General features: G+C 54.5%; 42 protein-coding genes and 3 pseudogenes (1 of these 45 running past the window's edge). 32 read left to right on the top strand and 13 right to left on the bottom strand.

Annotated elements, in window-relative coordinates; all coding sequences use genetic code 11:
- From HJB89_RS22015 to HJB89_RS21995, 5 genes are all read left to right on the top strand, one after another.
- A protein-coding gene (locus HJB89_RS22015; RefSeq protein ID WP_050566348.1) for an acetyl-CoA carboxylase biotin carboxylase subunit family protein crosses the window boundary here: on the top strand, window positions 1-358 show its 3' portion. 890 nt of this gene lie to the left of the window's left edge; only the last 358 of its 1248 coding nucleotides appear in the window; its start codon lies off the left edge, out of view; it ends in the stop codon at window positions 356-358.
- Window positions 359-541: 183 nt separating this feature from the next.
- Window positions 542-1618: a D-alanine--D-alanine ligase family protein gene (locus HJB89_RS22010; RefSeq protein ID WP_018517581.1), complete on the top strand. Its 1077-nt coding sequence runs from the start codon at window positions 542-544 to the stop codon at window positions 1616-1618.
- An 845-nt stretch (window positions 1619-2463) separates the two neighbouring features.
- Complete coding sequence (locus tag HJB89_RS22005; RefSeq protein WP_018517582.1) at window positions 2464-3411, top strand: hypothetical protein; 948 nt, start codon at window positions 2464-2466, stop codon at window positions 3409-3411.
- Between the two features lie 192 nt (window positions 3412-3603).
- Window positions 3604-4839, top strand: coding sequence for an acetyl-CoA carboxylase biotin carboxylase subunit family protein (locus tag HJB89_RS22000; RefSeq protein WP_026242444.1), 1236 nt, complete (start codon window positions 3604-3606; stop codon window positions 4837-4839).
- Between the two features lie 469 nt (window positions 4840-5308).
- A complete protein-coding gene (locus tag HJB89_RS21995) occupies window positions 5309-6904 on the top strand; it encodes an MFS transporter (RefSeq protein WP_018517584.1) in 1596 nt (531 codons plus the stop codon).
- Window positions 6905-7564: 660 nt separating this feature from the next.
- Here HJB89_RS21995 and hisD read toward each other — a convergent pair.
- The gene (hisD, locus tag HJB89_RS21990; RefSeq protein ID WP_018517585.1) at window positions 7565-8863 is read right to left on the bottom strand and encodes a histidinol dehydrogenase; all 1299 of its coding nucleotides are present in this window, start codon (window positions 8861-8863) and stop codon (window positions 7565-7567) included.
- A gap of 184 nt (window positions 8864-9047) precedes the next feature.
- On the opposite strand from hisD, the gene HJB89_RS21985 reads away from it, so the two are divergent.
- The 13 genes from HJB89_RS21985 to HJB89_RS21925 all read left to right on the top strand — a co-directional run bounded on the left by HJB89_RS21985 (window position 9048) and on the right by HJB89_RS21925 (window position 26739).
- Complete coding sequence (locus HJB89_RS21985) at window positions 9048-9596, top strand: cupin domain-containing protein (protein ID WP_018517586.1); 549 nt, start codon at window positions 9048-9050, stop codon at window positions 9594-9596.
- Window positions 9597-9823: 227 nt separating this feature from the next.
- Window positions 9824-10927, top strand: a complete 1104-nt coding sequence (locus HJB89_RS21980; RefSeq protein WP_018517587.1) for an ABC transporter substrate-binding protein — start codon at window positions 9824-9826, stop codon at window positions 10925-10927.
- A gap of 78 nt (window positions 10928-11005) precedes the next feature.
- A complete protein-coding gene (locus HJB89_RS21975) occupies window positions 11006-12127 on the top strand; it encodes an ABC transporter ATP-binding protein (RefSeq protein WP_018517588.1) in 1122 nt (373 codons plus the stop codon).
- 17 nt (window positions 12128-12144) lie between these two features.
- Window positions 12145-13917 carry an ABC transporter permease subunit gene (locus HJB89_RS21970; protein WP_026242446.1) on the top strand — a complete coding sequence of 591 codons (1773 nt, stop codon included), beginning with the start codon at window positions 12145-12147 and terminating at the stop codon, window positions 13915-13917.
- 219 nt (window positions 13918-14136) lie between these two features.
- A complete protein-coding gene (locus HJB89_RS21965) occupies window positions 14137-14892 on the top strand; it encodes a hypothetical protein (protein WP_245002784.1) in 756 nt (251 codons plus the stop codon).
- Window positions 14889-16082, top strand: coding sequence for a M20 family metallopeptidase (locus HJB89_RS21960; protein ID WP_018517591.1), 1194 nt, complete (start codon window positions 14889-14891; stop codon window positions 16080-16082). The genes HJB89_RS21965 and HJB89_RS21960 overlap by 4 nt, the downstream gene beginning before the upstream one ends.
- Before the next feature lie 160 nt (window positions 16083-16242).
- The gene (locus HJB89_RS21955) at window positions 16243-17412 is read left to right on the top strand and encodes a Xaa-Pro peptidase family protein (protein WP_018517592.1); all 1170 of its coding nucleotides are present in this window, start codon (window positions 16243-16245) and stop codon (window positions 17410-17412) included.
- A gap of 266 nt (window positions 17413-17678) precedes the next feature.
- Complete coding sequence (locus HJB89_RS21950; protein ID WP_063828071.1) at window positions 17679-19166, top strand: M81 family metallopeptidase; 1488 nt, start codon at window positions 17679-17681, stop codon at window positions 19164-19166.
- Between the two features lie 1034 nt (window positions 19167-20200).
- Window positions 20201-21730, top strand: a complete 1530-nt coding sequence (locus HJB89_RS21945; protein WP_018517594.1) for a M81 family metallopeptidase — start codon at window positions 20201-20203, stop codon at window positions 21728-21730.
- Window positions 21731-21756: 26 nt separating this feature from the next.
- Window positions 21757-23346 (top strand): ABC transporter substrate-binding protein, encoded by a 1590-nt coding sequence (locus HJB89_RS21940; protein WP_018517595.1) that lies wholly within the window; start codon window positions 21757-21759, stop codon window positions 23344-23346.
- 14 nt (window positions 23347-23360) lie between these two features.
- Window positions 23361-24302, top strand: coding sequence for an ABC transporter permease (locus HJB89_RS21935; RefSeq protein WP_018517596.1), 942 nt, complete (start codon window positions 23361-23363; stop codon window positions 24300-24302).
- A 269-nt stretch (window positions 24303-24571) separates the two neighbouring features.
- Window positions 24572-25144 carry an ABC transporter permease gene (locus HJB89_RS21930; RefSeq protein WP_240604660.1) on the top strand — a complete coding sequence of 191 codons (573 nt, stop codon included), beginning with the start codon at window positions 24572-24574 and terminating at the stop codon, window positions 25142-25144.
- A complete protein-coding gene (locus HJB89_RS21925; protein WP_018517598.1) occupies window positions 25144-26739 on the top strand; it encodes an ABC transporter ATP-binding protein in 1596 nt (531 codons plus the stop codon). Before HJB89_RS21930 ends, HJB89_RS21925 begins: the two co-directional genes overlap by 1 nt.
- Window positions 26740-27171: 432 nt before the next feature.
- Here HJB89_RS21925 and HJB89_RS21920 read toward each other — a convergent pair whose 3' ends face one another.
- Complete coding sequence (locus tag HJB89_RS21920) at window positions 27172-27636, bottom strand: Lrp/AsnC family transcriptional regulator (RefSeq protein WP_032990421.1); 465 nt, start codon at window positions 27634-27636, stop codon at window positions 27172-27174.
- A 190-nt stretch (window positions 27637-27826) separates the two neighbouring features.
- Here HJB89_RS21920 and HJB89_RS21915 point away from each other — a divergent pair, with 190 nt between their 5' ends.
- The 5 genes and pseudogenes from HJB89_RS21915 to HJB89_RS33825 form a co-directional block, all read left to right on the top strand.
- Complete coding sequence (locus HJB89_RS21915) at window positions 27827-29230, top strand: aspartate aminotransferase family protein (protein WP_018517533.1); 1404 nt, start codon at window positions 27827-27829, stop codon at window positions 29228-29230.
- A 167-nt stretch (window positions 29231-29397) separates the two neighbouring features.
- Window positions 29398-30807 carry an aldehyde dehydrogenase family protein gene (locus tag HJB89_RS21910; RefSeq protein ID WP_018517532.1) on the top strand — a complete coding sequence of 470 codons (1410 nt, stop codon included), beginning with the start codon at window positions 29398-29400 and terminating at the stop codon, window positions 30805-30807.
- Between the two features lie 149 nt (window positions 30808-30956).
- A complete protein-coding gene (locus tag HJB89_RS21905; RefSeq protein ID WP_018517531.1) occupies window positions 30957-31592 on the top strand; it encodes a hypothetical protein in 636 nt (211 codons plus the stop codon).
- Window positions 31585-32724 carry a hypothetical protein gene (locus HJB89_RS21900; protein ID WP_018517530.1) on the top strand — a complete coding sequence of 380 codons (1140 nt, stop codon included), beginning with the start codon at window positions 31585-31587 and terminating at the stop codon, window positions 32722-32724. The genes HJB89_RS21905 and HJB89_RS21900 overlap by 8 nt, the downstream gene beginning before the upstream one ends.
- A 92-nt stretch (window positions 32725-32816) precedes the next feature.
- Window positions 32817-32944 (top strand): annotated as a pseudogene (locus HJB89_RS33825) (MBL fold metallo-hydrolase); the annotation flags it as partial.
- A 619-nt stretch (window positions 32945-33563) separates the two neighbouring features.
- On the opposite strand, the pseudogene HJB89_RS33820 reads toward HJB89_RS33825, so the two are convergent.
- Window positions 33564-33659: pseudogene (locus tag HJB89_RS33820) on the bottom strand (transposase); the annotation flags it as partial.
- A 502-nt stretch (window positions 33660-34161) separates the two neighbouring features.
- Here HJB89_RS33820 and HJB89_RS21890 point away from each other — a divergent pair.
- On the top strand, window positions 34162-35484 hold the full coding sequence (locus HJB89_RS21890) for a D-amino acid dehydrogenase (protein ID WP_018517527.1): 1323 nt from the start codon (window positions 34162-34164) through the stop codon (window positions 35482-35484).
- 453 nt (window positions 35485-35937) lie between these two features.
- On the opposite strand, the gene HJB89_RS21885 is transcribed toward HJB89_RS21890, so the two are convergent.
- The 3 genes from HJB89_RS21885 to HJB89_RS21875 all read right to left on the bottom strand — a co-directional run bounded on the left by HJB89_RS21885 (window position 35938) and on the right by HJB89_RS21875 (window position 40520).
- Window positions 35938-37008, bottom strand: a complete 1071-nt coding sequence (locus HJB89_RS21885) for an ABC transporter ATP-binding protein (protein ID WP_018517526.1) — start codon at window positions 37006-37008, stop codon at window positions 35938-35940.
- Between the two features lie 13 nt (window positions 37009-37021).
- Entirely contained in the window at window positions 37022-38857 is a 1836-nt protein-coding gene (locus HJB89_RS21880) for an ABC transporter permease subunit (RefSeq protein WP_018517525.1), read from the bottom strand.
- A 673-nt stretch (window positions 38858-39530) separates the two neighbouring features.
- Window positions 39531-40520, bottom strand: a complete 990-nt coding sequence (locus HJB89_RS21875) for a succinylglutamate desuccinylase/aspartoacylase family protein (RefSeq protein WP_018517524.1) — start codon at window positions 40518-40520, stop codon at window positions 39531-39533.
- A gap of 227 nt (window positions 40521-40747) precedes the next feature.
- Here HJB89_RS21875 and HJB89_RS21870 point away from each other — a divergent pair, with 227 nt between their 5' ends.
- The 5 genes from HJB89_RS21870 to HJB89_RS21850 all read left to right on the top strand — a co-directional run bounded on the left by HJB89_RS21870 (window position 40748) and on the right by HJB89_RS21850 (window position 46405).
- Complete coding sequence (locus HJB89_RS21870; RefSeq protein WP_018517523.1) at window positions 40748-41590, top strand: IclR family transcriptional regulator; 843 nt, start codon at window positions 40748-40750, stop codon at window positions 41588-41590.
- 542 nt (window positions 41591-42132) lie between these two features.
- Window positions 42133-42903, top strand: coding sequence for an enoyl-CoA hydratase/isomerase family protein (locus HJB89_RS21865; RefSeq protein ID WP_026242432.1), 771 nt, complete (start codon window positions 42133-42135; stop codon window positions 42901-42903).
- 7 nt (window positions 42904-42910) lie between these two features.
- Window positions 42911-44458 (top strand): AMP-binding protein, encoded by a 1548-nt coding sequence (locus HJB89_RS21860; protein ID WP_018517521.1) that lies wholly within the window; start codon window positions 42911-42913, stop codon window positions 44456-44458.
- 115 nt (window positions 44459-44573) lie between these two features.
- Entirely contained in the window at window positions 44574-45440 is an 867-nt protein-coding gene (gene proC / locus HJB89_RS21855; protein ID WP_018517520.1) for a pyrroline-5-carboxylate reductase, read from the top strand.
- Window positions 45437-46405 (top strand): ornithine cyclodeaminase family protein, encoded by a 969-nt coding sequence (locus HJB89_RS21850; protein ID WP_026242431.1) that lies wholly within the window; start codon window positions 45437-45439, stop codon window positions 46403-46405. The genes proC and HJB89_RS21850 overlap by 4 nt, the downstream gene beginning before the upstream one ends.
- A 222-nt stretch (window positions 46406-46627) precedes the next feature.
- Here HJB89_RS21850 and HJB89_RS21845 read toward each other — a convergent pair whose 3' ends face one another.
- Entirely contained in the window at window positions 46628-47332 is a 705-nt protein-coding gene (locus HJB89_RS21845) for a hypothetical protein (protein ID WP_245517731.1), read from the bottom strand.
- Window positions 47333-47856: 524 nt separating this feature from the next.
- Between HJB89_RS21845 and HJB89_RS21840 the strand changes: the two genes are divergently transcribed.
- From HJB89_RS21840 to HJB89_RS33335, 3 genes are all read left to right on the top strand, one after another.
- Window positions 47857-48954 (top strand): ABC transporter substrate-binding protein, encoded by a 1098-nt coding sequence (locus HJB89_RS21840; RefSeq protein ID WP_026242430.1) that lies wholly within the window; start codon window positions 47857-47859, stop codon window positions 48952-48954.
- A 197-nt stretch (window positions 48955-49151) separates the two neighbouring features.
- Complete coding sequence (locus HJB89_RS21835) at window positions 49152-50612, top strand: M81 family metallopeptidase (protein WP_026242429.1); 1461 nt, start codon at window positions 49152-49154, stop codon at window positions 50610-50612.
- Window positions 50613-51004: 392 nt separating this feature from the next.
- The gene (locus HJB89_RS33335; RefSeq protein ID WP_259672090.1) at window positions 51005-51130 is read left to right on the top strand and encodes a hypothetical protein; all 126 of its coding nucleotides are present in this window, start codon (window positions 51005-51007) and stop codon (window positions 51128-51130) included.
- A gap of 104 nt (window positions 51131-51234) precedes the next feature.
- On the opposite strand, the gene HJB89_RS21830 is transcribed toward HJB89_RS33335, so the two are convergent.
- The 6 genes and pseudogenes from HJB89_RS21830 to nifH form a co-directional block, all read right to left on the bottom strand.
- Window positions 51235-51630: a hypothetical protein gene (locus HJB89_RS21830; RefSeq protein ID WP_018517512.1), complete on the bottom strand. Its 396-nt coding sequence runs from the start codon at window positions 51628-51630 to the stop codon at window positions 51235-51237.
- Window positions 51631-51746: 116 nt separating this feature from the next.
- Complete coding sequence (locus tag HJB89_RS21825) at window positions 51747-52871, bottom strand: KamA family radical SAM protein (RefSeq protein WP_018517511.1); 1125 nt, start codon at window positions 52869-52871, stop codon at window positions 51747-51749.
- Between the two features lie 227 nt (window positions 52872-53098).
- Window positions 53099-54355, bottom strand: coding sequence for an acetyl-CoA carboxylase biotin carboxylase subunit family protein (locus tag HJB89_RS21820; RefSeq protein ID WP_018517510.1), 1257 nt, complete (start codon window positions 54353-54355; stop codon window positions 53099-53101).
- Between the two features lie 154 nt (window positions 54356-54509).
- Window positions 54510-55448, bottom strand: a complete 939-nt coding sequence (locus HJB89_RS21815) for a hypothetical protein (RefSeq protein WP_018517509.1) — start codon at window positions 55446-55448, stop codon at window positions 54510-54512.
- Window positions 55449-55610: 162 nt separating this feature from the next.
- Window positions 55611-56858 carry a Glu/Leu/Phe/Val dehydrogenase gene (locus tag HJB89_RS21810; RefSeq protein WP_018517508.1) on the bottom strand — a complete coding sequence of 416 codons (1248 nt, stop codon included), beginning with the start codon at window positions 56856-56858 and terminating at the stop codon, window positions 55611-55613.
- 50 nt (window positions 56859-56908) lie between these two features.
- Window positions 56909-56998: pseudogene (gene nifH, locus HJB89_RS21805) on the bottom strand (nitrogenase reductase); the annotation flags it as partial.
- Window positions 56999-57671: the final 673 nt, after the last annotated feature.

Below are 57671 nucleotides of genomic sequence, written 5' to 3'. Positions count from 1 at the left end.
CGTTACCGAGCACATCAAACTTGTTATCGGCGACAAATGTGATTTGCTTCGAACGCGTTCGCAAACTGCGGCGTTTCGAAATCTACTTCCCGATCGCGATGGCACCCTCGACTGGATCCGAGGCGCTAGTCAGGCAGCGGCTGTACCAGGTGTCGTTGAGGTGAAGCTCCATGTCGGACCCAAGGCGCCGATCATCAGGAAAGGCGATTACCGAGACAGTATCGGGCACATCATCGTCACTTCGCCCTGTCGGAAACAGACGACGACCATACTTCAGCGCGCCTTCGACCTAATCGATTGGTCGATTAAACCGTTTGATGACGCGGAAGCCAGCGATGATGCTTTTAATGTTTCTTAAAACGTTGAAGCTGTTGGAGACATCACGGACATGACCTTCGAACGACAAGCGTCGTCTGGGCCGCTCTACATGTTTCCGTCCGCTTTTCGACGCAGAATGACTGTCGCTCGCGAGCTTCGAGTTCTTTGCAAACGGCCGGTTGTCATTGGCTTTAATTCAATACCTTGCGCTAAGGAAGTCACCATGACTACCCGTTCAATCAGACTTCGTATCGCCGTTCTCTTTGGAGGGCGATCTACAGAACATAATGCTTCAGTGCTTTCGGCGACAAACATCATGCAGGCTATAGAGCCAACCAAATACGATGCCGTTCCCGTCTTCGTCACGCGGGAGGGACGATGGTTGTTGAGCAAATTTGAGAATGATACGCTCGCGACCCCATCAGCGGGAACAGAGGTCTGCCTCGTCCCCGGCGGACGTGGGCGCATGATAGCAGTTATGCCAGACGGCAGCATAAGTGGCGCTGGGACAATCGATATCCTGTTCCCGGTGCTGCATGGGCTCCATGGGGAAGATGGCTCCGTGCAGGGGCTTGCAGATGTCGCGCGAGTACCGCTCGCCGGCTGCGGCATCCTCGGTTCAGCGACGTCGTTGGACAAGGAAATCGCGAAACAGTTGCTCAGGTCGGCGGGGCTGCCAGTTGCGCGTTCAGTCACCATTCACATGGGCAAGACGCCTTCGCTGGCCGCTTTGCAGCGCGAACTTGGTTCGCCGATTTTCATCAAGCCGGCACGGCAAGGTTCGTCAGTCGGAGTGAGAAAGATTTCTGGGACGCAGGAGTTCGCGCTAGCGCTTGCCCAAGGTTTTAAGCATGACTGCAAGCTGCTGGCTGAGGAATTCATCCCCGGGTTTGAGATCGAATGTGGCGTGCTGGAGGATACGAAAGGCGGACTCTTTGTCTCTCGCCCGGGTCAGATCAAAGCATCCGAAAGCCACGGTTTCTACAGCTATGACGCAAAGTATGTCGACAGGGACGGTGCGGCACTGACGGTTCCCGCGGAACTGCCGGAGGATGTCGAGATGCAGATCCAGGAGGCGGCAGCCTTAGCATTCAGAGCTTTAGGTTGCGACGGCATGGCTCGTGTCGATTTATTCCTGACTGCGAACATGCAGTTCTATATCAACGAGGTCAATACCATCCCAGGCTTTACCAGTACCAGCATGTATCCGAAGGTGCTGGCAGCGAGCGGCGTCAGTTATCGCGAGTTCATTAATCGGCTTGTAGAACATGGATTGGCAAGGGCGGCACGAGCAACCTGAACCGAGTTAAGATGTCGCCGGAGGTTAGGCGCTGCATCGTAGGCTCTAGCTTTCTAGATCTCGCGTCGATCGAGTTGCTCGCCACAAAAAGCAGCGACTGGCGGCAGGGCGAACACGAATGTTCCCTGGTCAGCGTCATGAACGGAGCGACCTGAGAGCTGCGACGCGCCATGCTCGACATGGAACAAGGAAGCCGCACCCTCGAACCCACATGGAGCGCGCAAGCAGAGATTCATTTGTACCTCCCTCTATTACTTGCGAACTCAGACTTCGGTCTGACCTCGGTAAAAAGTGTGATCCGAAGCTTTTGATGACCTTCCCGCCAAAACTCATCCAGGTTTTAATTCGCTCGAAGGGCCGAACGGCGCAGTCCCGACATGACAACGAACATCCGAAATCAACTGTCGGGTTTGTAATGTCCGCGCCACATTCTTGTCGAACCACTGGTTTGCCATTTTTAAGCTAAGCGACGGAATCAAAACGTAAATACATGTCCATGGCTCACCGCCCGAACTCGGCACGAACCTTGCAAAGAGGAATTCGGCAGGAACAGCCACCCGACCATGTCGCGGAAACGGAGATCGATAGATTGAAAAAAGCAACGCAATGTCTGCTCGTTATACAGGTTTTCCCCGGGCTAACGGCATCGGCATGCACAGAACGGCTTCCAACCCGAACTCGCGGACCTCGATGCCGTTCGGCAGTGGCGACACGTAGCGGACCTCATACTGAGCGCAAAGGGTCAGGACGGTCCTGCGTCTCGCGACAGAGCAAGGCTCGATGAAGAGCTTCAACTCGTGACGTCGTCGAAAACCGCTTGTGCTTCAGTCCTTCAGGAGATAGCGATGAGCGAACTTGTTGGCATTTATGTTGATCATCAGATGACCTCGCCACTTGCCATGGCGCAACATTCGGCGAAGATCAAGCCGATTGCGGGCGAACTAGCGCGAAAAGGAGTTCTGCTGGTTACGACCTGCCTACGGGTTGAGGTCTATTGTAACGAGTCGGCACTCGGGGACATCAATAGCACGGTATTTTCTGGCTTTGCATGTGGACGCATTCAAGGTGCGGTCCCTATTGTTCAGCGTCTTGCCGAAATCGCAGCCGGCGCCCGTTCCCAGATCCTCGGCGAGAACTACGTCAGCGATCAACTCGAAAAAGCTAGTGAACTTCTTGATCCAAACCTTCCGATTTTTCAAATAGCACGGTTCGCGATCGATGTGGGTCGCAGAGCGCGTGCGCGACATGGGTTCATTGCACCGTTCAACTATGACCAAATCGTCCGGGACATCATAGATGACCTGTTCAAAGACGGAGCGCCACGCGACCGCCTTTTAATGATTGGGGCGGGTATGCTGGGTCGTGACCTGATCAGGAGTGGCGTGGGAGAGCGTTTCCGCTCGACAGAAATCGTAACGCGGAATCCCAAGAAACTTCGCAAACGTCTCCGCAGATTGACTGACGTAGAAGTCGCGCTCATCCGCCCGGCAGAGGTTGGACGCGCACGCGGACCGCGGTCGATCGCTGTGATCGCGACCACCGATGTGAATGATGAATACGCAACCATTCTTCGGAATGCGCTTCTGTGTCTCGAGCCTCGCGCCGTAATAGATCTGTCATCAATCCCGGTTTTGTCGAGCTCAGCAGTCGGGAAGCTCAACTATGTGACCATGTACGACGAGGTGTTTCTCAAATTCATCGAGAAAAACAATAAGCAGCTGGCTGCGAAACTGCCCCTCGTATGCTCCGAGATTGCGGCAACAATCGGTGTGGCGCAAATGGCCACTAACTGAGTTTTGGAGATCACGGCACGCATGGCGTCAAAGGCCATTGCCGTGGGTGTTTTCGAGCACGAGCGTGGACGTCAACAACCACAAATGACAAGTCGCAGCACCTGCCGAAACTATAGAGGATATGCGAATCGTACAAAAAGAATACGCCGATTTAGGCTGAGGCTATCCCACCGCAACGAGAGGGCAATGCAAGTGGCAACAAGAGCATTTATCCTAATTGAAGGTCATAGGAGTAATGGGCTACTTTACATTCAAGAAGCCAAGCGCAATGGACTTTACCCAATTACCCTGGCAGCTGATCCAGCTCAATACGACTACCTTTTGGCGGAAGGCACTGAGGCGATCCGTGTCGATACAAGTGATCTCGAGGCGCTGATTCGCGAATGTTCCGGGCTACGCGCGACCTATGACATTGTTGGCATCACTGGTTTTTCTGGCGTCGACGAGTCGCTTTACGTGACTGTTGCAAAGCTCTGCGAGCATTTCGCTCTACCCGGACCAAATCCCTCATCGATTGAACAATGTGCTAACAAGTTTACTCAACGCGAGCTCCTCGCAAAGGCCGGCGTTCCCATGCCTGAATATCGCTTAGCAGCGACCGCGAAGGAGGTAGAGAGCGCGGCAGCCGAGATTGGGCTGCCGGTGATTATTAAGCCAGCTGTAGGCGGTGGCAGCATCGGTGTCCGATTGTGCCGCAATGCCAACGAGCTGACCACACATACGGCCCATCTGTTGGACGGGACGCCCTTATGGGGGTCTTCGCCGCGGATACTGGTGGAAGAATTCGCAGAGGGCCCATTCTATGAAACAACGACGATGGGAGACGCGGTCATTGCGGATGGCACGGCCAACTTCGTCCCCTCACCGCATTTCGTCCCGTGCGGGAGCGTGTTTCCGGCAGTGCTATCTGATGAGGGACGGAAGTCTATTGCCGATATTTCGCTGACCTGCTTGCGCGCTCTTGGGCTCGGCTGGGGGCCCGCGAACATTGAGTTCCGGTGGACAAAGCGTGGCCCCGTGGTTATTGAAGTGAACCCACGCCTCCCCGGCTGGACCACCCCTTGCTTGATTAAACTCGCGTACGGCATCGACATCATCGAGCAACATATCAAGCTTGCCATCGGTGACGAATGCGATCTGCGGGCAAAGCATACGAACACTGCGGCCGCGCGGTTCCTAGTTCCTGATCGTGACGGCATTCTGGATCACACCGAGGGTACCAGTCTGGCGGCGGCTGTGCCAGGAGTTATCGATATCCGATTTTATATCGAACCCGGTAGCCTTATCATCCGGAAGGGCGATTATCGAGACATGATCGGACATGTCATCGCTGCCTCTACCAGCCATTCTCGGGCTGACGCGATACTTCGACGTGCTGTTAGCTTGATCACTTGGCCGATCACACCATTTCCGACCGTTAACGATTAGCAACAATCTACATCCTTCATCTCCCCGCGCCAGCGGCGCGGGCATGGGACGGGATTTTCAATCGAACATTGATGTGATTAGGAACGAAGGGAACCGTCGATGACAGCTCATATCACTGTCACGGGCGCGAAAGCTTACAGACGCCGCGTTCGTTGTCCGAAAGATCTCTCCCAGCTCGCTTGCACCCTGAGGCTGCTCTTATCAACGGCTAAATCCGGTCAGCCTGTCCTGTCGCATGACCGTCTAGCAGATGCGAGCTCCTCGTCGCGCAGCCTAGTGAGACCACCATGACATTCAGGATGAGCGATACGGGAGCTCCGTCGCCTGTGCAAACTGCTTCTCCACCATTCGTTCCGCCGGCTGATTGCCTCGGTCTGGGAACGGGTCTCATACCTTACCAACAAGGGTCCCGCACCTGCGTGACGCGCTCAGTGCGTGTCGCAAGCGCAATGCACCGAGTGGGAAGTCCATGACGAACGAAAATGATTACCTTCCGGAGCCAGGCCCAACGGCCCTCGCCCCGCTAAACAATGCGGCGTTTCGATCCATCTGGATGGCCATGCAGATCGCTGATATGGGATGGGTCGTGCAAACGCTTGCTGTCTCTTGGCTGCTCACGAGTTCCTCTTCTCCGCGAATAGTTGCGCTTGTGCTGGCTTCCACAACGTTGCCAGCCTTTTTTGTCTCGATCATCGCCGGAGCCATTGCTGATAATTTCAGCCGCCGTCTGTTGATGCTCGCGGGGCTTTCCGTGGTCGCGATAGCCTCGATTCTGACAGCGCTATCTGCTGCCTTTGACTTTACCAATCCCTGGTTGTTTCTTGGATTGAATTTTCTGGCTGGCTGCGGCTTTGCGCTGTACGAACCCGGTTGGCATGCTTCCGTGGGCGACATCTTTCACAAGCGCGAAATTCAAGCCGCGGTGACGCTAATCTCTGTTGGCTACAATACATCGCGCAGCGTAGCGCCAGCCTTGGCAGGGGCGATCCTGGCATTTCTATGTCCGCTGTCAGCCCTCGGCTTCGCCGCGGTTACCACTTTGGCACCAATCGGCGCGGTGTGGCGCAATAGCTGGCCCGCGCGTTCGTCCATCCTACCTCCTGAACGAATTGCGACCTCAATCCAAAACGGTTTACGCTTCACGGCCCTAACCCCAGATCTAAGGGCGGCGATCATACGCGCCACGCTGTTTGGGCTGGCATCCAGTTCTATCCTTTCGCTTCTGCCAGTGATTGCTCAGGATCGAGCAGCTGGCGATCCTATGGTCTTAGGCATTCTTTCGGCGGGCTTTGGAACGGGCGCGTGCCTCGCTGGAACAAGCAGCCGTTATCTGAGGATCATGCTGCCGCAGGAATTGTTGATGACGCTCGCCGCTGGCGCTTGTGCTGTGTGCTGCCTCGCGCTTGCCCTCACGTCGTCGATGATCCTCGGGACGATAGCGCTGGCCTTGGGGGGTGCCGGTTGGCTTATTACCTGGTCCGGGTTCGATGGTTGGGTACAGCGGGCTAGTCCGAGGTGGGTGTTTGGGCGATCCTACTCAATATATTATGCCCTTCTTAGTGGCGGTATCGCTGTTGGAAGTTGGATTTGGGGGACCGTTGCTGAAGGCCTGTCCCTGAATTCAGCACTCATATGGGCTGCGGCCGGCTTGTTTTTGCTCGCAGCCGCTGGATATCTTATGCCGGCCCATGTCGTGGTGGAAAGAGATCAACGTTACTCGGAATTTCGGCCCCCTGAACTTGCTCTCAATTTGGACCCTCGAACCGGCCCCATAATCTCAAAAACAGAATATTTCATCGAAGAGGCCGATCTTGAGATTTTCCTCCGCTATATGCGAATTCGTCGTCATTCTATGAGTCGAGCAGGCGCGCGAGGCTGGAGTCTTCAACGAGATCTTCGAAAGCCGTCAAAGTGGACGGAGACGTTCCGCACTCCAACGTGGACTGACTACCTTCGCCTGAACGGCAGGCTTTCTTTCGCCGATCAGGAGGTTGGTCAGTTGCTTGTCGCGCTGCATGTGGGTACGCCGCCCCAGCTCGAGCTTGCAATTGAGCGACCAATCTAGCCGCCTGCACGTCGCTAACGGCTAACATAGTACCATTGACGTGGCTTCGAAATGAAGCTCATTCTTGAAGTGACAGGAGCTTGAAAGGTTGAGCTTCCGCTAAATGGCAAGCGGCTGAAAACGAAGAGGATGTTCATGCTCTGTAACCGATCCTCTGCCCAAAGACCGTGGCGATGACTAATTGGATTTAGCTTCGAACCGGTATTGGTGTCTCCTTGTTAGCGTATTTGCCTACCGAATTTGTTCAGGTGCTCGGAGGCCGCCTAGTATTTTCGTTGAGGCGCGACTAGATCGTGACGGGTGATCTCGCATCGTTTGCAAGCTCGCCGTGTGGCCTACAATGGGCTTTTCAGGCGAGCGTGGACTACGGCTACGCACCATGAATATCACAGTCATGCGTTTGATGCCGATAACGGCCTACTACATTGCAAGGAACTGCAACGAGGGTTGCGGAAATTAATCTGCTGTCGGCAGCTTGAGCGGATCGTTTCGCGCCAAACGCCTGGCTTTTCATTTCCAGCATTGTCGCTACACGGCCTTGCCGTTGCAGCCTCGATTGAAGCCGCGCGTGTGAACCGCACCACCGCTGTTTAGACAATCTGCTGCAGTGTAATTGACTACGTCCGTTCGAATTAGTCGAGGCAGTTGCGCATGGCGAGATCACTTTGCAGCGAACTGGTTGGGGCTGAGGCGAAGTGCTGCGGCACGCCTATGTCCTTCGAGCCTTTCAGTTGCACTTTGACGAGTAGCTGCCGGAGCAACTGCGGCGACCCCGCGTTCGTCAAGCCATTGATGGGTTGCTACCTTCACGTAGGAGCCCACCCAGAGGCCGCCCGTGTAGCGCCCCGCACCCATAGTCGGCAGAGTGTGATTCGTGCCACAGCATTTGTCGGAATAGACAACGCTGGCAAGGTCGCCAATGAAAATCGAGCCGTAGTTTCGAAGCTTCTTCGCGGTCGCGTGCGGGTCACGGGTGTGGACCTGCAAATGCTCGGTCGCAATGTGATCAGAGTAGGCGATCATTGTCTCTTCGTCTTCGACGACAGTAATCTCGCCGTAGTGATTCCAAGCCACGCCTGCCACCGGAGCCGTCGGCAGGTTTTGCAGTTGTTTCTCGACTTCGATGAGAATTCCTTCAGCGAGATTGCGGTCGGTAGTAACGACACCAACTCGCGTACGAACATCGTGCTCGGCTTGGGCAAGCAGATCCGTGGCAATCGTGAATGCATTTGCCGTTTCATCAGCGACGACAAAAATTTCGCTTGGCCCGGCGAGCTGGTCGATACCCACCTTGCCGAATACCTGGCGCTTCGCTTCGTTGACGAAGGCGTTGCCTGGACCGACAATCTTGTCGACCGCTGGGATCGTCTCAGTGCCATATGCCATGGCGGCGATGGCTTGCGCGCCACCAACGCGGAAGATTCGGTCGGCGCCGGCTAGATGGCAACCCGCTATCATTGCAGGGTGAGCGTTGGGGGGCAGGCACGCAATGACTTGGTCGCAGCCCGCGACCTTAGCCGGCACGATTGTCATCACCGGAGCCGACAGAAGCGGGTAACGACCGCCGGGCACATAGCAGCCAACCGTTTCGATTGGGATCACACGGTGACCAAGGTGGAGACCGGGAAGGCTCTCGATTTCGAGTGGTAGAATGGTGCCGAGCTGCGCCTTAGCAAAGCGGCGCACGTTAGCAATTGCAAACTCGGTATCTTCGCGCGTCTGCGGCTCTAGATCGGCGACAACTTTCAGCTTCTCCTCTTCTGTGACCTCGAAGCTCGTGACATCGACCTTGTCGAAAGCGATGGAATATTCGCGGATCGCTGCATCGCCACGCTCGCGGACATTCGCAATAATATCCTTAACGGTGTTTTCAACCTGAGCCGTATCGGAAACGGCGTCTCGGACCGGTTGTTTGATCTGGATGAACTTGCTTTTCAGCGCATCAAAACGCGGTGTCATCAAAACCTCCTAAATTGGGATGAGTAAGGCCAGCATCGGGCAGTCCGACCAGTCCGGCAATTGCAACTCCAAACGGTGTTCAGTATATTCACCGCACGTAGTCGCTATTTGGTCCTAAGGCTTCTTTTCAACGTGAGGAGTGTCATTATCATCCTCTTTTGAACATTGCGGGAGCAAGTGTCACATGCCCAAGATTGGGAGCAAGCTGCACGAACTGCGCCGTCGACGTAACTTGGGTGTCAGAGAGCTGGCCGCGCGTTCAGGGATTTCTCATTCAACCATTTCGCTGATCGAACGTGACAAGATGAGCCCTTCGATCGATACACTCAGCGCAGTGCTTGAGGCCTTGGGTACGACAATGCCCGGTTTCTTTTCTGATTTACAATCAACCCTGCCATATTCACCATTCTACACAGCGGCTGATCTAGCTGAGATTGGAAACGTTGATACGATTTCGTACCGCGTGATCGGACTGGACCACCCAAACAGACAGCTCCTGATGTTGCACGAGCGCTATGCGCCTGGTGCAGACACAGGGGAGGGGTTTTCACACGCGGCTCAGGAGGCTGGGATGGTGCTATCGGGGATGGTTGAAGTCACGGTTGGAGACAAAAAACGAGTGCTCAAGCCAGGCGACGGATATTATTTCGATAGCCGTCTTCCTCACCGCTTTCGCAACGTCGATGATGGACAGAGCGAAATTCTCAGCGCGATCACGCCGCCTACATATTGAGCTAGCAGTGGTGAAGATAGTAACCAGATCGGTTAGACCTACTTCTCAACCGCGTGGAACGTGCTTGTATGGGAGCAATCCACAACGCGAAGGCATCGGATCACGGTTCCATTACAGCCGGTATCAGGTGCAGGACGCTTTTTGAACAGGACGTCTCAAAGATTGTGGAAGAAAAATCTTAATGCTTCCGCCGATCGAGGCGAGTAGCACACAAGAGGGTGAACAAAATGAACATTCTGATCAATCGCCGTCGTTTTATGCAAGCTTCTTCTGCAATCGCAGTCGGCGCTCTGGCTGCTCCCGCCGTCAGCGCGTCCGCGCAGGCAAGGGGCGAGCTCCGCGTGTTGACCTACGGTGGACAACTTGGAAAAATTGTGATCGACGCTTACGCAAAGCCGTTCGAGGCCGAAACGGGTATCACTGTAATACCGGTTACGCAAGACTTTGAGCTCGCTCAGCTTGAGTTGATGCAGAAGACCAACAGTATCAGCATTGACGTGGGTCCGATGGGGAGTGGAGCGGCGCTTCAGGCTGACAAAAAAGGCTACCTTGAAAAGATTGACTACTCCTTGTTCAGAAAGGAGGATGTCGAAGGGCTCCTGCCAACTGTAAAGCAGGATTTTGGCGTCGGCTTCTTCTTCTACTCGCTCAATCTGGTCTACAATACCAAAAAATATCCTGCTGATAAGCCGCGCCCCAGCAATTGGGCGGAATTCTGGGACGTCCAGAAATTTCCGGGCGTGCGCTATATGGTTTCAGGACAATATGGAAACGAGGGCCCTTGGGAAGAAGCCCTTCTGGCAGACGGTGTTTCACCAGACAAACTTTACCCCATGGACATCGATCGCATTTTCGCCAGCTTGGACAAGATCAAGCCTCACGTTCGCAAATGGTGGACCTCTGGGTCGGAGATTCAGCAAGTCATGCTCAGTGGCTCTGGCGACTTGATGCAAGCCTACGATGGCAGGGCAGCACATTCCATCGCCCAAGGCGCCGCGCTTGAGATGAGCCGCAGCCAAGCGAAACTGACATGTGATTATTGGGTAATCCCAAAAAATGCGGCGAACGCGCAGAACGCACAGAAGTTCGTCGAATTTGTCTCCCGCGCTGAGAATCAAGCGAACTTCGCTAAGCTCTACCCTGAGGGCCCGACCAACAAGAACGCGTTCAAGTTGCTGACAGAGGAAATCGGGCTCACGCTTCCCAGCCATCCCAGCAACGTCCAAAAAGCGATTCTATTGAACGGTCCGTGGTATTCTGAGGTGGGCTCCGACGGGCTTTCGAACATGCAGCAACTCGTACAGCGCTGGAGCGAATGGGTCCTTCGCTGAGTCTGTCGCCAATAGGCTCTGCAAGTGCCTTTGCGTTATGGCCACCGTGTTCTCGCTCACGTTTAGAAGGATAGCGTCATGACACCTCCCGCTACATTACGCTCGGACGCCGCGCCTCCATTGAGGCTGGCGGACCACACAAATATCGAGGATCAGAGCTTGGAAAGCAGCAGTTCCGCTCAGATAGAGTTTCGCGACGTCACCAAGATGTACGGTCCTATTGCTGCGGTTAGTCAACTCTCACTTTCCATTCGTTGCGGTGAGTTTCTCACCATTCTTGGTCCCAGTGGTTCCGGAAAAACCACGGCTCTTATGATGCTGGCCGGATTTGAATCGCCGACCAAAGGTGACATTCTAATCTCCGGGAAGTCGGTGGCGGCCGTGCCTTCGTACCGACGAGATCAAGGGATCGTCTTTCAAAGCTACGCGCTTTTTCCCCACCTCACGGTACGACGGAACCTGGAATTCCCGCTTGAAATGCGGGGCGTTAACGCCAGAGATCGCATGTCGCGTGTCGACCGGATGCTAAAGCGCGTCCATCTCGAAGCTTTCGGTGAACGAATGCCTTCGCAACTAAGCGGTGGACAGCAGCAGAGGGTGGCGTTGGCGCGGGCTCTGATCGCTGATGCCCCGATTCTCTTATTGGACGAACCGCTCGGAGCGCTTGACAGGAACCTTCGTGAGCAGATGCAAGGCGAGATCAAAGCTCTCCATCGCGAGTTTGGGAAGACGACAATTTGCGTAACGCACGATCAGGAGGAAGCTCTGACGCTCTCCGATCGGATCGTCGTTATGCGAGGCGGCCGGATCGAACAATTAGATACACCTGAAGCGCTCTACGACCGCCCCGCAACGCGCTTTGTCGCGAATTTCCTCGGTGAGGCGAACATGTTGGATAGTCCTGAATTCGGTTTCGAGAAAGAGGCCAATCCTGGGACTGTGCCAATGATTAGGCCCGAACGCGTTCGGATCGCTGCGGAGCGCGCCACGCCGCTTTCAGATCGAGACAAGCGATGTGTGGCCATCGGTACTGTTGAAGACATGATTTATGCCGGTCCGCTGAGAAAATATCAGGTACGGGTCGGCACTAATCTGCTTGTTGTGCGGGAACATGTTGCGTCTGCTCAGGAAACTTTCCGGCTTGGCGATACCGTCCGACTTGATTGGCTGCGCGTTGACGTCCGATCGCTGGGCGAATGAAGCTGAGGGTCAAAGGCATGCAACGACTTCAGAGACTGGTACAAGCGCCATTCACCTTGGTATTCCCGGCTCTTGTCATACTCCTCGCGGTGTTTGGGATACCGACAATACAGCTGTTTCTAGAGAGCGTTAACGCACCCAACTTCAGCCTTCAGAACTACACGTCCTTCCTAGGACAGTACGCCAATATCAAGGTGCTTTTCCAGACGCTGGAGATCAGTGCGATCGTCACCCTCGTTTGCCTTCTGATCGGTTACCCGACGGCTTATCTCATCTCAACGGCTGGAAAACGGGCGCGCATAGTTCTCGTGGTGCTGGTCGTCATTCCTTATCTCACTAGCGCGCTGGCCCGTACATACTCCTGGATCGTCATTCTTGGCGACAATGGCTTAATCAACAGTATCCTTATGGATGTTGGTCTTATCTCCAACCCGAAGCCTCTCATCTACAATCGTATTGCAGTCTATATCGGGATGGTCCACATCATGCTGCCAATGATGATCCTTCCACTTGTCAGCGTGATGATGGGAATCAATACATCGCTAATTGCTGCCGCAAAAAGCATGGGCGCGAGAAAGTCCACGGCGTTCTGGCGGGTGTACTTTCCCTTGAGCATATCTGGCGTACGCAGCGGATCGCTGCTGGTGTTTGTCATCTGCCTCGGTTTCTACATAACGCCGGCGGCGTTGGGCGGCCTGGGCGATGCGATGCTTTCGACCTTCATCGCGTCCCAGGTGGCCACTGGCTTCAACATGGGTTCTGTAAGCGCGTCATCGTTCGTGCTTCTAGCAATCACCATCGTCCTGCTGTCGATTTTTGGCCTTAACCTCTCAGGAGGGCAAGATCCCGCACCGAAAGTCAGAAAGAGATGGCCGGAGCGTGCTGGGATCCTTCAAATGATCCGTACTTATTTGAACGAGCTCTCTGTCGCCTCCAAAGCCAAGCGATGGCCCGTGGAATTGTATCAGGCCACGGATGACCTGGGTTTGTCCTGCTTTGCTGCACCAGCGTTCCTAACGATCGTGATTTTGTTCCTGCTGTTTCCGGAGATCGTCGTCATCGTCATGTCCTTCAGCGATGGTGCGACATTGCAGTTTCCGCCGACCGCGCTGTCGCTGCGGTGGTATGTATCGTTCTTCAGCGACTTTTCCTGGTACGGGGCCGCTTGGGTAAGCGTCAAGATCGGCCTGTGGGTCACTTTCTTGTCAACGATAGTCGGAACGCTAGCAGCCTACGGACTCAGCCGCGTAAGGTCCGATTTACGCAGCACCATCACCATGGTTGTCCTGACGCCGATCACCATTCCGGTTATCGTTGTTGCCGTCGCCAGCTACTTCGGCTTAGCCAATCTTGGCCTTATCGGCACAGAGACTGGGATCATTCTAGCACATGCAATCGGAGCAATTAGCTACGTGGTCGTCATCGTGGCGGCAACGCTTGCCAACTTTGACAGGCGGCTTGAGCAAGCTGCACTGAGCATGGGCGCTCGGCCTTTGAAGACGTTCATAAGAGTTACGCTACCGCTTATCCGGCCGGGCATCCTTGGCGGCGCCCTGTTCGCCTTCATCCATTCATTTGATGAGGTCGTTTCTACATCACTAGTGAGTGGTTACTCGGTCCGAACTTTACCGCTGAAAATGTGGGAGAATATCCGCAACGAGATCGATCCCACCGTTGCGGCTGTTGCATCGCTGCTCACGCTTTTGCCGATACTGTGGATGATCGTCCTTTATGTCACTTGGTGGAGGGCCCGAGCACCGTTGGGTGCGCCGTTAGATGTCCAAGCTTAGAGGGAAGCTGTGTATGTCTGCTTTGCATGGCATCGCGAGTGCAGCGCAACCGCGAGTATCCTCGCGAAGTCTCATCGGACCTTTGGCGTTATGTCGGACTTCTGGGCTCAGCACCGAGAGCTTGAGCGATGGTGATCAACACGAGGCGGCCGGACTATTTCTTTTTGAGGCTCAAGAGGCGATTAACTGGCGGGTGACCCCCATGATTGTGAGGAAAATATGAAAGGTATTGGCTTGGTTACTCTCTCTACCGATCCAGTGGGCGAAGATGCGTTCAAAGCTGCCATGGCGGGCGCTCCGTTGCGCGTTTTCACCACGCGGACTGGCTACGATGAGGAAAATCATGAGGAAGGCGGCTTCATACCGAGACCGGATTGGCCAGTGCTCCTGGCTACCTTGCCGCCTGACGATCTGGTCGATGTGATCGTCTTTCTCTGCACCTCGGCGACAATAGCACTTGGAAACGATGAACTCGTTCATCGCCTGAGTTCAGGGCGTCCCGGTCTTCAATATACTTCACCGGGCATGGCTGCGGTCGCAATGATGCAAGAGTTCAATATTAAGCGGATCGTCTTGCTCACACCCTACGGACCCGCTCTGCACAATGCCTTTGCACCCTATCTAGCTCGCTACGGAATTGAGGTCGTCGCCGATCTTTCTCTCGCGCATTCTATGAACCTGGTAACCGACGACGATATTGGTCGCGTGCCGGTCAATCGGATACAAGCAGAATTGAGCCAACTCCTAGGGAATGCACAGCCAGTAGACGCGGCCTTCGTATCTTGCGCGGCCTTCACGGTAAAGCCATCTGACTTGGTGGAGATGACTAGGGCGCTTGGATGTCCGGTGTTGGCTAGCGTGCATTCCACAGCATGGCATGTTCTGGACCTCGTAGGCGAGCATGACCTCAGGGATAAGTTCGCTTTGGACCTTGGGCTGCAACGCGTGTCTCAACCAATGAATTCGATTTCATGACCCGTAGCCCGACAGTGCTCACGAACGATCTGCTCTCCGGTGAGGAGCGTGAAGCCGTTATCGAAATGCGGCATGCAATGCATCGCGAACCAGAGTTATCAAACCAGGAGACTAAAACGCAGAAGCGGATCATCGAAGCGTTGAGGCGATTTGGACTGGATGGAGCTAAGACGTTTCACAATACCGGTGTCTATGTCGATATTGAAGGCCTGGCTCCCGGCCCAATACGTTCGATCGCCTTGCGAGGCGACATAGACGCGCTGCCCATTCACGAAAGTCGTGACGATCTTCCCTATCAGTCGCAAACCCCAGGCGTTATGCACGCGTGTGGGCATGACATGCATGCCTCGATCGCACTTGGAACGGCTTTGGCGTTTCACCGGATGCGACAGAGCTTCTCCGGCAAATTGCGAGTGATTTTTCAGCCCGCGGAAGAGGCAGAGCCGCTCGGCGGACGGAGTGTCGCGGAAGAGGGGTTGTTGGTCGGGTTCGACGCCGCGGTCGGTTTTCATGTCGACACCGATATTCCTGCAGGATCCTTTGGCGCCTGTGCCGGCGCAGTGACAAAATCCTCTGAACAATTCGAGCTGAATATCATCGGCACAATGGCGCATGGCGCGGAGTCATACGCGGGCGTTGACGCCATCACAATAGCGGGGGCCTTCATCAACGAGGTTCAAAAGGTAGTGTCACGCGAGATGCCCGTCGATGACGGGGCAATCATCACCATTGGCACCATTCACGGGGGTGAGGCTACGAATATCATCTGCCCTTCAGTTGTTATGACAGGAACGATCCGGACCAGCAGTCCTGAGCGGCGGAACCTCTTGATCCAGAGGGTTCGTGAGGTCGCCGAGGGTGTGGCTGCTACGCACCGCGGCCGGGTGGAATTCAGCTGTCAGTCCGGCGAACCTGCCGTCGTCAATGACGCAGGGATGGTCGAGCGTTTTCGTCAGATCGTCATCCGATCCGCCGGAGAAGATAAATATTTGCAGGTAAAACCGAGCTCTGGCAGCGATGACTTCGGTTTTTACTCTGGTTGCGTACCCTCGGTCTACTTTCAGTTTGGTAGCAGAGAGCCTGGAAATGAAACGGGGGTACACACGCCGACCTTCGGAGCATCGGACAAAATCCTCATTCCTACCGCCGAGCTTGCCATCCAATATTGTTGGGAGCTCCTGCATGATTGACTGCTCTGACAAACCGACGACGCGGAGATGCGTCGCGCGCTCTGTGAGGAAGCATTCAAGCGATCCTCAAAATGCTCAGCAGAGAGTCAGCCGCTTCCGGTGCTACATCGCACCGGAAGAAGAATTCAAACCATCCAGAATCTAAGAAAAGGTTGATGTCATGGCAATGCCACAGGGACCGCAGGTTTTTCCACGAAGCGAGTATTTGAGGCGCTTAGCTGCCGTAAAAGCCGAAATGGTGCGGCGCGAAATCAGTGCTCTGATGGTGGTCGTGCCTGCCAACATCACCTACCTCACTGGCTACACCGCCAAGTCCGGCTATGTGCCACAAGGTCTAATCGTCGCGCTCAACAATGAGGAACCAACCTTCATCACACGCCGCATGGACGCGCCAGCTGCGATACATCAAATGTTTGTCGATCGCAGCGGGGTTATAGGCTACCCCGAGAGCCTCATCGCAAATCCTGAAAAAGATGGCTGGGATGCGCTCATCGACCACTTGCTGGAAGCTGGGTTCGGAGAGGCCAATATCGGGATCGAAGAACAAAGCCTATCAACTCGGACGGTTGAAAAATTCCGTGCACGGGTGCCAGCAGCGAAAATCGTGGATTTTAGCAATACCGTTTGCTGGATCCGCGGGATCAAATCCGATTTGGAAATCGCGCTCATGCGCGAAGCGGCGGCTATCGCCGATGCGGGGATGTTGCGCGCAGCCGAGGTAATCCGTCCGGGTGTCAGTGAGGCTGACGCCGCAGCAGAAACTATTGCGCAGCTTGTTAGAGGGACGGGAGGTAAGCACGGCACCGATGCGGCTGGCTTCACTCTTTGTGCTTCGCCGCGAACATCGACTGCACATATCTCATGGGCGGAAGATCATTTCCGAGATGGTTCGCAGATCAATATCGAACTCGCTGGGGTTCGACATGGTTATACTTCAGCCCTGATGCGAACATTTTCGATCGGCAAGCCGTCTGATCTTTTGCAGCGACTCCATGAAGGGGAGGTGGCGGGCCTTGAGGCTGCTCTCGCTGCTGTGAAACCAGGCGCGACCTGTGGGGACGTTGCCACCGCGTTCAACGAAACGTTGGGAAGATTCGGTTTTGAGAAGGAATCCCGATGTGGCTATGCCATCGGCATTGACTGGACCGAACCGACAGCGAGCTTTAAGGTTGGAGATCCCACTATCTTGAAGCCGAACATGACGTTTCACCTGATGTTGGGTAACTGGATTGGCGAAGATCTCGGTTACGCAATCAGCGAAACACTTCGGGTTACGGATTCTGGCGCTGAAACGTTCAGCACCCTGCCACGAGAGATCTTCCAGATCTAGAACGCGGATTGGTGCGGAGGCTGATGCAGGTGCAGTGCCGCCGCTCGGCGTTCAATAAAGCTTCAGCTTATCCCACCCAACTCGCGAGAATTTGGATGGCCATCGATTGTTGGAACTCCCGGCTCCGCTGGAAGTGTCGTCTGAGGAAAAACAGCTAAGCAATTTCGCCCGGGCGCCACGAACTCCTCGGAGGGACCGCGCGTTAGAATTGAGTCTTCTCAAGTAGCCTTGATGTTAGCCCAACCGCAACAACAGTCAGGTGAACCATGGCAAAAAGGCGAATACTTACCGGTGGGATCGCCCAGGAATCCCATAGCTTCAATCCGATCGTAACGCGACGCGAGCGCTTTACCATAGTCGAAGGCCCCGCTGCTGTTGAATTAAACCGCGGTGCGAATTCCACGTTTGGCGGGGTGATTGACGCGGCATGCGAGGTGGGCGTCGATCTGATCGTTCCCACGCTATTTCGAGCGCAATCCGGTGGACCTGTTCAGGATCGCGTCTTCGAGGAGGTGAGTGAAATTATGGTCGATGCCGCGAAACGCGGCAACTTCGATGCTATTGTACTTCCGCTGCACGGAGGCATGCTCACCGAGAGCTTGGCGGACCCTGAAGGCGTGTTGGTTGAGCGCCTCCGTGCGATCGTTGGGGGAGATGTGCCGATCACAGCTGCATTTGATCTCCATGCCCACGTCAAAGAAGGCACACTTGAACCTCTCGACTTCCTTTCCGGTTACCTGACAAATCCGCATGAGGATCAATCGGCGACCGCAAAAAGAGCTTTCCAGGCAGCAATGAGAATTCTGGACGGCACTTTCAACCCGGCGCTCGCCGCGACATTTCTTCCCATGCTGACACTGGGAAATGATACGACCCTGTTGGGGCCGCTCGTGGAGATCCATGCCCATGCAAGAGACGCGGTAAATCAAGGCAGGGTTCACGACGTGTCGATCTTCAACTGTCAGCAATTCCTTGACGTCGAAGGTATGGGACAGACCGTTTTGGCATATGGAAATGGCGAGATTGATGAAGCTCGGGAGGTTGCTGGCGAAATCATGCAAATGATTTGGAACTACCGTGACAATCTCATTGCAAAGTATCCCGATCTTGACGATGAGCTGAGAAAAGTCAGGGAATCAGAACGGTCGATTATTATCGGCGATCAGGGAGACCGTGTCGCTGCAGGCGGACCAGGCGACAGCACCTACATTCTCAACTATCTCTTGGCGAACAATATCGATGTCGAAACCTATTTTCCAATCTACGATCCAAACGCAGTGGAAACATGCAATCGCGCAGGCGCAGGAAAGATGATTAGCCTAAGGTTCGGCGCAAACTATTCCATAGTAAGCCCCAGCGTGACCGTCGATGGAACAATTATCAAGATTGGAGAAAATGTCCCTGTGGTATATGACGGGCCGTCTGATGGAGGCACCAAAACATACATAGAGAAATATGCTGTTTTCCAGATCGGAAAAATCAAGGTGCTGCTCACAAACCAACCCTACGCCTATATCGATCCAGATTATTTCAGGGCTATCGGTCTAGAACCCGAAAACGCAAAGATCATCGTTACTCGGTCTGGGTACCATTTTCAACTCAATTTCGCAAAAGTTGGTCGCGTTGTTACAGCCGACACTCCCGGAATGACGTCCTACAATATCGACCAATTCGGTTGGCGTCATGCGCGGCCGTTCTATCCGCTGGATAAAATTGAATTTGAACCGCGCCGATATGAAAAGCTTCGCCGTTGAACATTCCGGCGTGATACTCGAGTTGTATCGCTAGGGATGCTTCTCGCCAACGCCGCGACTGAGGCTCCGATCGGAGCCTACTCCGCTGCAACATTTTCAGGCTGCGCAAAAGGTATAGGGTAGCTCCGTTGTTGAGGACTCGTTACCGCCAGTTAAACGCTTGCAACGTCGCTAACCTGATATTTTTTGGAGAGGCGACTACGCCCGGTTTCGACATCCCCCCGTCTCTAGCTCGAAAGGTTCCGCGCTTGCCAAATTTGCCGCATGCCCTTGCTCTCGTGCTCCAAGGCCAACCATCTGCGAATTTGAAACGGCGTCGCGTGCACGGATTTTCGCACGGTCCTGTGGAAGAATTGAAAGGTGCACGGAGTATTGGTGGGCGATGACGAAACGTCGCCGACAACCATTGGCCGCCCGTAGATCCACATCGCGCGGATTGAGTAATAACAGCTGTTTGAGGCGCTTACGGTGATTATAGTGAACGGCCGCGAGGCGAAAATCGCCCCAGGCCCCTACATGTCATGGCAATTGCTGGGTACGCGTCTTCATTTTAACTCTGTGTCGGTGACTTTATCGTCCAGCCCACATAGGACTACTTTCAATTATTCAGTCAATCTTCTTATAATTCGGAACAAAGGGGATTCTAATACCCCGACGAAATAAAAGGGAACGAAGAAATGTTGAATACCAGGCACTATCGCCCGCGGTGGAATTCGCAGGTTCCGCCTAAAGCAATTTTTGAATTCAATGCTCCAACTGTTGCCGGTCCCTATGTAGACGCTCCTGTCAGCATGCGACTGATGTAGAAGCATCAGAGGTTGCCTGAATGTAGCCGTCGGAAGCAAGTGGCGGCCTGCCCATTCTGCAAATTGCATCGGACAACTCAGCCTCACCTTCAAGGAAACCTCTTCGCTGTCTCTAGCGGGGGATGATGCACCACGCCCTTATCGGGACGAGTTGGTGAATCCGAATATCTCGCACCGCCCACTCTATAGAGCCTCCGCGGCTCTCTATCACTAGTTGGAAGGAACTCGATGAAGAAGGGGACGCGGAGAATAGCGATAGGTGGATTTATTCATGAGACGAATACGTTCTCGCCCATCCCGACGACCATGGCGGACTTCATGAATGACGGCGAATGCCCAGGCATTCTTCGTGGAGAAGAGATCATTCGTCGCTTGAACCGAGGCAACGAATCCGTTGCCGGTTTTCTTTCCTCGCTTTACGAACTCCAACCTGATTGGCTGCCCATGGCGACCCTATGGGCCGGCGCGGCACCATCCGCCGCTGTACCAAGATCGGTTTTCGAACCGATCTTGGAAGAGTTAGTTGCCCGCATCAAACACGCTTTGCCCCTTGATGGCGTATACCTAGATCTGCACGGCGCCATGTTCAGCGAGGGTTATCCTGACGCAGAAGGAGAGATCCTCTACCGTGTGCGCCAACTGGTCGGCCCTGACGTTGCAATTGTCGCTAGCCTCGATCCTCACGCGAATGTATCTCCCCAGATGGTTGAATATTCGGACGGGCTAATAGCCTATCGGACTTACCCTCATGTCGACGTTGCTGAAACAGGTAGCCGCGCTTTTCAATTTCTAGAGCACATGCTTCTGACGGGCAGCAAACCCTCGAAGTCGCTCCGACAAGCGGACTTTTTGATTCCCGCTGTGTTCCAACCCACCTCGATCGCGCCAAATGACAAGATTCTGGAGCACATGCTCGCACTTGAGAGCAACGTTCTCAGCATCAGCTATTGTCCCTGCTTTCCGGCGTCAGATTTTCCCCATTGCCGGCCGGCCGTTCTCGCCTATGCGGACGACCAAGAGGCCGCTTCCTGCGCAGCTGACACTTTAGCGGAGCTAGTGCAGCGCCACGAAGGTGACTTTGTCGGCCGACTTTATCAGCCCGGCGAGGCTGTAGCAGAAGCTCTTCGTATTGCTGCCGATGAGAGCAGACCAGTCATAATTGCCGACGTGCAGGACAATCCTGGCGCCGGTGGTAGTTCTGATACCACCGGAATGCTGCGCACACTTATTGCCGCGAAAGTCAACGATGCAGCTATCGGACTGCTGTTCGATCCGGCCGCTGCCGCGGCAGCGCACCAGGCGGGCGAAGGTGCTGAAATTCGGCTTGCTCTCGGAGGGAAATCGGGCGTGGAGGGAGATACTCCGCTTGAGGGCGACTTCATTGTCGAGAAAATCTCCGACGGGGCAGTGTTTGCAAATGGCCCCATATTTTGGGGGGTGGATGTAGCACTTGGGCTCATGGCATGTCTTCGGATCGGTGGCGTCAGGGTCGTTGTTTCTTCTAATCGGGTCCAGATGCTCGACACGGCCTTTTTTCGAGCCGCGGGCATTGCGCCCGAGCAACAGAATATCCTGGTTGTGAAAAGTACCGCTCATTTCAGAGCGGATTTCGGACCGCTAGCTGCGGACATTCTATTGGCGGCAGCGCCAGGCGCAATGCCAGCAGATCCGACGGGTCTTCCTTGGAGGAATCTCGCGCCTGGGATTCGAACGAGGCCATTGGGTCCTCCCTTTCATCCCATCGCATCAATCACCTGAACCAAGATCAATCGGAGGAGAGCAAAATGAGAAATGGAAGCTTAAGAGCTTTTTTGACTAGCGCGGCAGTAGGCTTCTTTTGCGTTGTTGCAGCCCCGGTCTTCGCAGAGCAAAACGTTTTACGCGTCGTCATCGAATCGGACCCGCCCACGCTAGATCCGACGCAGTCAACGTCAGCTGTTGTGACGTACTTCGCGGACCTCGTATATGAGCCGCTGTTCGCGTACGACTCAAAGGGAAGTGTGCAGCCACAGCTTGTCCAGAACTATACCGTCAGCGAAGACCATCTCAAATATACGTTCACCTTGCGTGACGGCGCGACTTTTCACGATGGCAAGCCGGTTAAATCGGCCGACGTGATTGCGTCGCTGGAACGCTTCTTCTCAAAAGATTCGTCGGGTTCCGAGCTCAAAAAGCGTATCAAGGCGCTTCAAGCTTCCGATGATAAGTCTTTCACCTTGACGCTGTCGGAGCCATATGGATTCGTTTTGGACGTCTTGGCGAAACGCACGCCGACCATTCCCTACATATATCCAGCGTGGACAATCGCCGCGGGCACAGGCGTACCGATCAGCGATCACATTGGGAGCGGACCCTATATCTATGATCCCCAGGCTTCGCGCCCGGGTTCAGTTCTGACTTTGCGCCGGAATCCTCAGTACGCCGGGCGCGCTGAGCCGCAGGATCTGCTCGCCGGAAGCCGAAAAGGCGGATCTGATGTGATCGAACTTCATTCTATGCCAGATAGTCAGACGGCCGCAAACGCTCTGACTGCCGGTGAAGTCGATTTCATTTCCGACCTTGACCCGGATTTGGTTGAACAGCTGCAGACTACGCCCGGGATCGTCGTTGGTCCTTTCGATCCAAGGAGCGGCACCATTTTGTTGCGTTTCAACTCCTTGACTCGACCCTTCAACGACGCGAGAGCGCGGCGCGCGGTTGCGATGGTCACCGACCAGTCGCAGTATTTTCCGCTGGTAACCGCAAGACCTGAGGATGGAAAAGAATGCAAATCCATATTTACCTGTGACAGTCCCTACACGAACTTCGTTGGAAGCGACGTCATTGGAAATATGAACGTTGATGCTGCCAAAAAGCTTGTCAAAGAAAGCGGCTATGATGGCACGCCCATTGTTGTCCTTCAGCCAACTGACGTTCCAAACCTGAAGGCGGTCGCGCTGGTTGCGGCGCAGCAATTGCGTTCGATTGGTTTCAATGTGGAGGTTGCGGCTTCGGATTGGGCAACCTTGATCCAGCGTCGCGCGCTCAAAGTGCCGCAGTCTGAGGGGGGCTGGAATCTATTCGTAACTACCGCGACAGCTGACCAATTGGACTCGCCATCGAACTCACTGCCAGCGAATATGAATTGCGAAACCTCATGGGCTGGGTGGCCTTGTGACAAGGTAGCCGAAGACATTAAGTCGGCGTTTGAAAAGGCGACCAGTGTCGACGAGCGAAAAAAACTTGCGGCCGACTTTCAAGCCCGAATCTTGGAGGTCATGCCCTACGTGCCCGCCGGGCAATTCGTATCGCTTTCCGCGTGGAGCGACAAACTTCAAAATATCGCTAAGGGCCCAGGGGCACCCTTTTATGGCATCGTAAAAAAAGCTGATTGAGAGGCTCAAGCGATATGATGAATTTCGTTCTGACGAGGGTACTATCGGCACTGCCGATAGTTCCAATCGTGTCCGTAATCGTTTTTCTTTTAGTCCATGCGGGTGGGAGTGATCCCTCCCGAATACTAGCCGGAGACACAGCCAGCGAGGAAGCGATCGCGGCACTGCGTCACCACCTGGCGCTGGACCAGCCCCTCTTTCGACAGTTCGCGGTCTGGTTTGAAAGGCTGCTCCACGGAGATTTTGGCTCATCGATCTTTTACCAGCGCCCGATCATTGATTTGGTTTTGGACAGGGTTGGCGCAACACTCGCCCTCGCGGTCGGCGTTATCTTCCTTGCAGTTGCAGTTGGTGTACCTCTCGGCGCGGTAACGGCGATGTCTTTGGGAAGTCGGCTGGATAAGTCGCTGACAGCTATCGCGTCTCTGGGGTTCTCCCTGCCAATTTTTTTGGTCGCTTATGCACTCGTGTACATATTCGCCCTGAGACTGGGCTGGCTCCCAGTTCAAGGGTATATTTCCCCGGCCGATAGCATAGCAGGATTTTTACGATCCCTGATACTTCCCGTAATGACGCTGGGGCTGTTCTATATCTCACTCTTCGCTCGCGTCACCCGCGCTACCGTTTCTGAAATCCTGAGGCAAGACTATATAAAAACCGCCGCAGCAAAGGGAGCGACGCCCGGTAGGATATTGTTCGCACACGCTCTACGAGTCGCGGCTGCTCCGCTGCTAACTTTGACCGGCACGACATTCGCTGGGCTACTGGGCGGCCTGGTTGTCACGGAGAGCCTCTACAACATTCCTGGACTTGGGCGATTGGTTTCCGAGGCAATCCTCAAACGTGATTTCCCGATCATCCAAGGGCTCGTTCTCATAACCTCCGTTTTCTATGTTTCGTTCAATCTCGTGATTGATTTGCTTTGTGGATTTTTCGACCCGAGGGGAGCGAGATGATTAACTCAAATCAACGGTGGTACATTCAGCTTTTGCAAGATCCTCTGACAGCGTGCGCGCTCTTTTTCGTTCTGTTGTTTTGCCTAACGGCGATAGCGGCGCCCCTGATCGCGATTCACGATCCAGCGCTTCTCAACCCAACGTCAAGGCTAAGGCCACCATCGTGGGACAACTGGTTGGGAACCGACCAGCTGGGGCGAGACGTGTTCTCACGAGCGTTATACGGTGCTCGGGTCTCGCTTGCCATTGGCGCGATTTGCGGATTGGTCGTGCTCGTCACAGGAGCGATACTTGGGCTTCTCGCTGGTTATGTTCGCTGGCTAGACACAGTGATTATGGCCGTAATGGACGGTTTGATGGCTGTGCCTGCGGTATTGCTTGGGGTGGCGTCCCTGATGGCCATCGGAAGCAACACATTTGGGTTGATATTCGCTATCTCGCTGCCTTTTTTGCCTGAGATAACACGTTTGACACGCAGTCTGGCTCTTACCATACGAAACGAGCCATTTGTCGAGGCTGCGGTTATGGCCGGCACGGGTACTGCACGCATACTGTGGCGGCATATTCTGCCGAATGCAGTCGCGCCATTGATCGTGTTGACAAGCTACGTCGCAGCGTCTTCTATTATTGCCGAGGCAATACTCAGCTTTATTGGGATTGGTACGCCACCAGAACTCCCGAGCTGGGGCAACATGATCGCTGATGGACGAAATTCATTTCAGCGCGCGCCTTGGGTAATTTTTGTCCCAAGTACATTTCTCGCGCTCGTTGTCCTTGCAATCAACATTATTGGTGATCGGATGCGCGATGTGACAGATCCTCTCAGCCATGGAGGTCATTGATGTCTGTCCCTGATCCGGTACTTTCTATCCAGAATTTGACCATCACGCTACCTTTGAGCGGAGATCGCCGAGAGGCGGTCAAAGACCTATCCCTTGACGTCGCGCGGGGCGAAATAGTCTGCATCGTCGGCGAAAGCGGATCCGGAAAGTCCGTGACGGCTTCCACGATCATGAACCTACTGGCGCGTGGCCTTGTCGTCCAAACCGGAAAGATGTGGTACGGCGGGCGCGACCTTCTCGCACTGAATGTGCGTGATCGGCGGGAGCTTTCCGGAAAATCGATCGCGATGGTATTCCAGGAGCCCATGTCGGCGCTCAACCCGGTTCTGACTATCGGGTGGCAAATCGAAGAGGTTTTGAAAATACATGAGAGGACGTTGTCGGCGAGCCAGAGACGTTCGAAAGTTCTCGAAATTTTGGATGCGGTGCATCTGCCCGATCCGCAAGTGATTGCACGAGCCTACCCGAGCCAGATCTCAGGCGGGCAGCGGCAGCGGGTGATGATCGCAATGGCGATCATCTTAAAGCCAGACATCTTAATTGCTGATGAGCCGACTACGGCTCTAGACGTCACAACGCAGGCGCAAATCCTGCGACTGTTGGACGAACTGCGACGCGAGACAGGGATGGGCGTTCTCTTTGTTACCCATGATATCGGAGTGGTTCGCGATATCGCGGATCGGGTAATAGTTATGCGGGGCGGACGGGTGGTCGAGGCCGGCACAGCCAGCGATGTCCTCGACAATCCTAAAGAAGATTATAGTCGATTGCTGATAAATTCTATTCCGTCCGCCATTCCTCCAGAAGTGAAGCGGACATCATCGGATGACGTGCTGTTGACTGTACGGGGGGTGGACAAAAACTATAGGCGTGGTGTTTTCACCGTACACGAAACTAAAGCCGTCTGCGGTGTTAACCTGACAATAAAGCGTGGGGAGGTTGTGAGCATTGTCGGCGAGTCCGGGTCTGGTAAGAGCACGCTCGCCCGGATAATTGCAGGTCTCGTCCCGAGCAGCGCCGGCTCGGTAGAATTTAACCGCAGCCTTGAGGTCGTCCGAGGCGGCCCTTACCGCCAAGTGCAGATGGTGTTTCAGGACCCCAATCGTTCACTCAATCCGCGTATAATGATTGGATCGTCGCTTATGGAAGGTCCGATTAACATGGGCGTTTCCCGTGCTGAAGCATTGACGCGGGTTGAAGCTCTTATCGATCGGGTCGGCCTAGACCGACGCGCGCTCAGTCGCTATCCACACCAATTCAGTGGCGGTCAACGTCAACGAATCTGTATTGCGCGTGCCCTTGCGATGTCTCCCAGCCTTCTTGTCGCTGACGAGGCCGTCTCTGCTTTGGACGTGACGGTCCAGAAACAGGTACTCGATCTACTGGCCGAGCTTCGTGAGGAGCTTGAACTGAGCATACTATTCATTACCCACGACTTGCGGGTTGCAGCGCAGATAAGTGATCGAATCTGTGTAATGCAGCGCGGGAGGATCGTCGAGGAAGGAAGAACCACGCAAATATTCAGCCAGCCTTCGTCTGAGTATACCCGTCAACTTCTCAATGCGTTGCCCGGTCGGCTCAAAGCTTTCAACTGATTGTTTTGCGGGGAAGCGGCGTTGTTCGTGTGAGGACGCTCTGATGCCGACATGCGTCGATCACCGACGTCGCTTTCACAGAAAAACTTCCTGCTAAGCGCGCGCGAGACCCGCTTGGGGTCAAAAATAGGCCGGCTGGCCTAGTTGTGTACATGGCGGTCGTCGCAAGGGAAGGAGGACAACCTCTCAGCGTCAGCCACCAAGCACCTCAACGCTCAAAGCCCCGATCGCGCGTACGGGTCCCAGAAGTAGCCAACCAACATCTTCGACATTCGATCATCGCCAAGGTTACGTGCATGGCTGTCGCGGTCCATCAAGTTAGGGAAATGACACTTCAATCTCTATGGTGAGATGGAAAAATGGGCGGCTGTAAGAGCGCGGTGCAACAGATAGATGAAGACTGCATCTCGGCCCGTTTGAGAATACAGTAGCTTAATCTTCGATCGGAAAGGCAAATCCGGCTTTGACGCGGTCCATGACAACCATTGTTTTGAAACCTTTGATGTCATTGTTCTCGTAGAAGAAGCGCCGTGTGAACTGTTCGTAGTCTTCCATGTCTTTTGCTGTGACGACGAGGAGAAAATCCGCGTCGCCGGTCACGTAGTAGCCGATCATCACTTCGCGGGTGTTCTTGATTGCAGTCTTGAAGCGATCGATGATATCAGCCCTCTCTCGCTCAAGCGACACCAGAACGACGACGGTTACATGTCTGCCGACTGCCTTAGGGGACACGATTGAAATATCAGCCTCGATGACGCCCTCTGCCCGCAAGCGTTTGAGCCGGCGTTGGCAGGCAGTCGGTGAAAGATGCGCTCGTTCGGCCAATTCCTCCGACGTGAGCTTGTTGTTCTTTTGAACGGCGTTAAGAAGCGCGATGTCCGCGCGGTCGAGTTCCATGTCCGAGAAATCCTGCAGCCAGCGTTGATACTCGCAGAATTCCTGCATAGACGGCATCATATTCGCCGTCAATCTGCATCGATTTAGCATCAGATTGCCAGTGTCGAATATAGATGCGGGCGCCAGCGGAGCATATCGAGCTGCGTTTCTGTCCGCCGCTTCACATCATCGCGCTACGGAAGGGCTTGCAATGACCATCAACATCAAGGACATCGGCGAGAAGGACCGCAACTCGGTCCTGCATCCGTTCACGCAACTGAAGGACTTTGCCAGCGGCAAGCTTGGCGAGCCAACAATTGTTGAGACGGGAAAGGGTATCCGCATCCAGGACGCCCGCGGCAATCAGCTGATCGACGGCTTTGCCGGGCTTTACTGCGTCAATGTCGGTTATGGCCGCACCGAAGTAGCCGAGGCGATCTCACGCCAAGCTTACCGGCTTGCCTATTACCACTCTTATGCCGCTCACACGACCGATGAATTGGCGATCCTGTCAGACCGTCTGGTGAAGATGGCTCCGGGCAAGATGAGCAAGGTGTTCTACGGCATGTCCGGTTCGGACGCCAACGAGACCCAGGCCAAGCTCGTCTGGTACTACAACAATCTGCGCGGCAAGCCGACCAAGAAGAAGATCATCTCACGTGACCGCGGCTACCATGGCTGCAGCGTTGTCTCAGGTTCGATGACCGGCATGAGCTTCTACCACGACCATATGGACCTTCCCTTGCCGCAGATCAGCCATACCGGCGTGCCGCATCACTACTGGGGCGCCAATCCTGGCGAGACGGAGCGGGAATTCTCCACGCGCCGCGCTGCCGAGCTCGATCAACTCATCGAACGGCTTGGGCCCGACAATGTCGGTGGATTCATTGGTGAACCAGTTCTTGGCACTGGCGGCATCACACCGCCGCCGGAAGGTTATTGGGAGGCTATTCAGCTGGTGCTTAAGAAGCATGACGTCCTGCTGATCGCCGACGAAGTCATTACCGGTTTTGGCCGCACCGGTTCCATGTTCGGATCGCAGCATTATGGCATCGAGCCGGACTTGATCACGGTTGCCAAGGGCCTGACGTCTGCCTACTTTCCGCTCTCGGCTGCGATCGTCGGCGAGAAAGTCTACCAGGTGCTGGAAGACGGAGCCGACAGGGTCGGCGCTTTCTCGCACGGCTATACCTATTCCGGCCATCCGATTGGGGCGGCCGCTGCCAATGCTGTTCTCGACATCGTCGAACAGGAGAACCTGCCCGGCAACGCCCGCGAGGTGGGCGCCTATTTCCAGGCGCAGCTCAAGGAGAAGTTCGCTCAGCTGCCGATCGTCGGCGAGGTGCGTGGCGTGGGGCTGATGGGAGCAATCGAGTTCGTCGGGGACCGCGAAAGCAAGACCCGTTTCGATCCGTCGCTGAAGGTTGGTGCACGTGTCTCGAAGGCAGCGCGCGACGGCGGTCTGATCGCCCGCGCCATGCCGCATGGCGAGATCCTCGGCTTCGCACCTCCACTGGTCACCACTAAGGACGAGATCGACGAGATCGTCTCGATTGCCGAGAAGGCGGTGCGCTCGGTCATGGACGAACTGGTGCGCGACGGCCAGAAGATCTGACCCGTAGCGACTTGTGCTTTCCGGCCATCGCTGAACGGCCAGCCGCATTCAGATTGTCATTGTCAGCCACTCAAGTGGGCAGCGGGTGGAGGATCAAACTTCACCCTGCCCAAAGACCATAACCGCCGTTCATGCCGGCGCTTCATCAGGGAAAGGGAAGTTGGCCTATGACCGCTGCCAAACTTCATATCAAAGTGGGCTTGCCACCCGTATCGGTTTACAGCCCTTTTGACGGCTCTCTGATCGGATCGATCGAGTCAACGGACGCATCCGACGTCGACGAACTCATCGCTCGTGCTCGTCGCGGGGCCGAGCTCTCGCGTAACCTGCCGCGGCACAAGCGAGCAAGCATCCTCGAGGGAGCCGCGCAACTTATCGAGCGCCGCCGCGATGCCTTTGCCGAGACCATTGTGCGCGAAGCGGGAAAGACGATCGTTCAGGCACGTAAGGAAGTCAGTCGTTGCGTCAATACGCTGAAACTCTCAGCCGAGGAAGCAAAGCGCAACGCAGGCGAGATCGTCCCCTTCGATGCATTTGCTGGGTCAGAACAGCGCCAGGGTTGGTTCACACGGGAACCGCTCGGTATCATCACCGCTATCACCCCCTACAACGATCCTCTGAACCTGGTCGCACACAAGCTCGGCCCGGCAATCGCAGGGGGCAACGCCGTGTTGCTGAAGCCGTCGAATTTAACGCCGTTCTCCGCCATCAATCTCGTCGATGCCCTTTTGGAAGCTGGCCTGCCTGACGATGTCATCACCATCGCTCATGGTGACAGGGAGCTGGTCACTGCCTTGATCTCGTCCCACGATGTCCGCATGGTGTCGTTTACCGGTGGATTTGCCACCGGCGAAGCCATCAGCCGCGCGGCGGGGCTGAAGAAGCTGGCGATGGAATTGGGCGGCAATGCCCCCGTCATTGTAATGAATGACTGCAACTTCGATAAAGCGGTCGAGGGCTGCGTCTCCGGCGCGTTCTGGGCAGCAGGACAGAATTGCATCGGCGCCCAGCGCGTCCTCGTGCAGGCGGCTATATATGAGCGGTTTCGCGATGCCTTTGTCGCAAGGACCAAAAAACTTAAGGCCGGCGATCCGTTGCGTGACGACACCGATGTGGGTCCTATGATCTCGGCGGGATCGGCCGAACGCACTGAAACTTCTGTCAACGATGCGATAGCCGCTGGAGCCACCCTCCTCTGTGGTCATCGGCGCGAAGGATCACTTTACCATCCGACGGTGCTCGAAGGCACGCCCCGTACCTGCGGGCTATGGAGCGAGGAAGTCTTCGCGCCCGTTGTCATGCTGGCTCCGTTCGAGACCATAGACGAAGCCATTGAGATGGCCAATGATCCCGAATATAGTCTGCATGCCGGCATCTTCACCGCCGATCTCAGGGTCGCGCTGGACGCGGCAAACCGGGTTGAGGCAGGCGGCGTTATGATCAACGATAGCTCTGACTATCGCCTCGACGCCATGCCTTTCGGCGGCTTCAAATACGGCAGTATGGGCCGAGAGGGCGTTCGCTTCGCTTACGAGGACATGACCCAGCCAAAGGTCGTCTGCATTAATTGGGGGTGAACTAAAGGTCCTGTAAGCGCAGCTTTCGATAGCTCGCTTGTGGAGTTCTCATGATTTCCCGTGATTTCTGACGGCCTGCAACTTATGCTGGAAGATGCACCAATGCCATCATCTATAAGATCCTCTAATGAAGTATCTGGAGCGCAGGTATGCTTGAGCATGAATACACCCAATTGGGCGGTATCAGCCGCCTGAGCGTTGGCAGATGGCTGGGCATGATATCTGCCATGGTTTCGGCGGCCATTGTCTTCGTACTTTTGTGGTCCGTGAACCTCGCGCAAAGTATGGGGTTGCCGGTCAATCTTCCTCCCAGCTTATTGTCGTTGGTTGGAGCCGGCGTCGTCTTCAGCATACTTGCCTGGCTCTTGAACCGGCATGCGTGGCGCTGGCGGCTCATGCAGCTTGTCCTTCAGGTTCCCGACCTCAGTGGAGACTGGACATGCACGGGCAGGACGATAGAGACGAATTTAAATCCCGCTTACGATTGGACTGGAAAGGTCACTATCGTCCAGTCGTGGGACAAGATTCGTATCCGTTTGAAAACCGATACATCAGCCTCCAACAGTAAGAGCGCGGCACTTATCAAGGACGAGGCAGACGGCTGGCGGATATTTTACAACTACAGCAACGAGCCGAACATTGAGCAGACCGAACTTCGCACCCACAAAGGATTCGGCGAGATCCTGTTCAGCAAGGACCTGAGGAGTGGAGACGGCGAATACTTCAACGGTCATGGCAGGTACACGTTTGGAACAATGAAGCTGGAGAAGATCGACAATGGCTAGGGATATCGGCAAGCGTTTGAATCAACTCCATACCAGACGATCAGGGGTCGATAGGCTCGGGCGGCTCGCTCAGGATGCGGCGACCGAGATCCTGCAGAAAAGCTCTCGTGAAGAAAGTTGGCAGAAGCGGGCGAGGGATCAGCCTTATACCCGGTACTGTCTGGGAGCGATGCAGGAAGTCGACCAGGACTACACGCGAATAAGTGTGGAGACGGCCGAGCGCGTTGGTAAACAGTTGCTTGAGGGCCTCCAGGCTTCCAACATACCAGTCGAGTTTCGACTGCAAGGATCCGTGCCGCTCAATGTCCATATTCGAGGCGTCAGCGACGTCGACCTGTTGACGCTCGAAACCAGCTTCTTGCGATACGATTCCACCGGGCGGATGGCCCAGTCGGGTTTGTACTATCCTTCCAACAAATCGTCCTTGGAAGTTCTTTCCGCTCTGAGAAGTGAGTCGGAGAAGATTTTAAAGGCTAAGTACCCAGCAGCCACGGTGGATACCAGCGGGGGAAAGGCGATAGCGATTTCCGGTGGATCGCTGCCGCGGCCCGTCGATGTCGTGCCGTCACACTGGTACGATACCGCGGACTTTCAGGCTTCTGAGCTTCAACGCGATCGAGGCGTCTTCATCCTCGACAAGAAGGTGCCCACTGAACTGTCGAACTTTCCTTTCCGTCACATTCACGAGATCAATCAGCAGGACTTAGCGGCAGGAGCAGGGCTGAAGAAGGCCATCAGGCTTTGCAAGAATGTCAAGAACGACGCGATCGAGGACGGCAAGAAAATCGTCTTTCCCAGCTTCGATATCGCCAGCACAATGTATCATTGCGATCTCAACGGCCTAAGAGTGGGGACGTTTTACGAACTCGCCGTCCTCGCCGAAACGCAGCGTTTCCTTGATGAACTCTACCACAACTCCGAGAAGGCGAAATCGCTATTGGTGCCTGACGGATCCAGACGGATCTTTGACTCGGATGAGAAATACGAGGGGCTGCGGACGTTGTCGGTTGAGATGGACGACCTTGCGAAAGAGGTGGCGAAAGAACAAAGTATTCTGCTGAAGTACGGGGGCACCGATCCCTCTCTTGGAGATAGCCGCAGGGTTCTGAACGGAACTTATGTCGCTAGTTAGCCGGAAGCGGACGATGCCTGGCGGGATGCGCGAGCCTCCTGATAGCCGGCGACGTCATCCCGGACAACATTTGACTCGTTGGAGAACCCTAGTGGCACTTCGGGCTCGACACGGAGCCGGAGATCGCGCTTAACGACAGGGCCTGGACAAAGCTGCGAATCAAAAGCTTCGGATGCTCGGACACCATCGGGCCTATCCGGGCTTCTGGTATGTTGAGAGGAACCGGGCGGTTAATAGGTCGTCAGGCTTAGATTATTTCGCTGGACGTATCAGCGAGACTAAAAAGACTAGCGACACGGAAAAGCAATGGAGCTGGTGAAAGTTCCATAAAAAGGATGCACAACTATAGATTGTGCGAGGTAAGGGCATTTTTTGCTTAGTGCCAAAATGTAGCTGGATCAATGCCGTTTGATGATCCCAGCTTTGTTGAAGTGTTCTATTTCTGCAAAGTTGGAATGTCACACCCCCCGCGTTTGGTCCGAGATGACGGCCTCACGTTCGCAACGATCTAGATGCGCTTCGAGCGCGGCCCTGCAACCGGGACCTGCGATGGCATTCTTCTTGACGTGGCCAACCTCGCGCTCGCACTTGCCCTGGCCGATGGCACGCCACCACCCGCACCGTCAGCTTCTCCCGCAGATAGAGCCGGAAAGTTCTTGTGGTTCACAATGTGCTCTCGCGTTTGAGCAGCACACGAGTGCGTCAGTGAATGTGAAGTGCCCCCCGATTTTGGGCCAGCAGAAGCTGGAATTTTCCGGGGTTATGGCTCAGCTCGGCGGGGGTGCCGATGAGCCGTTCATAAGCGAAATCGGCACCTTGTTGCCGATGGCGCTATGTGGCCTCTCCTCCATCTTTTGGTGGGCATCGACAAAGGGTCGTCTGGAATGAGCCATACACCCCACACGGGTCGCTCCATTCAGTGTGCGCCAAGCGGATAGCCATTAAGCGTGTTGATCATGCCAAAGCTTACTCATCACAGAAGGTGCGGCGAAATTCGCGCTGACAAACTTCGGCGAGGCACAATCATCGTCGTCATTGGAGGGAAGGAGGCAAACCTTTTTGACAAGGTTAAAGCAGATCAGGAGGATGATCTAATGCCGATCCTCTTTAATCAGGACTGATGCGCCCATCGCCGTAACTTGGCCCGCGATGTTGAGCGGAAGGCACGCGCTCCCTTAGATCGTCCTGCGATAACCTTTGTCAGCTCTGACTTCTTCATGAATTTATACCTTTAGCGCCCTACAGCGTGAACCTGGATCGCTGAGTTGTTGCCATGAACGGGATGGTGCCAGGGAAGGAGAACATCTCGCCAGTGGCAATCAACCAGCAGCTCTACGCGGTACAACGCATCTCGTATTGCAAAATAATGTTCAATATTGCATATTGATTATGTCGTCGTGTTTGTCGCGCGACCCTAGGTTGCTTTTGAGGGTAGTTATGAAAGTTGCTGTACTTGGTGCCGGAATCGTTGGTAGTGCGACGGCCTATATGCTCGCCAGAGATGGTCACGAGGTCACCATTATTGATCGCTGCGACAGGCCTGGCATGGAAACGAGCTTTGCCAATGGCGGTCTGATGACGCCTAGCGACTCCAGCCCCTGGAACTCACCTGGAACCATCAAACGGCTTGGTAAGATGCTTTTTGACAGCAACTCTACGTTAAAAATCAACCCAAGTGCCATCCCATCGATTATCGGCTGGGGGCTAAAATTTCTCTCGAACTCAACCCACAAGAGGCATAAAGCCAATATGGTTTCGAACATCAGGATCGCGAGCCTGAGTTTAGAAACGCTGCGCAGCATTCGCCAGAATTCTACCCTGCATTATGACCAGACCACGCGCGGGACGATGAGGGTCTTCCCTCGAGGTGGCCGCATGTCGGAGTTCGTGCAGATGTGCCGCGAGATGCAGGGGTGGGGTGTCAAATTCGACGTTCTTGATCAGGAACAAATTCTGGAGAAAGAGCCGTGTTTGAAGGACGTGATCGATCGCTACATCGGTGCGGTATACTTTCCAGATGACGAAAGCGGCGATGCCCATAAGTTTACGAATGAAATGGCTCGCCTCGCTAAGGAACTGGGGGCTCAGTTTTTGATGAGAGCTAACATATTGGAAATAGTCAAACAGTCCTCTTCGCGGATCTCCCACCTCAAAACGTCCGTCGGAGAAATTCATGCCGATGCGTACGTACTCTCTCTTGGTAGCTACAGCCCCATATTTGCCCGCCCCCTCGGTATTCAGCTGCCGATCGTGCCCGTGAAAGGCTATTCCGTGACCTTGCCTCTAAACGGATGGAAGGGAGGGCCGACACGTCCGGTCATGGACGACGGCTACCATGCAATGATGGTCCCGATGGGAGATCGCTTGCGCATGGGTGGGAAAGCAGAATTCGCTCAATATAATACGAAAATCGATCCCAATGAAGGCCGACGCGTCCTCGACGACATTCTCAGGATTTTGCCGTCCATGGCTGCGCACGTCGACGTCAGCTCGGCTTTGACTTGGTCAGGATTACGCCCGATGACGCCCGATGGACCTCCGATCGTAGGTCCGACGCCATATGAAAACCTTTTCCTCAACACTGGCCATGGCCCGCTTGGATGGACGATGTCGTGCGGTTCAGCGAAAATTACAGCAGAACTTGTAACGCATGGACGGGTTTTGAGCAACAGCGTCGACCCCAGGGACTATATGTTGAGGCAAGTTCGTCGCTCGGACCGTTCCGCTGTCTCTTTGGCCCAGAATGGGCTCGTAAGCTAGCGTTTGGCGGAACGTGACCACGGGTGGTCAGCTACGAATTACAGTAAGCGAGTGCCGCCCGCACGGGCCGGTCACAAGCGTTGGGCAACGTCGCAGCCTTATTTGAGCATACATGCTCAAAATTGCGCGATGGCGTGGCTAAAATTCTGTCCTCTGGGAGAGAACGTACCTCCGCCAAATCAACACACGGCAATCCGACCCGAATTCGCCTGGATTTGCCGTGTTTTGTTACGAAGATGATTGAAATCCTAGGCGGGAGTCTGCGCAATCTAATCCTGATCCTGTGCTTGAGCCTTCCTGCGTATGCTGAGTGTTCGGTCGAAAGTGGGGGCGGTTCAAATCAATAGAGCCAAATACGCTCACCGGGGAAGCGACTTCGGTGGGGCATTGCCAAAGCGATGAATTCGTCGTCGCCCATATAGTGCGATTGAAACGATTTCGCACAATGTATGGCTAGTCCAAGACCTTGCAATCTTCTGCTTTCCACGAAACCGTCACCGGTGTTCCGCCGGCAAAGTGAGCCTGCCCCCGGTTCTGCCGCTTCACGGTAATGGTCTCATCACCACAGCGGACCAGGTACCGCGTCATTTCGCCGAGGAACAATGCGTTTTCGACCACGCCGTCGAGCGCGTTGGGCAAATCCGCTCCCACCGAACGAAAGTCGATCTCGACGTGTTCCGGACGAACAAACATCCAGCCGTGATCGCCGTCAATCTGCCCAGACAACTGCGCCGCCCCTGGTGTGTTGCCTGCCAGGGTAACCCTGCCTGCTCCGTTTTCGATCACGTCGACGCGACATGGAATCATGTTGGATTCGCCGACGAATGATGCGACGAACCGGTTTCTCGGCCTGCCGTAGAGCGTCTTGCTATCGTCCACCTGAACGAGTCGGCCTTCGTTGATAACTGCGATCCGATCCGACATGGTCAGCGCTTCATCCTGGTCATGGGTCACGAAGACAACCGTCATATTCAGTTCCTTCTGAATACGCATGATCTCAATCTTCATGTGCTCCCGGAGATTACGATCAAGCGCGCCGAGAGGCTCGTCCATTAGCAGAATGCTTGGATTGAATGCGATGGCTCGTGCCAGTGCGATGCGCTGCTGCTGGCCACCGGAAAGTTGGTTGGGATAGCGGCCGCTATACTGTTCCATCTTGACCAGTCGCAAAGCGCGCGCCACGCTGCTCTCAATTTCCGCTCGTGTGGACCTGCGAACTGTGAGGGGAAACGCGACATTCTCCGCGACCGTCATGTGAGGAAACAGCGCATAGTTTTGAAACACCATCCCGATGCCGCGCTCATAGGCGGGAAGATCCACGATGGAACGGCTTCCCAGAAAAATGTCTCCTGACGTCGGCGTTTCGAACCCTGCTATCATCTTCAATGCCGTTGTCTTCCCAGAACCTGATGGTCCGAGAAAGGTCACAAACTCGCCTGGCTGGACTTGAAGATTGAAGTCCTTCACAACCTGAAGCGGGCCGTAGAACTTTTGGATGTTTTTCATTTCAAGGCTTGTAGACATTTTTCGCCTCCGGTCATTCGGCAATATTGTTAGAGGTGCGCGTGTTATGACGCTCCCGGATGAACTGCACTGCAATGATTGATCCCGTCACAAGAACAACAATCAAGGTCGAGGCCGTGCTCAGCAACGGATCAACCTGGTAGGCAATGTCGCCCCAGAACTTGATGGGCAACGTTGGTGTTTGCCGTCCCAGCAGAAAAATGCCGACAAGGAGTTCGTCGAAGGATGTCAGGAAAGCCAACAGTCCCGCCGTAAGGAGAGCAGGTTTGAGAATGGGTAGCGTGACAAGTCGAAGTGTTTGTAATGGACGAGCTCCGTGCACTGCAGCTGCTGGCTCTAGGGACTGGTCAAAATTTCTCAGCGCCGCAGCCATGACCACGATGACGTAGGGCACGGCGAGCAGGACGTGCCCCATAACCAGCCCGCCGAAGGTGCCGAGTATGTGTAGCTTTGCTTCGAAGACGTATAGCGAGGTTGCGATAATGACCACTGGCACCATCAAGGGGGAAAGCGCAAACAGGAATAGCGCTTTCTTGAATAGAAACTTTGTCCGCACCAGCCAAAACGCGCCCATCGTGCCTATGATCGTCGCAACGCAGGCGGCAGCGATACCCAATTGAACCGAAAAGAAGAACGACTGGTGCCATTCTGTAGCACTCGCCAGCTTTTCCCACCAACGCAGCGAAAATCCTGGGGGCGGAAAGACGACGAATGAAGACGAACTGAAAGACAGCACCACGACGACAATCAACGGCGCCGTCAAGAAAAAGAGTATGAGGATCGTGTATACCCACAACCAACGGGAATTACGGGTGAGGATGGGTTTTGTGAGAAAATGCACCGATGCCTCGACAGTGTAGAGAAGAGGACCGATCGATCGTTTCACTTTCTTGAGCAGCCGTGCCGCAGCGCGTGGTTCTTCATCGGTGAGGGTGACTGTTGACGATGACCATATCATTTCCAGCGGGATAAACAGGCTCGCAACGAAGAGAATGGCGATTGTCACCATGAGCAGCACGATGGACGAAGCATATCCGAGTTCGAAGTTCAACAGCGTTGTCATCTGCGCGACAATCAGTTGTGAGATCATTGTGTCACTCGGGCCGCCCAACAGGGCAGGGGTGATGTAGAATCCGATGGCGGAAATGAAGATCAGGACACCTGCAGAAAAGATACCCGGTAATGTCAGTGGGAAATAAACGCGCAGGAATGCCTGTACCGGCTTTGCCCCCAGTATCTGGGCGGCTCTGGCAACATCATGGTCAATGCGCACCATTGACGAATACATTGTGAAAATGGCGGTCGGGATGAAGACATGGGCCATACCAACGACCACAGCAAAAGTGGTGTTGAGCAGGGTCAAGGGTTCATTGATTAAACCCGCCCAAATCAGCGCGTTGTTTATGATACCTTCGCGACCAAGTATGATCATCCAGGCGTAGGTTCTAATTAGGAAAGCAGTGAAAAGCGGAATCAGCAGGAAAATACTGACGGTGGACAATGAACGTGACTTAAGCTTGGTCAGTAGATAAGCGACCGGGTATCCGGCAGCGAGGGATACGACTGTCACGATCAACCCGATCCGAAGGGTATAAAACAGTATGTTCAAGTTCGTCTCGCTCGAAAAAACGCGAGCGTAGTGACTGAAGTTGAATTTCGCTCCTTCGAAACTGCCCCAAACGATATAGGACAGCGGAATCGCAAGAAAGCCGATCAGGAGGATGAGGAGCGGACCCGAAACCAGAGCTCCTCTAATCCAGCGATTTTCTAACAGGGAGTTCATGACGGTTAGCCTCTTTGCCAGGCGCTTTATACCCGTGCCGCTCGCGCTTTCCTGTACTACATTCATAACTTTCACTCCGTCGCTGCTCCGAATGCAGCGCTAATAATTCCCGCTCGGGGCATTTTTCACCCGCAATAGGTTTCCCGACTGCGGCCAGCCCCAACGAGCAGAAAACGGCTTGGAAGGACCACTATTACGCGTTGGCCTCATAAGCCTTTTCTTCTGACGGCATCTAATTCAAGAAATCTTCAGAAGTTGGAGGGCTTCCACGCAGGTCGCGATGTCCCAAACACCAGCTTCATTCCTGTTCCCGTTTCTTTGCGGTTTGGCCAAAACGTTCGTCACGTCCTAAGCCGCGTATATTGTTATACAATATCATATATTGGAAAAGCGGGAACGTCAATGCGTTTTTGGTTCCGCCGTCTTTGGTAGATTGTCGGAGGCAATCGCTTAAATCAAAGATCCTCACCCTTGCGCCCAACTATTTCGCGATGGGCTCGGGCCTTCTGGATCGATGCGGCAGGACGATGGTGTGAGGATGAAGGCGTTTTGCGGCTCTACGCCCGGACGCGTTTGCAACCATTTGCGGCTCTTTCGCCATCTTTTTTTAAGAATTCCGGTATCGGCAGCCACACGGACCCAATCCTGCCGCTAGACTAGCAAACTGGGTGTTGAGGATCGTCGTGGGGAGGCTAAGCGTATTGGGACTGGCCATAGATATAGCCAATCTTGCGGAACACTATTTTGCGTGCGCCTCTTCAACAATGGTCAACAGAGCTTCACCTTTGCGGATGGAAGGGTGAGTAATACGCCAAAGGACGAATCCCGTCGCCGGAGCAAACACCTCGTCCAGGACATCTCCAAATACGTCGCGCACTGAGCCGAGACGCTGCCCTTGCCTCACGATGGATCCCGGCTCGACTTCTGCATGAAAATCCCCATCGCTCGGACATTCAACCCAGATGTAGCTGTCGCATAATGAGCGTCCATTGGTGGCCGATGACGGTTGGGAATCTATAATTCCGAGCAACCGGGCTACGTTCAATACTCCCTCGACATGAAAGGAAATATCGGCCTCGCTCAAAAGACCATTCGACCCGGCCTCGGTCATTATGGCGATCTGCTTGCGCAAAGCGCACGCTGTCGGAGGTCGACCCGGTTTCTTCATATATTCCGGGCCAAGGGCAAGCACGATCTCACTGTTGAAGCACATTGCAACGTTGCATGCCGCGGCGTCGAATTCATCATCACCCGTGCGCTGGAAAATGGTGAACCAGGATACCTTCTCTTTCAGATCCCCTCCATGCATGTCGATGTAGCAGTCTGCGCCCTTGACCCACTCGTTGAGGACGGCGTCGCAGAGGACTTCGGAAAAGGTCCCGTCGGTTCGACCGGGGAACGTATGGTTGATGTTCTTGCCGTCGACGGGGCACACGTACTCGCTATATTTGTGGATGGCTGGCTGATTGATGACGGGTACAATTGACACTGACCCCTTCATCTTTTCGGGCTCGAAAAGCCTCTGAAGCCGTATGGACGCCTCGATGCTAGATACTTCATTGACATGCACTCCGGCAGACACACAAAGCCGGGGGCCAGGTTGCGTTCCTCGGATTTCGCATAACGGCCAAGTATAATCCCCCAAGACCTCGTTGTCGAAGCGGAATGTTCCTCGGAATACGCCTTCTTCACCGTATCTGCAGCTATTCTCTTGAGCGGTTATCTTCATTTATGATCTCAACGTGATTTTCGGAACCGCCGCCATAGGCCATGTTCGCCCCTCAATTTTATTGCATAATAATATCATATATTGTAGATTGCCGATGTCAAGGGAAGCTGCATGGCTCCCGTTCACAGTGACGACTATGCCGAGGATCAGCGCGGGGCTTCAGCCTTTACACGCGCATTGAATAGCAATATGCACTACCGCATTCCATTTTTAGTTTGAGAGGCACGATGCTTGATCGCGGCGGTAAGGGCAAGAGCGGAGTCAATCCACCTGCTTCGTTCGAAAAGACCAACGTGGACGAGCGTCTTTATCTTGGCACCATCGAAAAGGGGATGCTCGTACTAGACACGTTTTGCTCAAATCCGCGCCCAATGACATTGGCTGAAGTCTCCGAGGCTTCCGGCTTGAACAAAAGTGCGACCCAGCGCGTGCTCTACACTTTGCGGGCGCTCCGGTATCTGACCCATAGTGAAACTACTCGGCAGTATTCACTTTCTGTCAGAGCCATGGACATTGGCAACGCGTATTTGCGAAGCAATCCGATCGTGGAAGCGACATTTCCTTATTTGCTTGAGGCGAACAAGCGTTCACAGGAGACGGCCAATCTGACGGAACTCGATGGTTCTGACATCGTGTTCATCTCACGTGTGCCGAGTAGAAGCGTGATGAGTTCATATGTCACGATTGGGACGCGTCTTCCTGCTTTTGCGACCGCGCCAGGTCGTGCGATCCTCGCAAACTTGGACCCGAGCGTAGCAAGCGAGATCCTCAAAGCACCTTCCTTCGACGCTCTAACTCCCTTTACGATCCAAGACCGCCCGAAGTTGCTCGATGAGCTGGATAATGTGCGCAAGAAGGGGTTTGCCATCGCAAACCAAGAGGCAATACTCGGCGACATTTCAATCGCTGCACCGATTTTCGGGTATGATAACAGAGTGGTCGCAGCGGTTAACATCGCAGTTTCCACCGCTAACTGGACCATTGAACGAGTCGAAGCTGAACTCAGTCCGATTACCGTCGAGATTGCTAGACAGATGTCCAAGGTAGCGTCGCAGTACCGGCGAGCCTGAAGCCGCCACCCTGAGGAGGGCGTGGCGCGAGCACACTTTCCGGCAAGTTGTCATGCTCGGAATCTTCTGCCGGAGGAGCATATCTCAGGCGTCGTTCCAGAAGGCTTCTACGTCCATACTGTTATCGGTTTTTTGAGGACGTATTGGATAACGTTTGCGACAATAGACGGTTTGACCGATAGAACTAGCGGATTGGCGATCGAATTCGCAAGTGACCGCAGGGCCAATCCTCGACGACGTTCAAACACTGAGAATTTGTGCCTGCCATCTACCCACCTCCGGGAAATTCGCGCCTACCGCCAGCCAGCACCATACGTGTCGGGTTGGCGTAACCGCGCTCCCGCTCCCGCAAAATCCTTTCTTATATCGATTCCAAGCGACCTATGCACCGGATGATCGTTGCCGTCTCTCGTTTCCCGGTCGCTGAAACGCGAGGAATGACCGGGTCACATTCCAGCGACCTGCTTAAACACGCTTGACTTCACGAACAGGTTCGTCACATTATGCGATATATAATATTGCATTCCAATGAATGGTGGATCATGGATCGCTACATAATCGTTGAAAGAAGAGACGAGGTCGCAGTGGTCACACTGAATCGGCCCGAAATTCTGAACGCCTGGCACAAGCCAATGCGGAGCCAGTTTGTTGAAGCGCTCGTCGATCTCGAGGAGGACAGCACAGTCCGTGCGATTGTACTGACCGGGGCAGGGGACCGGGCATTCTGTGCCGGCCAGGACCTCAACGAAGCCAAGTCCTTCGACGGAGAGACAGGCTCCGAATGGATCGCTGAGTGGGAGCGGCTGTACGGGGCAATTCGCTCGCTCTCCAAACCTCTCGTTGCGGCTTTGAATGGTGTGGCCGCCGGCTCCGCGTTTCAGGTTGCGCTGCTATGCGACTTTCGCATCAGTCATGCCGGAGTACGCATGGGTCAGCCTGAGATCAATTCCGGGATCGCCAGCGTAACCGGGCCGTGGATCATGCGCGAGATGCTTGGATTGGCTCGAACAACCGATCTGACGCTTAGCGGCCGACTGATGGGTGCCGACGAATGTCACTCCATCGGGATCATCAACAAGATTGTTCCGCAGGCAGACGTCCTGACAGCTTCGCTTTCACTCGCCCTTGAGCTTGGCGCCAAGCCTCCAGTCGCCATGCGCCTCGATAAGCAATGGCTGCGCGAAATGACCGAGCTTGGGTTCCGCCAGTGCCTGGATGCGGCAGTCCGGATCCACCGGGAAGCCTACGCGTCGGGTGAAACAGCTCAAATGATGGAGAAATTTTTGGCGGAACGGGCATCTCGAAAGGCGTGACTTTTTCATGATGGACAATCTCAAGGGCTTCATTGCCGACTTCAATGCAAAAGCCGACCGAAGCCCTGATCAGGTTTTTGCGATTTTCAACGGTCAGCCGATCACTTTTGCTACGCTGAAAATGGAATCAAGCGCGTTCGCCTCGACACTGCGACGCAAAGGCGTGCAACCAGGCGACCGTGTCGCAGTAATGATGCGGAACTCCCGTCTATCGCTTCCTGTCCTTTTCGGCATTGCAAAGGCTGGAGCCGTTTGGGTGCCGATCAATGCGCAGCAAAAGGGCGACGGGCTTCGCTACATGCTCGAGCATAGCGAACCCAAGCTCATCTTATGTGACCCTGATTTCCGATCAACGATCTCAGGGTGCGGTGCTCAACTACGCTCCGAAAACATCATGTTGGTCGGCGGCGATCAAGATCATTCGGTACCGGAGGCAATCCTGCTCGGCGAAAGCAATTTTGTTGATGCTGTTCCAGATGCGCACGATTTGTTTGCGATCATGTATACGTCGGGAACAACTGGTCGGCCGAAGGGTGTGCTGGTTACCCACGGGATGCTGCGGCTCGCGGGGGAAGCGATACGGACCCTAACCTCAATGGGTCCAGCAGACGTGTTTTTTGTCTGGGAGCCACTCTTCCATATTGGCGGGGCCCAGCTTTTGGTTCTGCCGATCATCGAAGATGTGACGTTGGCCATGGTCGACCGCTTCAGCGCGAGCCGCTTCTGGGATCAAGTTAGGAACTCATGCGCAACTCATATCCATTATCTCGGTGGCATTCTTCAGATTTTGCTGAAGCAGCCGGGGAGCCTGCTTGATCGTGAACATTCGGTTCGGATCGCGTGGGGAGGCGGGTGCCCGAAAGACGTTTGGCCGGAATTCCGTGATCGCTTCGGCGTTGAGATCCGGGAATGCTATGGGATGACCGAAGCAGCGAGCATTACGACCTGCAACACCAAAGGTGTCGTTGGCTCCGTCGGAAAGCCGACGCCTTGGTTTTCTGTTTCGATCGAGGATGAGGTGGGCAACCCCGTTGCGAGCGGAAATCGAGGAGAGATCGTCGTCAGATCCTCGCTCGCTGGTGCTCTTTTCAAGGGTTATCTCCGCAACCAGGAAGCAACGGGAAAAGCGCTCGTAAACGGGGCGCTTCACACTGGAGACGCAGGCACTTTAGACGGAGACGGAAACCTGTGGTTCCATGGCCGGTTGACAGACAGCGTCCGGTGTAAGGGAGAGAATGTCTCTGCTTGGGAAGTGGAGCGTGTCGTTGGTACTCATCCGGCCGTTGAAGACTGCGCGATGATCGGAGTAGCTGCCGATGTGGGTGAGCAGGACATCAAATTGTTCGTGAAAGCGAAGACCGGAAAAGTTATCGAGCCTGAGCATCTATCTCACTGGCTTTCTGACCGCCTCGCCTCCTACCAGAACCCTCGCTACATCACAGTGGTGAAGGAATTTGAGCGCACGCCAAGTCAGAGGATCATGAAGCATTTGCTTCCCAAAGATCTAAACGATTGCTGGGATCGGCTGGCAGCAAAAGAGCAAGCTCGGGCTTAGGCTGGGGTCACAGGTATGCAGGCCCACCGCGCTGAACGCAAATTTAGATTGGCTACCTTGTTGAAGCGTACGGAGTACAGCGCAGCGGCAACGCAGAACGGGACGGGATGGTGAAATGAACCGCACATCAATCAAACTAGATGAACCCTTGATCCTCGTCGGTTGCGGCAATATGGGCTATGCACTGCTACGGGGATGGATCGACACGTCTACTGTCGATCCCGCCGCTGTCCACGTCGTCGAGCCAGTCAGAGTTCTGCGGGAGAGAGCCGTGGCGCTCGGCGTGAATACCCATGAGACCTGTGAGACGCTACCAGCAAAAGCAGGAATCATCGTCTTCGCACTTAAGCCTCAAGCCCTCCAAAATGAGCTGCCTCCCTATCAGCGCTTTTCAGATGGCACCGTTTTCGTGAGCATCGCGGCGGGCGTTCCCGCTGGGAAGTTGAAACTATTGCTTGAATCTCCACGTATCGTGCGTGCGATGCCGAACACCCCGACCGCTATAGGAAAAGGCTCAACGATTATTTTTACCGATAGCGCTGTAGAAGACGGCGAGCTTGAGAACGTCTTATCGTTGTTCAAAGCCGGTGGTGCGGTTCATCAAGTCACACGAGAAGACCTTATAGACGCGGCCACAGCAATAAGCGGCTCAGGGCCGGCGTACATCTTCTACCTCATCGAGTGCCTGGGTGATGCGGCTCGTGAACTAGGTCTGCCGGCGGAAGTAGCGAGCAAATTGGCCAAAGAGACTGTTCACGGTGCGGCGGCGCTAGCTTTTGCATCCAATGACCACCCAGCGGAGCTTCGACGACAAGTCACAAGCCCGAATGGAACCACCGCAGCGGCTATGTCGGTCCTTGCGACAGAAAGCGCACTTTCTGCACTCATACTGCGCACCACTAAGGCAGCTTTTCAACGATCATTGGAACTTGGTGGAGCAGAGGAACTTGGATTAACGTCAAGCGGCCAGGGGACCAAATGACAGAAGACATTTTATACCTGAATGCATCAGACATAGATCAATTGAACATATCGCCATCTGAACTGCGGGCGGTGCTTCGAAAGGCATTTGAAGCCTATAGTTCAAGTGAACTGCGGATCCCTTCCAAGCAGACTGTGAGAGCCGCACCAGATCGATATTTTCAGACGATGGCCGCGGTTTGCAACGAACCTCCCTTGGCGGCTGTAAAGTGGGTGAGTGTCGTAGGAACGAACTCTCAGCGAGGACTGCCAAATGTTAATGGCCTGATCATCCTCGGCGATGGTGAAACCGGACTGCCGCTCGCCGTTGTGGACGGTAACCGCCTCACAGTCATGAGGACCGCAGCCATGTCGGCACTAGCGTCTGAGTACCTCGCATCACCGACTAGCACTTCGCTAGGCTTCGTAGGATGCGGGGCACAGGCATACGGCCATCTGACGGCGCTGCGAGACGTGCTTCCGGGCTTAGCTGACATCGTATGCTTCGACCGCCGTATCGAGTCTGCGGTATCACTCGCTGCGCACGCCGACGCAGACGGCGCCAACGGTCGAACCACCACCAGCCCGGATGATGTCCTTCGATGCGACATCGTTGTCTCCACCGTTCCGAGTGTCGCAGGTATGGAGCCGTTCCTCGATGCTCGGAAGCTGACGGCGGGTAGCCTGGCTATCGCAATCGATATGGGGCGATCGTGGTTGCCTGATAGTTTTGGAGCATTTAGCTCGTTCATCGTCGATGACAAGGTGCAAGCCGAGGATCCTGATAGCCGATCAAAGCTAGCTTATTCTGGTCCATTTAATGCGGACTTGGCTGATCTCGCAAGCGGCGTTTCGAGGGGCCGCACAAGCGGATTGGATCGTATCCTATTCATCTATCCTGGTTTTGCGTTGGCGGATCTTGCTGTGGCGGGTGAACTCTACATTAGGGCTCGGCGGGAAAATGTCGGGACAAAATTGCGCCGCTAATAGGATCCAGTTCCGGGTTGCTCCAATGTGATCGTTTTCCAACTTAGATGAACGCCAAGTCTGAATTTTGGCGTCACACACCCTCAACCTCCTCCCGGCTCCGCCCCGGCTGCGCTGCAAGTACAGCTTCGTATGCAGGCGATCGGCCGATCACGCACACTGCAAACCAGTGTGCCGAGAACATACGGTGACATATCCTTAGATTTGCTGAACAGGGCAGCTTTAGTGGAGTGCGCCCATCGTTAAACGACAGAGATCCGTAATGCCGTAGACTGGTAAGCCAATTTTCTTTCGCAGTGCCGGAGCAACGCAAGGGAAAGCGGTGCAGGTCAGTAGAATGTTTGCAATGTCTGGGTGAGACGCTCGCAAGCGTGTTGCACCCGCAATCACATCTGCCTCAAGGCCCGCCATCTTTTCAGAGATAGTCACCTCCGCTGGATTGCGCGTCTTCACGCTCTGCTCATACGCACCTTCGCAACCGCCGAAAACTACCCTGCTCCGATCAGCCGAATTCTCAATGCCGAGGGCTGCGTCATCGTAGGGGGACGGCAAGGAGACACTCAATAGTCCAATTTTCGCCGCACGGCTCGCCTGACGCAGCAAGAGAGGCAACAAAAGCAGACTCGATAAAATCACCGGAACGTCCACCGCTGCTGCCACCGCAGGCTGATGCCAAGAAAAAAGGCCACAATCTGAAGCAACTGCGGCAGCACCCCTTTTTACCAGACGTTCGGCAGCGACGATAAGGGCGGGCTCAATCGAAGAATCGCGGGCCCAGAGCCGATCCATATGGGCCCCTTCGACTTTTTCCGTGATGATCGGAAAATCGAATGTCTCAGGGTTAGCGACATAGCCGCGCGGCAACACGGAGTCGCCCTCGGTCGTCAGAACGCCCAGCGGGCGTCCAATCATTCCATTGCTGATCATTCTATTTCCTCCTCTGGAAACTGTCACAATCCAGTAGTGTCGTCCGCGTGAATTATTATGCAATGTGCAATATTGCAATTTCATTTTGGAAAGCAAGGATTGCGCAAAGGTCTTCGGGCACGAGGTGTGATTGGGGTGCCCAAACTCGGAAATTCCCCATGGGTACAAGATCTTGCACCGTTCAAAGCGTTCAGTTCCGAAAACTGTGGTTGGTTTGATTGCAGGCAGCCCTGCCTCATCGCTGCCGGGCGTCAACTCGGTATCACGTCGGCTTCAACGCGTAATTTGGTTCAAGATGCGTATGGTGCCGGGCGCACTGAAGCAGCGATCAACCCGTTCCTACCACCCTCCACCCCTCGCCGGAAACATTTTCCTTGACGAAAATAAATTAAATTATACAATATGGCGTATTGCTATGCGATATTATGTGCATGATGCAGTCGCTAGGCATGTCTGGAGATGCGCTCGAGTCTTTATGACGTCGGAATCCAGTTCGAGCTTTGCACAAAAAAGGGGAACAGAGGATGAGCAACAGAATAGCAAGCGCTCTCGCGGTCTGTGCGGCGATATTGCTTTCCGGACTACCGACCGCAACTCGCGCGGAGGAGATCCCGGAAAATCTTAAGGGAACTGGGGAGGTGGTCGTTGCCACCGCCGGCGGCGCTTTTGAAGAAGCGCAAAAAAAGGCTTGGTTCGAACCGTTTGAGCGCGATACCGGCATCAAAGTGATTACCATCCCTTCAAGCGCTAAACTGCTTGCCTCGGCAAAACTCGGCCAACCAGAGGCCGATATCAGCAATATCAATGGCGGTGAGGTACCAACATGGGTTGACAACGATGCTCTGGAAAAGATCGACTACACCTTTTTTGCCAAGGAAACTCTCGCAGGGCTTCCGGAATTCATGAAGGGTGAATACGGCCTCGGCTCTTTCTATTACTCAGTTGTGGTCGCATACAACACAGCCAAATTTCCCAATGAGCATCCGAAGAATTGGACGGACTTCTACGACGTGAAGGCATTTCCAGGAAAGCGAAGCCTCCCAAATTGCGACCTGATGCTGTATGGCGCGCTCCTCGAAGGGGCACTGATCGGTGATGGCGTCCCAAAAGACAAGCTTTATCCTCTCGATATGGATCGAGCCTTCGCGAAGCTTAAGGAAATAAAGCCCAATGTTGGTCGCTGGTGGGCAACGGGCGCAGACGCGCCGCAAAGCCTTATCGGCGGTGAAGTTGATATGGCCGCTGCATGGAATGGCCGCATCGTCACTGCCAAAAAACAAGGTGCGCCACTGGAACTGTCATGGGATCAGTCCATGCTGCAGTATGATGATTGGATCATTCTGAAGGGCGCGTCCAATAAGGAAAACGCTTCGAAGCTGCTCGCCTACATTTCGCGGGCAGAGGCACAGGCAGCATTTGCAGAAGCAATCCCGTACGGCCCGGTCAACAAGGATGCATTCAAGCTTTTGCCGAAGGAACTGGCGGAAACTATACCTGGCGCACCCGGAATCATGGAACAGCAGATCGTACAGAATTACGATTGGTGGGTTCAACGGGGTTCGGATGGCCGCACCAACTATGATGTGGCCATAGAGCGCTGCACCACATTTCTGTCACAGTGAGGCTTTGCAGCTGCGGTCCATAGGTCCGCAGCTGCTTTATAAAGGCGATCCTCGCCCTTTACTAAGCAGCACGATGTCCTAGGCAATTTACTGGCACCGACAAACCCGCTTAGAGAAGTACCTTTTTGACCCTAACGCAGCTGGGTCCCCGCTCTTCCGAGTTCGTGCGGTTCGCCATCTGGAGAATGGAGAAACTGATGAGAATTGCCGTAGGTGGTATCCTTCACGAGACGAATACGTTTCGCAGGCAAGATGCACAGCTTTTAGATTTTGAGATCGTACGTGAGAAAAGTCTTATCGAGGCTCACAGCGGAGTTCGCTCCTATATAGGCGGAATGCTAGACGCCGCGGAGAAGGCAGGGGCAATCGTTCAACCGACGATGTTTGCATCCGCTGAAGCCGGCGGCGTCATTGAGAAAGAAGCTTATGCCAACATGCTTGGCGATCTGCTTGCCGGTATCGAACGCGCGCTCCCGGTCGATGCGGTGGCGCTGGCTCTCCATGGTGCGGGCATTGCGAAGGCGATAGGCAATATAGAGATCGACATTTGCCGAAAAGTTCGCGACCTCGTTGGCCCAAATGTCAAGATCGTGCTCACCCTTGATCTTCACGGGAATCTCGATGCGTCTCTTTCCGAAATTGTTGATGCAATTTTTGGAACAAATTTCCATCCCCATACCGACATGTTTGAAAGAGGGCAGGATGCGATAAATATCCTCCCTGAATTGCTTTCTGGGCGCATCACCCCGAAGCTGCACATTGAGAAGCTTCCCATCCTGCTGGTCACCGCGACTACCATGTATGGCCCGATGGCGACGGTTAACGAACTGTGTCGCTCCATCGAACAAGAGCCTGACATTATCGCATGCACTTTCTTTCACGGATTTGTATGGACCGATACCGCTGACACTGGGCCGTCGGTGCTAGTAATCGCGAACGGAGATGCACAAAAGGCTCGTGAGGCTGCCCAGCGCGTCGCTCGGTTCGTCTGGGAAAGACGGGATAAGTTTCGGTCAAACGCTCTTTCGCCGGAGACGGCGATCGAGTCGGCGCTAAGCTCTGGCGCCTGGCCAGTCGCTCTGTTGGATGGGGGAGACGATCCCGGCGGCGGCTGCCCTGGCGATGGGACACATTTGCTACGCGCCATGCTCGACGCGAACCTGACCAATACGTGTTTTGCGGCAATGTTTGACCCTTCAGTCGTAGCGAAGGCTCTCGCAGCGGGCGTCGGTGCCACTATGGAGGTTGAACTTGGTGGCAAAACGGATGTTCGGCACGGAAATCCTATCGCTGCGACGGCGTACGTTAAGGTTCTGACCGATGGGCAGTTCCTTTGCCAGTCTCCGATGGGCGAGGGAAGCCAAGTCATTATTGGCCGCACTGCAAGGTTGCAAATTGGTGGGATCGACGTCATTGTTGTCTCCGAACGTCATCAGCCAATCGACACCGAAATCTTTCTGATTCATGGTATCGACGTGACACGCTACCGCATAATTGCGCTGAAGTGCACGAACCACTGGCGCGCTGGCTTTGCGAAAGTCGTAAAGCGTGACTTCCTCGCCGACAGCCCCGGGATCATGAGCAGGAATCTCTCCGACCATTCTTATACCCATGTCAGCCGGCCGATCTGGCCGTTAGATCAATCGGCGGCGTATTAACAAGAATGGATATCGGCATTCTAACTGTTTGACGTGTAATATTCATTGGAGGACTTCACACACGAAACACCGAGCTCCGCGCAAGGTATTCGAAACCCAATAGCGTTCTTTGAAAAGCTCGCACGGGGTTCGACTACAGTATCTACGCTCTCAATGTGTTCGGAAAATTTTCAACATAGCTGGGTTGCGTTCGCTGGAAATTGCCGGGACTTGGTCGCCGTTGTCGTAGCACAGTGACCTTTTCTGCCGTCGACACGCGCGCCTGATTGATGATGAAGAGACCGCCGAAGTTCCATAAGGTTTGTTACGCCGCAAATTGATGTAACCGCAAAGTTGAAGTGTCCTGTTTCTGCAAAGTTGGAATGTCACACTCCCCGCGTTTGGTTACGCTGATGACGACCTCACGTTCACAACGATCCCAAATGCGCTTCGCACGCGCCTTGCAACCGGAGATCTGCGATGGCATTCTTCTTGACGTGCCCGACTTCGCGCTCGCCTATGGCACGCCGCCCGCGTGATGCGGTGCTGCGCAACCGAAGTGGTGGCTCAGCACCGCATCACGCAGTCAGCGCGCAAATGCAGCAACCAAAAACCGTCGGAGCGAGCTCGAAATGGGTAATCCTCAAGCTTGTGAAGCGAGTTCCGATTGCACGACCTCGAAACGAATCGTCGCGCCCACCCGTAAGCTGATCTCGTTTACAGAGTTTGCTACCAATTCTACGAGGCTCTCGAGCGAATGGATTCGTTGCTTGTCTCCAGCGAGTGTGAATTTTCCCAGGAATAACAAGGCGCACACTTTGTCGGGCCGAGCGCAGAAGACCAATTTACTGCCCTCGGCTTCTAGTACCAGGAATGCGTCATCGGATGCCATTCCGGGGAACATTTCGTAAGCTCGAGACAGTCTGGATCGGATTACATCATATTCCTCTGATGTTTCAATGGCACCGACCAGGGACAGGTATGGCAATCTGGTCGAACTCCGCAACCACACTTCAGTTCCGTCGGCTTTTAGAAACATACATATCTCCGCCGTACCTTAGAAGGTACCAGGTCTTGAAGCACTCCGTGCTTCAGATCGAGAAGAACATGCTTGAGTGTATGACTTTACCTCAAAGCATATTCGGCCACATGTCCTCATGTTGTTTCGTGCCTGTCCGGGTCCTTCCAGGTTCTCCATTCGTAGTTACGAAGGACGATATAGCCGGGGCCAGTTCCTATTACATAGTTTGGGTTTAGCGGTGTTTTGCCGAGCGGGGTGCAGATCACGTATTGCGGTACGGCAAAGCCGGTCGTGTGCCCACGCAGGCTTTCAATAATATGCATGCCAACATTGATTGAAGTTCGGAAGTGCTCAGCGCCCCGCACTAGGTCAGCGTGGTATAAATAGTATGGCCGCACGCGCGCAATAAGGAGTTTGTGGACCAACTCTTTCATAACCTCGACAGAGTCGTTAATTCCTTTCAAGAGCACCGACTGATTACCCACTGGCACTCCCGCTTCGAGCAGCCGTTCGATCGCCAATTTCGCTTCAGACGTGATTTCATTGGGGTGGTTAAAATGCGTATTGATCCAGATGGGATGATACTTTTTGATCATCTGGCAGAACTCGGGCGTGATCCGCTGCGGCATTGTCACAGGTATTCGTGTGCCGATGCGAATAATCTGAACGTGAGGAATTTGCCTGAGGCGTGACAGTACATACTCTAGCTTACTATCAGAGACGGTCAGCGGATCGCCTCCGCTTAGCAGTACGTCCCGAATCTCTGGACGCTCGGCAATGTACGCTATACCTCTGTCAATTAGCGCTTGGTCACTGACCATCGACTCTCGGCCCGCGCGGATCTTTCGTGAACAGTGCCTGCAAAAGGTGGGGCATAAGTTCGTAAGATAAAAGAGAACGCGGTCCGGGTACCTGTGAACGATGCAAGGGACGTCAGTCTTTCCCTCCTTCCAAAGAGGATTTTCGGAATCAACGCCGGACTTGTGGAACGAAGATAGTTGGTCAATATGGAAGATGTCGTCGAGTTCCTTGATGCTCGGAATTGCCTGTAGGCGGATGGGATCGTTCGGATTGTCCTTTTCTATCAGCGATAGGTAGTAGGGTGTTGCCCGGAAAGAATATCGCTCACCCACCTTATGGAAAGCTTCTTCTTCATCGGGAGTGATGCTTAGCTGGTCCTTGAGCGCTTCCAATGTGGTGGCGCTGTTTGCAAGCTGCCAACGCCAATCATCCCAAGCCGTCGCGTCCGTCGTCAGCATATGATATCTCCGGTTTGAGTTTCTGTTGGCGGTATTGAGCATCCAGGACGAAGGGTCCCTTCCGCAGTGAGGTCTGGAGCAAACCTAACATTTTCCTTCGTTCCTCAGTTCAAAGTTGCCGCGCACCCGGACCTACTCAGGTGTATCTTGTGCGGCGTCTAGTCGAGCGACCACAGTCGTTTTTTTCAGTCACGTCGCTCGACGGAGAAGAGATTGTTACAAGACCGTCAAGTTCCAAGCAGCCTCCCGTTACCCTGTTCACCCGGAGATGGCGCGACTGCCCAATCAACTAGGTTCAACGCGCGGTGAAGTATCGCCTCGGCTTCAGCGGGGTCGGTCGAAGCGGCAATAACATGTCCGATTATGTCTAGGTAATCACCTTTCCGGACAAGAGAGACTCCCGGGTCAACATAGAATCTAACCTCAGCGATACCTGGTACAATCTCCGCCAGATCGGTACCTCTGATGTGAGCCAGTGTGCCGTCCCGATCAGGTACGAAAAAATGGGCTACCGAGGCGCGGGATCGGCTTTTATGCAGGTCGCACTTTTCCCCAATAACAAGGCTGATGTGTTGTTCGATGACATCTAAACCGTAGGCCAACTGAACCAGCCGAGAAGTGGTCCAACCCGGAAGCCGTGGGTTGACTTCCATCACGACCGGGCCTCGTTTTGTCCAGCGGAGTTCAACATTTGCTGGCCCCCAGCCGAGGCCGAGTGCTTGCAAGCATCTCAACGATACATCCGTGATACCCTCGTGCTCCTCATCAGTTAGCTGGGCTGGAAACATGCTTTTACGAGGGACAAAATGAGGCGGGGGCCCAAATTCGCCTGAACCAATCGCAATGACTGCGTTCCCCATTGTAACAACGTCATAAAAAGGCCCTTCTACGAACTCCTCGACAAGTATTGTGGGCGAAGACCGCCAGGGGAAAGCCCCTCCCAGCAGATAGGTTGTGTGTTCGGCTAACTCAGCGGCATCGCGACATAATCGGACACCGCTGCTTCCGTTTCCAACTGCGGGCTTAACAATAACCGGGAACCCGATGTTAGCGGCAGCCCTATCCACAGTCATTGCACTAGCTGCCCATCGAAAGGTCGGCACTGGCAGGCCATTTTGCGTCAGGAGCTGACGTTGATTAAATTTGTCGCAGCAACGTTCGATCGAAACGGGGTCCGGGCCCGGTCGGTCGAAGCACCGGCATAGCTTTCCGACGGTCACGTTAACCGACTCGCCGCGGGTCGCAAAACCGACAAACCCGGCAATATCATAGGTCGTAGCCAGATTGAGGCACTCACGCCTCACCGCATCGAAATCGTCAGTATCGACCATTATCGCCTTACCGCCTTCCGCCATAAGGTAGTCATACTGCGTTGGATCAGCCGCCAGGGTAATCGGTTGAAGTCCACGACGTCGGGCGGCCTGGACGTACAGCAGACCATTACTTCTCGACCCTTCAATGAGTACGAGTGCTTTTGTTCGCATTGGGCGTTGACCCTCCATCCGTCCGAGGCTGTATCCGAGGGCAAATTCGCACTGAATTGTCTCTAGAGGTTCCCATTTTTCCAAGGTTCGCGTATTGCATCGCAATTTACTGGCCACAAGAGTGTCCTCTGCGTGAGTAAATAGATGACGTAGTCTAGAACACCTCAGCTGTCGGTAGCGTTCTCTCGATATCGGAAAGAAGTAGCGGCAGTTTAGACGCCAAATGCTGATTGTTCAGATCTATAAGCCTGAGAAAATCTTGGTCGTACATAGTCACATAGTTGAGTTTCGGGACCGCGCATTTCGACAGCACCGGAATTGACGAAAGGTCCACTATGGTGCGTGGCTCCAGTCGCAGGAGGGCGCCTTTTACAGCCGCTTTGTAATCTTCATTTAAATCGGCGGTTGCGATAACAGCGCATGATTGCAGCTCTCGCACGCCCCCAATCTCTTCTGGACGCATGATGGCGATTCCCCTGTCAGAGGAGGTCCGGAGGCGTCTGCGAAGTTTTTTAGGATTCCGCGTTACGACTACAGTGGAACAGAACCGATCTGCCACTCTAGTGCTGATCAAGTCGCGCCCCAGCATACCTGCCCCAATCATGTAAAGACGGCCGGGTTCCTCTATCCCCTTAAATTGCTCGGCTATTAAGTCGTAAACAATTCGATCATAGTTGAACGGTGCGATGAAGTGCAGTCGCACTCGCGATGCGCGACCCACACCTAGTGCCAGCCGTGCGATCCGAGAAATTGGAAGCGCCGGATCAAGGAGCGCGACAGCATTCGAAACTTGCTCGCTAACATAGGGCTCCCCCAGGATCTGGGATTTAGCACCGGAAGAGATCTCCGCGAGACGCTTAGCAACAGCCCTCGCACCTTTGACAAGCGCGCGCGGAAAACCAGAGAACAAAAGATCTATATTTCCGAGCGCAGACTCTTCGCCATAGACTTCAACGCGCAGGCAGGTTGTAATTAAAAGGATCCCGCTTTTCGCTAAATCGATCGCCATTGGTTTGATCTTCGCTGAATGCTGCGCCATTTGAGATGGCGACGTCATTTCGTGATCAACGTAGTGCCCAACGATATCGGTCATCGTTTCAATCCTGATCTCGGCTGAGGGTCTAGGGTTGTCAGAGGCGCTTGACTCGAAACTCCAATGGACCGCGCCTCTGATGTAGATGTTTTCTCAAGCTGTCACTTCGTGCAGCGGTGGCTCGTGTTGGTCTCCTTTCAGGCATCAGTTGGCAAAGAACTGCTAGGTCCCCTTCGCCTCAATAGCGTCTACAAGTCGCGAGAGCGCGTGGACGTAGGCGGCGCATCGCAGGGTTATGTTCTTGTCCTTCGCACACGCCCATATTGCGGCTCCTTCCTCTTCCATTTTCGTCTTCAGCCGGGCATGTATGTCCTCGATGGGCCAGTAATAGCCTTGGCGGTTCTGTACCCATTCGAAATACGAGACAGCGACCCCACCCGCATTCGCGAGGATATCCGGAAGAACGACGACGCCCCTGTTCTTGAGGATGTCATCGGCCTCCAGCGTGATCGGGCTGTTGGCGAGTTCGAGAATGATCGGAGCCTTTACATTGGCAGCGTTGCCCGCGTGGACCATGTCCTCCAGGGCCGCCAAAACGAGCAGGTCGCAATCGACCGAAACCAGTTCGTCGGCAGCAATTCTCGAGACACCGTCTGAACCCGCGAAGCTGGTAACGCTTCCGTGGCGCTCTTTAGCACCATTCAGCTTTTTGATATCGAGGCCAGCCGGGCAATAGATCGCACCCTTTGAGTCAGAAACAGCCACGACTTTGTATCCGGCGGCTTCGAGCAAATGCGCTATGTGATATCCGGCGTTGCCGAAGCCTTGGACTGCCACTCGCGCTCCCGGCACTAGTCCGAGCTTCTTCGCCAGGAATTGGAGGAGATAATAGCCGCCACGGGCTGTCGCATCATCACGCCCAAGTGAGCCGCCAAGGCTGATCGGCTTACCGGTGATGACCGCAGGGGTCACCTCGCCCACGATGGAATCGTATTCGTTCGCCATCCACGCCATGGTCATCGCATTGGTGTTGACGTCAGGCGCCGGGATGTCCCGGTTTGGTCCGATGACCTTGGCGAAGATCTGGACATAGCCACGTGCAAGGCGCTCCAGTTCTGTCTCGGATAGACAGTGAGGATCAATCTGGACGCCGCCCTTGCCGCCACCAAACGGCAGGTTCACCACTGCGCACTTGATAGTCATCAGGAAGGCGAGCGTCTCTACTTCATCTGCCGTTACACTTTGGTGATATCGGATGCCTCCCTTGGTTGGGCCGCGGGTATCGTCATAGCGGGAACGCCAAGCCCGTAAGTGCTTGTGGGAGCCGTCGTCCATGCGAATCGTCAGACGAGCGTGCGTGGTCTCTAGCGGGAACTCCAATCTTTCGAGAATTTTCGGGTCGACGTTGAGGTGCTTGGCCGCTTCAACAAGACGTGTCAGGGCCTGCTGCAACATGGTCTTCGAGCTCATTGGGCGTATCCCCCAATTCGGATGATCACCGGTACCCGTGGTACGTGATGGTCCACGAGGGCCGCTAGCGTGTTTTGGGACGTAGTGGACTTGCCAATTCCGCCCTTTCCATAGAATGCGATCTGACGCAGAGCTGCCATGCTTAGAGTTCCTTCATGTGTTCGAAGCAATGCGGTTATCCCGCAACGCGGATGCGGCGGCCGTTCCGCTGCCTCGCAATAGCTCTCAAGATTCGTGCCAAGCAGGCCGATTGAGATGACGGACAATAATTTGCTGCGATTCCAGTTATGTGGGCGGAAAAGGCGCGCGAACGAGGAGGCAGCCTTTGTCGCCGATCTGACAAAGGTGACGACAATGTCGCAAATCGTTGTCATGCGTCTGAAGGATCACAAGCTGGCGCTGGCCCAATGCAGCAAGTCGCGTCAGATCAAGTTGCTTCGGCTTGTTCATTTGGGGATACGGTAGCCCAACCGATCAGAACGGCGTTGATATGACGATTGAGGCGCGGAAAAGCCAAGACCTCGACGCGCTGCGGCAGCGTTCATGAACGGCCTTCGATTGATATTTCCAGCAAGGGTTTCTCCACGCTTCTGGCAATGATCCTGGTGGCGCCGCAACATCAGCTAAAACGCTTGTCCAACCTCACTAGGCGCCCGCAGCGTTATTTTCTCGATCGCTCTGCTTCTGATCGCGCATACGGGTGTCGTTAGTCAGATTATCAACGGTAAACCGAAGCTCGATACACGCCCACCGCACCAGAACTTCAGTCCCCGTGCTATCTCCCGGGGGCCGGCTCGTATCGCAGCTATCATG

It is taken from the genome of Rhizobium sp. NZLR8, assembly GCF_019685025.1.
Taxonomy (GTDB): Bacteria; Pseudomonadota; Alphaproteobacteria; order Rhizobiales; family Rhizobiaceae; genus Rhizobium.
Note: the sequence above shows the minus strand (reverse complement) of the source record. Positions and strands in the feature narration are given on the sequence as shown.

Excerpts from the sequence above, each read along its gene's own strand:
- HJB89_RS22010 (WP_018517581.1), top strand. The coding sequence starts at position 542 with ATGACTACCCGTTCAATCAGACTTCGTATCGCCGTTCTCTTTGGAGGG.
- HJB89_RS22005 (WP_018517582.1), top strand. The coding sequence starts at position 2,464 with ATGAGCGAACTTGTTGGCATTTATGTTGATCATCAGATGACCTCGCCA.
- HJB89_RS21995 (WP_018517584.1), top strand. The coding sequence starts at position 5,309 with ATGACGAACGAAAATGATTACCTTCCGGAGCCAGGCCCAACGGCCCTC.
- hisD (WP_018517585.1), bottom strand. The coding sequence starts at position 8,863 with ATGACACCGCGTTTTGATGCGCTGAAAAGCAAGTTCATCCAGATCAAA.
- HJB89_RS21985 (WP_018517586.1), top strand. The coding sequence starts at position 9,048 with ATGCCCAAGATTGGGAGCAAGCTGCACGAACTGCGCCGTCGACGTAAC.
- HJB89_RS21980 (WP_018517587.1), top strand. The coding sequence starts at position 9,824 with ATGAACATTCTGATCAATCGCCGTCGTTTTATGCAAGCTTCTTCTGCA.
- HJB89_RS21975 (WP_018517588.1), top strand. The coding sequence starts at position 11,006 with ATGACACCTCCCGCTACATTACGCTCGGACGCCGCGCCTCCATTGAGG.
- HJB89_RS21970 (WP_026242446.1), top strand. The coding sequence starts at position 12,145 with ATGCAACGACTTCAGAGACTGGTACAAGCGCCATTCACCTTGGTATTC.
- HJB89_RS21965 (WP_245002784.1), top strand. The coding sequence starts at position 14,137 with ATGAAAGGTATTGGCTTGGTTACTCTCTCTACCGATCCAGTGGGCGAA.
- HJB89_RS21960 (WP_018517591.1), top strand. The coding sequence starts at position 14,889 with ATGACCCGTAGCCCGACAGTGCTCACGAACGATCTGCTCTCCGGTGAG.
- HJB89_RS21955 (WP_018517592.1), top strand. The coding sequence starts at position 16,243 with ATGGCAATGCCACAGGGACCGCAGGTTTTTCCACGAAGCGAGTATTTG.
- HJB89_RS21950 (WP_063828071.1), top strand. The coding sequence starts at position 17,679 with ATGGCAAAAAGGCGAATACTTACCGGTGGGATCGCCCAGGAATCCCAT.
- HJB89_RS21945 (WP_018517594.1), top strand. The coding sequence starts at position 20,201 with ATGAAGAAGGGGACGCGGAGAATAGCGATAGGTGGATTTATTCATGAG.
- HJB89_RS21940 (WP_018517595.1), top strand. The coding sequence starts at position 21,757 with ATGAGAAATGGAAGCTTAAGAGCTTTTTTGACTAGCGCGGCAGTAGGC.
- HJB89_RS21935 (WP_018517596.1), top strand. The coding sequence starts at position 23,361 with ATGATGAATTTCGTTCTGACGAGGGTACTATCGGCACTGCCGATAGTT.
- HJB89_RS21925 (WP_018517598.1), top strand. The coding sequence starts at position 25,144 with ATGTCTGTCCCTGATCCGGTACTTTCTATCCAGAATTTGACCATCACG.
- HJB89_RS21920 (WP_032990421.1), bottom strand. The coding sequence starts at position 27,636 with ATGGAACTCGACCGCGCGGACATCGCGCTTCTTAACGCCGTTCAAAAG.
- HJB89_RS21915 (WP_018517533.1), top strand. The coding sequence starts at position 27,827 with ATGACCATCAACATCAAGGACATCGGCGAGAAGGACCGCAACTCGGTC.
- HJB89_RS21910 (WP_018517532.1), top strand. The coding sequence starts at position 29,398 with ATGACCGCTGCCAAACTTCATATCAAAGTGGGCTTGCCACCCGTATCG.
- HJB89_RS21905 (WP_018517531.1), top strand. The coding sequence starts at position 30,957 with ATGCTTGAGCATGAATACACCCAATTGGGCGGTATCAGCCGCCTGAGC.
- HJB89_RS21900 (WP_018517530.1), top strand. The coding sequence starts at position 31,585 with ATGGCTAGGGATATCGGCAAGCGTTTGAATCAACTCCATACCAGACGA.
- HJB89_RS21890 (WP_018517527.1), top strand. The coding sequence starts at position 34,162 with ATGAAAGTTGCTGTACTTGGTGCCGGAATCGTTGGTAGTGCGACGGCC.
- HJB89_RS21885 (WP_018517526.1), bottom strand. The coding sequence starts at position 37,008 with ATGTCTACAAGCCTTGAAATGAAAAACATCCAAAAGTTCTACGGCCCG.
- HJB89_RS21880 (WP_018517525.1), bottom strand. The coding sequence starts at position 38,857 with ATGAATGTAGTACAGGAAAGCGCGAGCGGCACGGGTATAAAGCGCCTG.
- HJB89_RS21875 (WP_018517524.1), bottom strand. The coding sequence starts at position 40,520 with ATGAAGATAACCGCTCAAGAGAATAGCTGCAGATACGGTGAAGAAGGC.
- HJB89_RS21870 (WP_018517523.1), top strand. The coding sequence starts at position 40,748 with ATGCTTGATCGCGGCGGTAAGGGCAAGAGCGGAGTCAATCCACCTGCT.
- HJB89_RS21865 (WP_026242432.1), top strand. The coding sequence starts at position 42,133 with ATGGATCGCTACATAATCGTTGAAAGAAGAGACGAGGTCGCAGTGGTC.
- HJB89_RS21860 (WP_018517521.1), top strand. The coding sequence starts at position 42,911 with ATGATGGACAATCTCAAGGGCTTCATTGCCGACTTCAATGCAAAAGCC.
- proC (WP_018517520.1), top strand. The coding sequence starts at position 44,574 with ATGAACCGCACATCAATCAAACTAGATGAACCCTTGATCCTCGTCGGT.
- HJB89_RS21850 (WP_026242431.1), top strand. The coding sequence starts at position 45,437 with ATGACAGAAGACATTTTATACCTGAATGCATCAGACATAGATCAATTG.
- HJB89_RS21845 (WP_245517731.1), bottom strand. The coding sequence starts at position 47,332 with ATGATCAGCAATGGAATGATTGGACGCCCGCTGGGCGTTCTGACGACC.
- HJB89_RS21840 (WP_026242430.1), top strand. The coding sequence starts at position 47,857 with ATGAGCAACAGAATAGCAAGCGCTCTCGCGGTCTGTGCGGCGATATTG.
- HJB89_RS21835 (WP_026242429.1), top strand. The coding sequence starts at position 49,152 with ATGAGAATTGCCGTAGGTGGTATCCTTCACGAGACGAATACGTTTCGC.
- HJB89_RS33335 (WP_259672090.1), top strand. The coding sequence starts at position 51,005 with ATGACGACCTCACGTTCACAACGATCCCAAATGCGCTTCGCACGCGCC.
- HJB89_RS21830 (WP_018517512.1), bottom strand. The coding sequence starts at position 51,630 with ATGTTTCTAAAAGCCGACGGAACTGAAGTGTGGTTGCGGAGTTCGACC.
- HJB89_RS21825 (WP_018517511.1), bottom strand. The coding sequence starts at position 52,871 with ATGCTGACGACGGACGCGACGGCTTGGGATGATTGGCGTTGGCAGCTT.
- HJB89_RS21820 (WP_018517510.1), bottom strand. The coding sequence starts at position 54,355 with ATGCGAACAAAAGCACTCGTACTCATTGAAGGGTCGAGAAGTAATGGT.
- HJB89_RS21815 (WP_018517509.1), bottom strand. The coding sequence starts at position 55,448 with ATGACCGATATCGTTGGGCACTACGTTGATCACGAAATGACGTCGCCA.
- HJB89_RS21810 (WP_018517508.1), bottom strand. The coding sequence starts at position 56,858 with ATGAGCTCGAAGACCATGTTGCAGCAGGCCCTGACACGTCTTGTTGAA.